This window comes from Micromonospora sp. KLBMP9576, from assembly GCF_050941805.1.
Taxonomy (GTDB): domain Bacteria; phylum Actinomycetota; class Actinomycetes; order Mycobacteriales; family Micromonosporaceae; genus Micromonospora.
This window is the reverse complement of record NZ_CP194567.1, coordinates 3,660,001-3,717,183: the sequence shown is the minus strand read 5'-3', so window position 1 is coordinate 3,717,183 and position 57,183 is coordinate 3,660,001. Positions and strand designations below refer to the sequence as shown.

49 protein-coding genes and 3 tRNA genes (1 of these 52 only partly in view) are annotated in these 57,183 nt (G+C 74.4%); 19 read left to right on the top strand and 33 right to left on the bottom strand.

The annotated features are described in order from the left end of the window. The first annotated feature begins 87 nt into the window (after positions 1-87). Both ACQ452_RS16680 and ACQ452_RS16675 read left to right on the top strand, forming a co-directional pair. Positions 88-708 (top strand): TetR family transcriptional regulator, encoded by a 621-nt coding sequence (locus tag ACQ452_RS16680; protein ID WP_433385364.1) that lies wholly within the window; start codon positions 88-90, stop codon positions 706-708. Positions 709-776: 68 nt separating this feature from the next. Then, positions 777-2,369 carry an MDR family MFS transporter gene (locus ACQ452_RS16675; protein ID WP_433385361.1) on the top strand — a complete coding sequence of 531 codons (1,593 nt, stop codon included), beginning with the start codon at positions 777-779 and terminating at the stop codon, positions 2,367-2,369. Between the two features lie 28 nt (positions 2,370-2,397). Here ACQ452_RS16675 and ACQ452_RS16670 read toward each other — a convergent pair whose 3' ends face one another. The 8 genes from ACQ452_RS16670 to ACQ452_RS16635 form a co-directional block, all read right to left on the bottom strand. Continuing rightward, positions 2,398-3,279: an STM4011 family radical SAM protein gene (locus ACQ452_RS16670; protein WP_433385357.1), complete on the bottom strand. Its 882-nt coding sequence runs from the start codon at positions 3,277-3,279 to the stop codon at positions 2,398-2,400. Continuing rightward, positions 3,276-4,601 (bottom strand): STM4012 family radical SAM protein, encoded by a 1,326-nt coding sequence (locus tag ACQ452_RS16665; protein WP_433385354.1) that lies wholly within the window; start codon positions 4,599-4,601, stop codon positions 3,276-3,278. The genes ACQ452_RS16670 and ACQ452_RS16665 overlap by 4 nt, the downstream gene beginning before the upstream one ends. After that, positions 4,595-5,398: an STM4013/SEN3800 family hydrolase gene (locus tag ACQ452_RS16660; RefSeq protein WP_433385351.1), complete on the bottom strand. Its 804-nt coding sequence runs from the start codon at positions 5,396-5,398 to the stop codon at positions 4,595-4,597. Before ACQ452_RS16660 ends, ACQ452_RS16665 begins: the two co-directional genes overlap by 7 nt. Then, positions 5,386-6,462, bottom strand: a complete 1,077-nt coding sequence (locus tag ACQ452_RS16655; protein WP_433385348.1) for an STM4014 family protein — start codon at positions 6,460-6,462, stop codon at positions 5,386-5,388. The genes ACQ452_RS16660 and ACQ452_RS16655 overlap by 13 nt, the downstream gene beginning before the upstream one ends. A gap of 134 nt (positions 6,463-6,596) precedes the next feature. Continuing rightward, a complete protein-coding gene (locus ACQ452_RS16650) occupies positions 6,597-7,529 on the bottom strand; it encodes an STM4015 family protein (protein WP_433385345.1) in 933 nt (310 codons plus the stop codon). 221 nt (positions 7,530-7,750) lie between these two features. Continuing rightward, the gene (locus tag ACQ452_RS16645; protein WP_433385342.1) at positions 7,751-8,224 is read right to left on the bottom strand and encodes an aromatic ring-opening dioxygenase LigA; all 474 of its coding nucleotides are present in this window, start codon (positions 8,222-8,224) and stop codon (positions 7,751-7,753) included. A 181-nt stretch (positions 8,225-8,405) separates the two neighbouring features. Then, positions 8,406-8,990: a hemerythrin domain-containing protein gene (locus ACQ452_RS16640; protein ID WP_433385339.1), complete on the bottom strand. Its 585-nt coding sequence runs from the start codon at positions 8,988-8,990 to the stop codon at positions 8,406-8,408. Next, positions 8,983-10,197: a hypothetical protein gene (locus ACQ452_RS16635; RefSeq protein ID WP_433385336.1), complete on the bottom strand. Its 1,215-nt coding sequence runs from the start codon at positions 10,195-10,197 to the stop codon at positions 8,983-8,985. Before ACQ452_RS16635 ends, ACQ452_RS16640 begins: the two co-directional genes overlap by 8 nt. Before the next feature lie 171 nt (positions 10,198-10,368). Between ACQ452_RS16635 and ACQ452_RS16630 the strand changes: the two genes are divergently transcribed. The 8 genes from ACQ452_RS16630 to ACQ452_RS16595 all read left to right on the top strand — a co-directional run bounded on the left by ACQ452_RS16630 (position 10,369) and on the right by ACQ452_RS16595 (position 20,174). Further along, positions 10,369-11,268 (top strand): alpha/beta hydrolase family protein, encoded by a 900-nt coding sequence (locus tag ACQ452_RS16630; RefSeq protein WP_433385333.1) that lies wholly within the window; start codon positions 10,369-10,371, stop codon positions 11,266-11,268. A 204-nt stretch (positions 11,269-11,472) separates the two neighbouring features. After that, entirely contained in the window at positions 11,473-12,258 is a 786-nt protein-coding gene (locus ACQ452_RS16625; RefSeq protein ID WP_433385330.1) for an ABC transporter ATP-binding protein, read from the top strand. Continuing rightward, positions 12,255-12,977 (top strand): ABC transporter ATP-binding protein, encoded by a 723-nt coding sequence (locus ACQ452_RS16620; RefSeq protein ID WP_433385327.1) that lies wholly within the window; start codon positions 12,255-12,257, stop codon positions 12,975-12,977. The genes ACQ452_RS16625 and ACQ452_RS16620 overlap by 4 nt, the downstream gene beginning before the upstream one ends. 28 nt (positions 12,978-13,005) lie before the next feature. Continuing rightward, positions 13,006-13,884, top strand: coding sequence for a branched-chain amino acid ABC transporter permease (locus ACQ452_RS16615; RefSeq protein WP_433385324.1), 879 nt, complete (start codon positions 13,006-13,008; stop codon positions 13,882-13,884). After that, positions 13,881-14,996, top strand: a complete 1,116-nt coding sequence (locus ACQ452_RS16610; protein ID WP_433385321.1) for a branched-chain amino acid ABC transporter permease — start codon at positions 13,881-13,883, stop codon at positions 14,994-14,996. The genes ACQ452_RS16615 and ACQ452_RS16610 overlap by 4 nt, the downstream gene beginning before the upstream one ends. A gap of 74 nt (positions 14,997-15,070) precedes the next feature. Further along, positions 15,071-16,351, top strand: coding sequence for an ABC transporter substrate-binding protein (locus ACQ452_RS16605; RefSeq protein WP_433385318.1), 1,281 nt, complete (start codon positions 15,071-15,073; stop codon positions 16,349-16,351). 396 nt (positions 16,352-16,747) lie between these two features. Further along, positions 16,748-17,359 carry a TetR/AcrR family transcriptional regulator gene (locus ACQ452_RS16600; RefSeq protein ID WP_433385315.1) on the top strand — a complete coding sequence of 204 codons (612 nt, stop codon included), beginning with the start codon at positions 16,748-16,750 and terminating at the stop codon, positions 17,357-17,359. 58 nt (positions 17,360-17,417) lie between these two features. After that, on the top strand, positions 17,418-20,174 hold the full coding sequence (locus ACQ452_RS16595; RefSeq protein ID WP_433385313.1) for a LuxR C-terminal-related transcriptional regulator: 2,757 nt from the start codon (positions 17,418-17,420) through the stop codon (positions 20,172-20,174). A gap of 16 nt (positions 20,175-20,190) precedes the next feature. Here the strand turns inward: ACQ452_RS16595 and ACQ452_RS16590 are convergent, their stop codons facing one another. The 3 genes from ACQ452_RS16590 to ACQ452_RS16580 are packed head-to-tail and all read right to left on the bottom strand — an operon-like array spanning position 20,191 to position 23,392. After that, a complete protein-coding gene (locus tag ACQ452_RS16590; protein WP_433385310.1) occupies positions 20,191-21,264 on the bottom strand; it encodes an alcohol dehydrogenase catalytic domain-containing protein in 1,074 nt (357 codons plus the stop codon). Beyond that, complete coding sequence (locus ACQ452_RS16585; RefSeq protein ID WP_433385307.1) at positions 21,261-22,679, bottom strand: aldehyde dehydrogenase family protein; 1,419 nt, start codon at positions 22,677-22,679, stop codon at positions 21,261-21,263. Before ACQ452_RS16585 ends, ACQ452_RS16590 begins: the two co-directional genes overlap by 4 nt. A gap of 47 nt (positions 22,680-22,726) precedes the next feature. Continuing rightward, positions 22,727-23,392, bottom strand: a complete 666-nt coding sequence (locus tag ACQ452_RS16580; protein WP_433385304.1) for a TetR/AcrR family transcriptional regulator — start codon at positions 23,390-23,392, stop codon at positions 22,727-22,729. 87 nt (positions 23,393-23,479) lie between these two features. Between ACQ452_RS16580 and ACQ452_RS16575 the strand changes: the two genes are divergently transcribed. The 4 genes from ACQ452_RS16575 (at position 23,480) to ACQ452_RS16560 (ending at position 27,255) form a co-directional block, all read left to right on the top strand. Next, entirely contained in the window at positions 23,480-24,628 is a 1,149-nt protein-coding gene (locus tag ACQ452_RS16575; protein WP_433385301.1) for an acyl-CoA dehydrogenase family protein, read from the top strand. 33 nt (positions 24,629-24,661) lie between these two features. After that, entirely contained in the window at positions 24,662-25,834 is a 1,173-nt protein-coding gene (locus ACQ452_RS16570; protein ID WP_433385298.1) for an acyl-CoA dehydrogenase family protein, read from the top strand. Further along, positions 25,831-26,304: a MaoC family dehydratase gene (locus ACQ452_RS16565; RefSeq protein ID WP_433385295.1), complete on the top strand. Its 474-nt coding sequence runs from the start codon at positions 25,831-25,833 to the stop codon at positions 26,302-26,304. The genes ACQ452_RS16570 and ACQ452_RS16565 overlap by 4 nt, the downstream gene beginning before the upstream one ends. A 135-nt stretch (positions 26,305-26,439) precedes the next feature. Next, positions 26,440-27,255 carry a SigB/SigF/SigG family RNA polymerase sigma factor gene (locus tag ACQ452_RS16560; protein ID WP_433385292.1) on the top strand — a complete coding sequence of 272 codons (816 nt, stop codon included), beginning with the start codon at positions 26,440-26,442 and terminating at the stop codon, positions 27,253-27,255. 347 nt (positions 27,256-27,602) lie between these two features. Here the strand turns inward: ACQ452_RS16560 and ACQ452_RS16555 are convergent, their stop codons facing one another. The 22 genes from ACQ452_RS16555 to ACQ452_RS16450 form a co-directional block, all read right to left on the bottom strand. Next, the gene (locus ACQ452_RS16555) at positions 27,603-29,237 is read right to left on the bottom strand and encodes a CotH kinase family protein (protein WP_433385289.1); all 1,635 of its coding nucleotides are present in this window, start codon (positions 29,235-29,237) and stop codon (positions 27,603-27,605) included. Then, on the bottom strand, positions 29,237-29,914 hold the full coding sequence (locus ACQ452_RS16550) for a DUF4956 domain-containing protein (RefSeq protein ID WP_433385286.1): 678 nt from the start codon (positions 29,912-29,914) through the stop codon (positions 29,237-29,239). The genes ACQ452_RS16555 and ACQ452_RS16550 overlap by 1 nt, the downstream gene beginning before the upstream one ends. 7 nt (positions 29,915-29,921) lie before the next feature. After that, positions 29,922-30,833, bottom strand: coding sequence for a polyphosphate polymerase domain-containing protein (locus ACQ452_RS16545; RefSeq protein WP_433385284.1), 912 nt, complete (start codon positions 30,831-30,833; stop codon positions 29,922-29,924). Positions 30,834-30,995: 162 nt separating this feature from the next. Beyond that, positions 30,996-31,670 carry a lysoplasmalogenase gene (locus ACQ452_RS16540; protein WP_433385281.1) on the bottom strand — a complete coding sequence of 225 codons (675 nt, stop codon included), beginning with the start codon at positions 31,668-31,670 and terminating at the stop codon, positions 30,996-30,998. Next, the gene (locus ACQ452_RS16535; RefSeq protein ID WP_433385278.1) at positions 31,667-32,512 is read right to left on the bottom strand and encodes a sterol desaturase family protein; all 846 of its coding nucleotides are present in this window, start codon (positions 32,510-32,512) and stop codon (positions 31,667-31,669) included. The genes ACQ452_RS16540 and ACQ452_RS16535 overlap by 4 nt, the downstream gene beginning before the upstream one ends. Next, the gene (locus ACQ452_RS16530; protein WP_433385276.1) at positions 32,509-33,231 is read right to left on the bottom strand and encodes a FadR/GntR family transcriptional regulator; all 723 of its coding nucleotides are present in this window, start codon (positions 33,229-33,231) and stop codon (positions 32,509-32,511) included. Before ACQ452_RS16530 ends, ACQ452_RS16535 begins: the two co-directional genes overlap by 4 nt. Before the next feature lie 112 nt (positions 33,232-33,343). Then, positions 33,344-34,525 (bottom strand): vWA domain-containing protein, encoded by a 1,182-nt coding sequence (locus ACQ452_RS16525; protein ID WP_433385273.1) that lies wholly within the window; start codon positions 34,523-34,525, stop codon positions 33,344-33,346. Further along, positions 34,522-35,703: an AAA family ATPase gene (locus ACQ452_RS16520; RefSeq protein WP_433394191.1), complete on the bottom strand. Its 1,182-nt coding sequence runs from the start codon at positions 35,701-35,703 to the stop codon at positions 34,522-34,524. The genes ACQ452_RS16525 and ACQ452_RS16520 overlap by 4 nt, the downstream gene beginning before the upstream one ends. Beyond that, complete coding sequence (locus ACQ452_RS16515) at positions 35,700-37,511, bottom strand: ankyrin repeat domain-containing protein (protein ID WP_433385270.1); 1,812 nt, start codon at positions 37,509-37,511, stop codon at positions 35,700-35,702. Before ACQ452_RS16515 ends, ACQ452_RS16520 begins: the two co-directional genes overlap by 4 nt. Then, entirely contained in the window at positions 37,508-38,644 is a 1,137-nt protein-coding gene (locus ACQ452_RS16510; protein WP_433385267.1) for a gala protein, read from the bottom strand. The genes ACQ452_RS16515 and ACQ452_RS16510 overlap by 4 nt, the downstream gene beginning before the upstream one ends. Then, complete coding sequence (locus tag ACQ452_RS16505; protein ID WP_433385264.1) at positions 38,641-40,107, bottom strand: SDR family NAD(P)-dependent oxidoreductase; 1,467 nt, start codon at positions 40,105-40,107, stop codon at positions 38,641-38,643. Before ACQ452_RS16505 ends, ACQ452_RS16510 begins: the two co-directional genes overlap by 4 nt. A gap of 23 nt (positions 40,108-40,130) precedes the next feature. Further along, a tRNA-OTHER gene (locus tag ACQ452_RS16500) sits at positions 40,131-40,206 on the bottom strand. 47 nt (positions 40,207-40,253) lie between these two features. After that, positions 40,254-41,843 carry an ankyrin repeat domain-containing protein gene (locus tag ACQ452_RS16495; protein ID WP_433385261.1) on the bottom strand — a complete coding sequence of 530 codons (1,590 nt, stop codon included), beginning with the start codon at positions 41,841-41,843 and terminating at the stop codon, positions 40,254-40,256. Between the two features lie 24 nt (positions 41,844-41,867). Beyond that, positions 41,868-41,942: transfer RNA gene (locus ACQ452_RS16490), tRNA-Cys, on the bottom strand. Between the two features lie 6 nt (positions 41,943-41,948). Further along, positions 41,949-42,021, bottom strand: a tRNA-Glu gene (locus tag ACQ452_RS16485). Between the two features lie 38 nt (positions 42,022-42,059). After that, positions 42,060-43,493, bottom strand: coding sequence for a hypothetical protein (locus ACQ452_RS16480; RefSeq protein ID WP_433385258.1), 1,434 nt, complete (start codon positions 43,491-43,493; stop codon positions 42,060-42,062). A 168-nt stretch (positions 43,494-43,661) separates the two neighbouring features. After that, positions 43,662-45,041, bottom strand: a complete 1,380-nt coding sequence (locus ACQ452_RS16475) for a pectate lyase (protein ID WP_433385255.1) — start codon at positions 45,039-45,041, stop codon at positions 43,662-43,664. Positions 45,042-45,286: 245 nt separating this feature from the next. Next, positions 45,287-46,543, bottom strand: a complete 1,257-nt coding sequence (locus ACQ452_RS16470) for a Gfo/Idh/MocA family protein (RefSeq protein ID WP_433385253.1) — start codon at positions 46,541-46,543, stop codon at positions 45,287-45,289. Then, the gene (locus ACQ452_RS16465; protein ID WP_433385250.1) at positions 46,540-48,024 is read right to left on the bottom strand and encodes a mannitol dehydrogenase family protein; all 1,485 of its coding nucleotides are present in this window, start codon (positions 48,022-48,024) and stop codon (positions 46,540-46,542) included. Before ACQ452_RS16465 ends, ACQ452_RS16470 begins: the two co-directional genes overlap by 4 nt. Beyond that, positions 48,021-49,325: an enolase C-terminal domain-like protein gene (locus ACQ452_RS16460; protein WP_433385247.1), complete on the bottom strand. Its 1,305-nt coding sequence runs from the start codon at positions 49,323-49,325 to the stop codon at positions 48,021-48,023. The genes ACQ452_RS16465 and ACQ452_RS16460 overlap by 4 nt, the downstream gene beginning before the upstream one ends. Next, a complete protein-coding gene (gene uxaC, locus ACQ452_RS16455) occupies positions 49,322-50,746 on the bottom strand; it encodes a glucuronate isomerase (RefSeq protein WP_433385244.1) in 1,425 nt (474 codons plus the stop codon). The genes ACQ452_RS16460 and uxaC overlap by 4 nt, the downstream gene beginning before the upstream one ends. A gap of 29 nt (positions 50,747-50,775) precedes the next feature. Then, positions 50,776-52,104: a Gfo/Idh/MocA family protein gene (locus tag ACQ452_RS16450; RefSeq protein ID WP_433385241.1), complete on the bottom strand. Its 1,329-nt coding sequence runs from the start codon at positions 52,102-52,104 to the stop codon at positions 50,776-50,778. Positions 52,105-52,342: 238 nt separating this feature from the next. Here ACQ452_RS16450 and ACQ452_RS16445 point away from each other — a divergent pair, with 238 nt between their 5' ends. The 5 genes in view from ACQ452_RS16445 to ACQ452_RS16425 are tightly spaced (at most 26 nt apart) and all read left to right on the top strand, a layout consistent with a single transcriptional unit that may run on beyond the window. Next, positions 52,343-53,470 carry a LacI family DNA-binding transcriptional regulator gene (locus tag ACQ452_RS16445; RefSeq protein ID WP_433385238.1) on the top strand — a complete coding sequence of 376 codons (1,128 nt, stop codon included), beginning with the start codon at positions 52,343-52,345 and terminating at the stop codon, positions 53,468-53,470. A 19-nt stretch (positions 53,471-53,489) separates the two neighbouring features. Further along, positions 53,490-54,839 carry an ABC transporter substrate-binding protein gene (locus tag ACQ452_RS16440; RefSeq protein ID WP_433385235.1) on the top strand — a complete coding sequence of 450 codons (1,350 nt, stop codon included), beginning with the start codon at positions 53,490-53,492 and terminating at the stop codon, positions 54,837-54,839. Positions 54,840-54,865: 26 nt separating this feature from the next. Further along, the gene (locus tag ACQ452_RS16435) at positions 54,866-55,846 is read left to right on the top strand and encodes a carbohydrate ABC transporter permease (protein ID WP_433385232.1); all 981 of its coding nucleotides are present in this window, start codon (positions 54,866-54,868) and stop codon (positions 55,844-55,846) included. Beyond that, positions 55,843-56,730, top strand: coding sequence for a carbohydrate ABC transporter permease (locus ACQ452_RS16430; protein ID WP_433385229.1), 888 nt, complete (start codon positions 55,843-55,845; stop codon positions 56,728-56,730). Before ACQ452_RS16435 ends, ACQ452_RS16430 begins: the two co-directional genes overlap by 4 nt. After that, positions 56,727-57,183, top strand: the 5' portion of a protein-coding gene (locus ACQ452_RS16425) for a hypothetical protein (RefSeq protein WP_433385226.1). 236 nt of this gene lie beyond the right edge of the window; 457 of the gene's 693 nt are visible here — the first part of the coding sequence; it begins with the start codon at positions 56,727-56,729; its stop codon lies off the right edge, out of view. Before ACQ452_RS16430 ends, ACQ452_RS16425 begins: the two co-directional genes overlap by 4 nt.

Here is a 57,183-nt window from a genome sequence, read left to right as displayed (position 1 = left end):
CGGCCGGCGCGCCCGGCCGGGGATGACGCGCGTCACCGCCCGCGATAAAGATTGCAGAGACTGCAAGATCGCATGTAGCGTCTGCGCGTGACATCCGCCGGCACCGAACCCGCCTCCGGGCGGCGCGACCGCAGGAAGCGCCGCACCCGGGCCGCGCTGGCCGAGGCGGCGCTGCGCCTGGTGGCCGAGCGCGGCCTGGCCCAGGTGACGGTGGACGAGATCAGCGAGGCGGCCGACGTCTCCCCGCGCACCTTCTTCAACTACTTCGCCTGCAAGGACGACGCGCTGATCGGCGACCAGGCGAGGGAGGCGAAGCGCCTGGTGGCCCGGCTGGCCGCCGTGCCGCCCGAGGTGCCGGTGCTGGCCGCGCTGCGCACCGCGCTCGACGAGGTGGTCGACGAGGCGCGCGCCGAACGTGAGCTGTGGTGTCTGCGGATGGACGTGGTGGCACGCAACCCCGTGCTGCTGCCCCGCCTGCTGGCCGGCAACGCCGAGACGGAGCGGGCCATCGTCGAGGTCGTCGCGGCCCGGGTCGGCGTCGACCCCGACCACGGCTACCCGGCGCTCGTCACCGCCGTGACCGGTGCGGTGCTGCGCACCGCGATGACCAGGTGGGCCGGCCAGCCCGACCAGCCGGACCTGGCCGACCTCGTCGACGAGGCCTTCGCGGCCGTCGCCGCAGGGCTGCCACAACCCGGAAGAGCCTGACCCGCAAGCCCCTTCCGGGAAGGTTGAGCCCGGAAGGCCGTGAACCCATCATCCGGTAAGGAAGGTCAATGACCGCCACCGTGCCCGCCGCGACCCCCGAGGTCGGCGCCGGCCGTATGTCCCGCCGCGAGGTGCTTCAGGCACTCTCCGGCCTGATGGTCGGCATGTTCGTGTCGATCCTCGCCTCCACGGTCGTGGCGAACGCGCTGCCGCGCATCATCGCCGACCTGAACGGCACCCAGACCGTGTACACGTGGATCGTCACCACGGAGCTGCTGGCCATGACGGCGACAGTGCCGCTGTGGGGCAAGATGGCCGACCTCTACAGCAAGAAGCTGCTGATCCAGCTCTCCCTCGGTCTCTTCGCGGTCGGCTCGCTGATCGCCGGGTTCACCCCGAACGTCGAGGTGCTGCTGGCCAGCCGGGTCGTGCAGGGCATCGGCGCCGGCGGCATGACCGCCCTGGCCACCATCGTGATGGCGGCCATGATCCCGCCCCGCGAGCTGGGCCGCTACGCCGGCATCTTCGGCGCCGTGTTCGGCGTCGGCACCATCGCCGGCCCGCTGATCGGCGGCGTGCTCGTGGACACCTCCTGGCTGGGCTGGCGCTGGTGCTTCCTCATCGGTGTCCCGTTCACCCTGCTCTCCATCGTCCTGCTCCAGCGCACCCTGCACCTGCCGGTGATCCGCCGGAAGGTGAAGATCGACTGGCTCGGTGCGCTGCTCATCACCTCCGGGGTCTCCGCCCTGCTGGTCTGGTCGTCGCTGGCCGGCAACAAGTTCGCCTGGGCCTCGGGATGGACGGCGCTGATGGTCGGCGGCGGCCTCGCCCTGCTGGGGCTGGCCGTCTGGGTGGAGTCGCGTGCGGACGAGCCGATCGTGCCGCTGGACATCTTCCGCAACCGGACGGTCTCGCTGACCACCATCGCCAGCATCCTGGTCGGTGTGGCGATGTTCGGCGGCACCGTGTTCCTGTCCCAGTACTTCCAGCTCTCGCTCGGCAAGTCGCCGACGGTGGCGGGGCTGATGAGCCTGCCGATGATCTTCGGCCTGCTGGTCTCGTCGACAGTGGCCGGCCAGTTGATCACCAAGTACGGTCGTTGGAAGCGTTACCTGGTGGCCGGCGCCGCGGTGATGTCGGTCGGCATGCTGCTGCTGGCCACCATCGACGCCGACACCAGCATGCTGCTGCTCAGCATCTACATGGCGGTGCTCGGCATCGGCGTCGGCATGCTGATGCAGAACCTGGTGCTCGCGGCCCAGAACGACGTGCCGGCGCACGAACTCGGCGCGGCCACGTCCGTGCTGACCTTCTTCCGCAGTATGGGCGGCACGATCGGCGTCAGCGCGCTCGGCGCGGTGCTGGCCAACCGGGTCGGCACCCTGAGCGCGGAGAAGCTCGGCCCGCTGGCCGGCGGCGCCACGGGCGGGGAGGGCTCCACCGAGGTGCCCGACCTGTCCGCCCTGCCCGAGCCGGTATTGAAGATCATCCAGGACGTGTACGGGACCGCCACCGGCGAACTGTTCCTGGTGGCCGCGCCCTTCGCGGTCCTCGCCCTGGTGGTGGTGCTGTTCATCCGGGAGAAGCCACTGCACACCCTCAGTGGCGAGGAGCGGCGGGTCCGGGAGGAAGCGGCCGCCGCCGTGCCCGGCGCGCACTGACTCACCCGCTCGCGGGGGGCGGTCCGGCCTACGCCGGGCCGCCCCCCGCGCTCTGCGGTGCCGACGGCCAGGCCGCCGGGATGCGTTCCAGCACGCCGCCGGCGAAGACGTCGCGCAGGCCGAGCGGCTTGAGGTGAACGTAGCCGATGTGGCAGTCGCAGACGGCGTTGCCGCACGGGCGCGGTCGCAGGGCCGGGCGCCACGAACCGTCGTAGAGGTTGCCGATCGGCTCGTCGATGAAGTGGCAGCGGCGCACCGTGCCGTCGCCGCGCACCGAGATCGCCGACTCGCCCGCGTGGCACGGCCGGTCGAGCGACAGGTGCGGGCGGACGCTGTAGCCGAACAGCGGATCCAGTTCCGTCCAGGTCGCCTCCTCGGCCGTGTCGTAGCGCCAGCCCTCGGCGGCGTTCACCCACAGGTAGACCCCGGCGGGCAGGGCGGCCCGCAGCGCCCGCGCCTCGGCGAGGTGCTCCGGCAGACCGACCACCCCGACCGAGTAGCGCACACCCAACTCCGACAGCCGGGCACAGCGGCCCAGGAAGCGGTCCCGGTCGACCTGACCCGGGTGGTAGGTCGCCCACAGGGCGGCGGCACGCGGGTCGGCGTCGGCCAGCCAGTCCACCCGGGCGGCCAGGTTGGTCTGGATCACCACCCGCTCGACGTGCGGCAGGTGCGACAGCGACACCATGGCGTCCCGGTACCAGCGGCGGGTCAGCCCCTCGCCCCACGGCGTGAACAGCACCGACAGCCGTACGTCGGCGGTGGCCGTCACCCAGCCGGCGAACCGGCCCAGCGCCGCCCGGTCGGCGCGCAGCAGCTCCGGCGGGTCGCGCCGCTTCGCGAACGGGCAGTACGGGCAGTCGTAGTTGCAGCTCGCCAGGGGCCCCCGGTAGAGGATCGCCAGGTTCACCGCGGCACGTAGCCCGTCATGGCGTCACGCACCGCCGCCGAGGTCAGCCACGGGCCGATCGCGTCGGAGCGGGCCAATCCGGCCGGCGTCAGCCGCAACCCGCCCTCGCGGGCCCACCCCCGGTCGACCAGCCGACCCAGCTCGGGGAAGTCGTCGCCGGGCGGACCGCCGAAGCGGGCCCGGTAGGCCGCCGCGTCCACCCCCTCGGCGCGCAGCAGCGACTTCAGTAGCCACCGGCGGCGCTGCTCGGCGCCGTCCAGGGTGAACCCGAACTCGGCGTAGCCGAAGTCGTCCGCCGCCCGGGTCAGGTAGTCGTCGAGCACCGCGCGCACCTGCGACACGCCGACCGCGTAGTCGAACGAGTAGTGCAGGGACGTGGTGTAGGAGCGGGCGCCGCAGCCGAGGCCCACCATGCCGTCGTCCTGGCAGCAGTAGTCCGGTCCGTCCGGGGTGGGCGCGTCGGCGCGGCGGAACTGCCGCATCGACTCCTGCCGGTAGCCGGCCGCGCCCAGCGTCGTCACCGCCTGCTCGTAGAGCGCCAGCCGCTGGGCGTCCCAGTCCGCGCGGCCGTGCGCCCGGCGCCCGAGCCCCGTCAGCGGGCGCACGTACAGCGGGTAGAGGTACAGCTCCTCGGGCCGCCACGCCAGGGCTGCGTCGAGGCTCGCCCGCCAGGTGTCAGCGCTCTGCCCGTCGATGCCGTAGATCAGGTCGATGTTGAGCACGGGGATCCGGGCGGCGCGGATCGCGGCCAGGGCCGCCTCCACCTCCGCGCGGCGTTGCGGCCGGCCGGCGGCGCGGGCCTCGGCGTCGAGGAAGCTCTGCACGCCGATGCTCACCCGGGTGGTGCCGTGCGCGGCGAGCACCGCGAGCCGGTCCGGCGTCGCGGTGGCCGGCGAGGTCTCCACCGACAGCGGTACGCCCGGCAGCCGGGCCCCCATCGCGGTGGCGACGGCGAACAGCTCGGTCAGCTCGTCGGCCGTCAGATAGGTGGGGGTGCCACCGCCGAACGCCGCGCGGGCGTATCGGGCGTCGTCGCCCAGCGCGTCGGCGACCCGCCCGGCCTGCCGGCGCAACTGCCGCAGGTAGTCGGTCACCTGCTCGGCCGGCGCGTTGGCGCGGGTGAACAGGTTGCAGAACCCGCAGCGCATCTCGCAGAACGGCAGGTGGACGTAGAGCAGCAGCGCCCCACGCGGCTCCGCCCGCCACACGTCCGCCAACGCCGGGCGCGGACGCAGCGGCCGGTAGGAGGTCTTGTGCGGGTACGCGTAGAGGTACTGCTGGTACGGCGAGCCGTCGAGGCCCGTGCCGGCGCTGGTCACCATTCCCCCGGTCGCAGGACGAAGTGGGCGTACGGGACCGTCCACACCACGTCGTGGCCGATCCGGTGGCCGGTGTGGCCGTCCTCGCCGTAGGCGGTGCCGTGGTCGGCGCAGACGATCGCGAAGACCGGCCGGCCCCGCCCGGTGAGCAGGGCGAACAGCCGGTCGATGCGGCCGTCCACGTATTCCAGGGCGGCGGCGTGGCTGGCCAGGTCGTCGGCCTCGGCACCGGGCAGGTGGTGCCGGTTGGGCTGGTGCAGTGCCGCGACGTTGAGGAACGTGAACAGCGGCTGCGCCGCCGGCACCCGCGGCAGCACCTCGGCCAGCCGGTCGAGCTGGGCGTCCAGGCAGGTGGGGGAGGTGACCCCGAACCCGGGCTCCCAGTGCGCCTCGGCGAACAGGCCCGGCAGGACCGCCCCGAGCGGGCTGCGGCCGTTGAAGAAGCCGACCCCGCCCAGGCAGAGCGTGTGGTAGCCGACGCCGGCGAGGGCCGTCGGCAGGTCCGGCGCGTCGAAAACCCAGGTGTCGGCACCGGCGGTCTCGCTGCCCGCGAACGCCGCCGCGTACAGCCGCTCGTGCCGGCCCGGGGCAACCGGGGTGGGCAGGAAACCGGCGAAGAACGCGTGGTGCGCGGCGTAGGTGAAGCTGGCGGGGGAGTGCCGGCGCTCCCACCGGCCGCCGGGCAGCGCCCGGGCCAGGTGCGGTGTGCGGCCCCGCGCCGCCAGGTCGGCGGCGACGTCGTGGCGCAGCGTGTCGAGGGTGAGCAGGAGCAGGTCGTGGCTGCCGATCAGGTGCCGCACCCGAGCACCTCCCGTCGGCGCGACCAGCGGCCGTCGGTCAGGGCGCGGACCTGCTCGGCGTAGGTGTCCCGGCCGTCGGTGAGCACCCCCGGCAGCAGGTCGCCGAAGGCGTTGACCTCGGCCACCGCGTGCCGCCGCCAGCCGACGAGGAACATCAGGTCGATGCCGACCTGGAGGGTGCGGGGGAAGCATGCGGCGACCCGTTCGCAGGTCTCCATCGCCGCGGCCCACCCCGCCGGCCCGACGGCCGAGCGCAGCTCGGCGAGGTCACCGCGGGCGTTGCCGAGGTGCAGGTTGGTCAGCGGCCCCCGGGCGGCGCGCACCACGGCGTGGGTGGGCCGCCCCGCGACCGTCACCACCCGGACGTCGACCACCCGGTCGCCGAGCCCGGCCTTGGGCAGCCACCGTTCCACGTGCAGGCCATCCCCGGCGATCCGGTCGACGATCGCGGCGACCTCGGCCTCGTCGGTGTAGCGGCGGGGACGCAGCGAGTTGAACAGCCCCTCCGGGGTCGCCTCGATCGTGGTGACCGCCTGCACCCGCCGCCCGGCCACCGCCAGCGCGATGACCCCGGCGGCGGACGAGCCGTGCGCGGGCTTGACGAAGACCCGGCTCCGGCGGGCCGCCGCCATCGCCGCCCGCAGCTGCGCCCACCCGTGCACGGCGGGCAGCGCGGCCGGCACCGGCACCCCGGCGGCGGAGAGCCGGGCGTGGCAGCGCCGCTTGTCGCAGAGCACCGCGACGTCCGCCGGATCGTTGAGCAGTTCCGCGCCACCGTCGGCGACCCGGCCCAGGCCCCGCAGCAGCCCGGCGTACGTGTCGGCCAGGCCGACCAACTCGCCGTGCCGGGCGGGGGCGGTGGCCCGGCGCAGCAGGCGGTCCACCTCGGGGTCCTCGCCCGGGGAGTCGACCCGCACCAGCGCGTCGGCCGGCGGCGGCGCCGCCCCGGTCAGCACGTCGACCCAGGGCAGCACCTCGGGCCGGGGCAGGCCGGCGTCGAGGACCGCCCGGGTGAACAGGTCGACCCGCCGGTTGCCGGGGTTGGCGACGACGGTCAGCCGCACGTCACTCGCCCACGGCCGGGTGGCGATAGCTCTCGCCGTCGTACTCGTCGGGCTGTTGCGGGTCGGAGACGTCGACCCGGACGCCCGGCAGCGCGGCGGGCACCTCCTCGGAGAGCTCGTGTTTCCATCGCCGGCTATTCCCCGACCTCGGTGTAGCGGAAGAGGGTGCCGTCGTATTCGTCGGGGACCTGCGCGTCCGCCAGGTCGACCCGCACCCCCGGCAGCGCGGCGAGCACCGTCGCCGCCATCTCCTCCGACAGGAAGTGGTGGTGCAGGTCGAGCCGGGTCAGGTGGGTAAGCGGCTGGCCGGCCAGCAGCGCCCGCGCGCCCTCGTCGGTCAGCGTGCCCATCGACAGGTCGAGCACCTCCAGCCGGGGCACCACCGGCGCGGTGGCGACGGCCGCCGCCACCGCGTCGGCGATCTCGGCGTTGCACGCCCCGAGATGGCGCAGGGCGGGCAGGCCGGCGCCGGAGAGCACCCCGGCGAGGTCCCCGGCGCTCGCGTCGCCGCCGTAGTCCTGCCGGCCCAGCCACAGCTCCAGCCGGTGCAGGGCCGGCAGGTCGCAGGCGCCGACGGCGCGGACCACCTCGGCCGGCAGCCCACCGGTCTCGAACCGCAGCTCCCGCAGCCCGGCGTGCCGGATCGGTGCCAGCCGCAGGCCCTGCGCCCCGCGCACCCACAGCACCTCCAGCAACGGGTACGCCGCCAGCAGCCCGGTGATGTCACCGTGGGTCAGCCAGGAGATCTCGCACTGCTCGTAGGTCAGGTCGGCGAGGAAGACCGCCCGCAGCCCGGTCCAGTCACCGGCCGCCTCGACGAGCGCCTCGACCGGCAGTGCCCGCTCGTAGGACTCGCCCCACTCGCCGATCACCAGGGCGCGTACCGCGTTGGCCGGGACCTGCTCGCGCAGGGCGCGTAGGAGGTTGGCGAACTCCTCGGGCCCGGCGTCGAAGTCGTCCACATCCAGCCGCCAGGCGACCGCCGACGGATCGTCGGGAAGTGTCATCCCCGGGGCGAAGGCCACCACCGGCAATCCGACGAACGACGACACGTGCGAGCTGATCACGCCTACCTCCGGTCCGACTGGTGCAGCGGCGGCGCGACCGTAGCAGGTACGCCCGACACGATGATCAGCGATCCGGACGCCGGGGTCGGCGTCCGGAGAAGCCGCGCCGGACGTCGATCCGGTGCCCCGGGCCGGCCGGACCGGGCGTGCCGCTCGCGGACGTCACCGGGCGTGCGACGGCCGGCCACGCGGTGGGGCTGCGTGGCCGGCCGTCGGTGCGGTCAGGAGGCGGTGGGGGCCGCCGGCGGGTGCGCGTTGAGCTGGCGGGAGAGGGACAGCAGGGAGTATCCGATGAGGGCGAGCACCAGCCCGAGGCCCATCACCATCGCCGCGATCCCGAAGGACACGACCGACGTGAACAGGGAGGAGCGGAGGAACGAGCCGGTCATGACGGTCTGCCGGGTCGGGTCCGCCTTGTCGAGTTCGGCGTAGGTCTTGCCGCCGCTGGCCTCGAGCGAGTGCTTCTCGATGACCTCGGCCTCCGCGTACGCGGTCAGCGGGCCGTCGATCTTCTCGCCGGCGAACCAGTCCGCGTCGGCGGAGACGGTGATGCGTTCGTCGGCGAGCTGGCTCTGCACGGTGAACCAGGTGGCTGCCCCGCCGATCACCATGATCACGCCGGCCACGATGACCAGGATGGAAAGCAGCCGTACGGTGGAGCCGGCGGCTCGGGACTTCGTGGCGCTGTCGGTCATGGTGTTTCTCCTCTCGCGTGCCCCGCGACGGCTGCCACGGGGCACGGCGTGTGTTGTCCGAATCCGCTTCATTATCGACCCTGAGCTGCGGGCGGCTTGCGTCGCCCCGGTGGCCGGACGTGCCGCACCCGCCCGGGCGAGGCTCGGCCGGGCGGGTGCGGCGTATCGGGATGTGGGGGCGTCAGCCGCTGGACGAGGGCCGGCGGAGGGCGTCGCGCACCCGGTCGACGACGGCCAGCGCCGGCCCCGCCGCCAGGTTGCCCTTCGCCGACTGGGCGCTCGGGTGCGGCCGTGTCGGCGCGGTCGCCTCCGCCGCCCGCAGGGCTCCGGCCATTGTGCGCAGCCGGTCCGCGGGCACGTGCTGGCGCAGCAGCGGAAACTCCTGGCGTTCCTCGTACCGGGCGTGGGTGAGCACGGCGTCGCGCAGCAGGACGATGCCGGTGTCGAACCCCTCGGCGTCGACACCGCCGGCGATCAGGGTCTTCAGCGTCTCCTTGGCCTGGCGTTCCTCGGCGAGCCGCTCGTCGACCATGGCGTCGCCGCCCCCGCCGGGCAGGGTCCGGGCCATCGGGTGGACGACCTCCTCCTCGGCGGTCTCGTGTGCGGCGAGCAGCTTGACCAGGTCGTCGAAGGCGTCCCGGCGGGTCTCGCCGGTGCTGCCGACGACCAGCAGGAACAACTCCTCGATCCGGGCGTGCTGGGCCAGCAGCAGGTCGACGACGTCCTCCTCGGGCCCGGGCGTGGCCGGGGCGCCGGTGTCAGGCATGGCTGCCTCCCCGCGCGCGCAGCGACTCCACCGGGTGGGGCCCCTCGGTCTCGACGCGGTACTCGTCGCCGAACCGCTCCCGGTGCATGTCGATCACCTGCTCGCTCGGCGGCTTCTGCCCGCCGTGCACCTGCTGCTGCATGGCCTCGAACCGCTCGTGCGCCTCCCGCACGTACCCCTCGCCGAGCTTGTTGAGGTCGATCTGGGTGGCGAGCAGGTGGCGCAGGTATTCCTTGTTGGGCTCGAAGGTCAGCGGCTCGGGCAGGCCCGCGCTGCCGACGATCTCCTCCGGCTCGCGGCCGTCGTGGCGGCGCAGCAGGTCGGCGGCCTGTTGCAGGTGCGCCAGCTCCATCTGCAGGTGCAGCTCCCACACCGCCTTGATGCGCGGGTCGCTCTCCTGCTGCAGGAAGGAGTAGTAGAGCCAGCACTCGTTGTACTCGTGGGTGAGCAGCCGCTCCCACCAGTTCTCGCCCGGGTCGAGCAGCGACTCGTAGTGCGTGACGTGCTCCTGCTCGATGAGGCTGATCTCCTGGTAGAGCTGGCGCGCGATGGGCTCCATGTACTGCGGCCCCACGTTCATGTAATAGAACATGACCTGCTGCTCGGCCGACAGGATGGTCAGCGCGTGCAGCTTGGAGCGGGGGTCGACGCTGTTGCGGTCGTACGGGGTGCGCACCTCGTCGAACGGGTGCCGGTGCTCGACGATGGTGGGCCGGCCGGGCATGACCTCGGTCAGCCCCTGGACGATCTTGTCGGCCTTGCGGCGTTCCACCATCTCGTAGAGGTTGGCGTAGCGGTACAGGTGGTCGAAGTCCTCCAGGACGCCGAACTCGTAGCCCTGCTTCAGGTAGGGGTCCGGCTCGTGCCGGGCCACCCACGCGGTCAGGTCGACGGCGACCTGCTCGTAGCCGAGCGTCGTCTCCAGCACGCTCGCCGCGCCGGGCAGCAGCCAGTTCACCACGCGCTGCTGCTGGCTCTCGAGGTAGCGCACGTACGCCAACTGCCGGCGGACCTCCTGGTCGGGGCAGTTGCGGGCGAACTGGTGCTGGAAGTTGATGGCCTCGACCTCGATGCCGTTCATGGTGATGATGCGGCAGCGGGTGTACGGGTCGACCGCCTCCGGGTCGATCGGCTCCACGTTGAGTTCGCGCCAGTTGCGGAGCTGGCTCTCCAGTGGGATTCCCTTGTGCTCGAGTGGATTGAACACGGCGTCTCCTCCTAACCGGGGTACGCACTGCCCTACCCCCACCGTTGGGGCGAAAACGGCCGTCGCGGGTTCTTGTCGACAGCGGACTGGCGATTTTGCCGATGCGGGTCCGCCAGCACCACCCAAGACTGATGCATGTCGATATGCCCCGACCCGTAGGGAGTGCCCGACGTGTCATCAGCCACCACCACCGCCCGTCCCCGCCCCGCCGTCCGCCTCGCCGCGCTGGCCGTGGCCGCCGTCCTGGCCGCCACCGGCGCGCTGGCCGCCCCGCCGGCCGCCCAGGCCGCCGCCAACCCGTACGAGCGCGGTCCCGCCCCCACCGTCGCGTTGCTGGAGGCCAGCCGCGGCCCGTTCGCCACCGCCTCGCAGAACGTCTCCTCGCTCAGCGTCACCGGCTTCGGCGGGGGCGTCATCTACTACCCGACCAGCACCGCGGAGGGCACCTTCGGCGCCGTCGCCATCTCGCCCGGCTACACGGCCGCCTGGTCCAGCATCAGCTGGCTCGGGCCGCGGCTCGCCTCGCACGGCTTCGTCGTGATCGGCATCGAGACCAACTCGCGCCTCGACCAGCCGGACAGCCGGGGTCGGCAGTTGCTCGCCGCCCTCGACTACCTGGTCGAGCGCAGCTCGGTGCGCAGCCGCATCGACGGCAGTCGGCTCGCGGTCTCGGGTCACTCCATGGGCGGCGGCGGCAGCCTGGAGGCGGCCGTCTCGCGGCCGTCGTTGCAGGCCGCCGTGCCGCTGGCGCCCTGGAACCTCGACAAGTCCTGGCCCGACGTGCGGGTGCCCACGCTGATCATCGGTGGCGAGAGCGACAGCGTGGCGCCGGTCTCGTCGCACTCGGAGCCCTTCTACACCAGCATCCCGGCCTCCTCGGAGAAGGCGTACCTGGAGCTGAACGGGGCGAGCCACTTCTTCCCGCAGACCGTCAACACGCCCACGGCCCGGCAGGCGGTGGCCTGGCTGAAGCGGTTCGTCGACGACGACACCCGCTACGAGCAGTTCCTCTGCCCCGGCCCGAGCGGCTCGGCCGTCCAGGAGTACCGCAACACCTGCCCCAGCGCCTGACGCCGACCGGGGGCGGCCGCCGGTGGCGGCCGCCCCGTGGCGCGCGCACTCCCTGCCGGGGCGGTGCGTAGGCCGCCGGGCGCGCGGTCCCGGCCGGAGGGCGCACGCCGAGGTCGGGCGATCGGGGCATCGAAGGTATTGACGCCCCCGGCCGGAAACGTACACTCCCAGTGTAAATACTGGCGGCTGCCGGGGGGACGGGTGATGGAGCAAGGGCTCGCACTGCACCACATCGGGGTCCGCTTCGGCGGCCTCACCGCCCTCGACGACGTCTCGCTGCGGGTGCCGCCCGGCCGGGTGGTCGGCGTGATCGGCCCCAACGGGGCCGGCAAGACCACGCTGTTCAACGTCGTCTGCGGCTTCGTCACGCCCGACGAGGGCACGCTGACGCTCGACGGCCGCCCGCTGCGCCCGCGCCCGCACCGGCTGACCCGGCTCGGCATCGCCCGCACGTTGCAGGGCACCGGGCTCTTCGCCGGGCTCACCGTGCTGGAGAACGTGCTGACCGGGGCCACCCACACGGCCCGCGCCGGCTTCCTCGCCGCCCTGCTGGGCCTGCCGCGCAGCGACCGCGACGAGCGGCGGCTGCGCCGGCACGCCCTCGACGTCCTCGACGCCCTGGGGATCGCCGGGCACGCCGACGCCGCGCCGGGCACGCTGCCCTTCGCCGTACGCCAGCGGGTCGCCCTGGCCCGCGCGCTGGCCGCGCGGCCCCGGCTGCTCCTGCTCGACGAACCCGCCGGTGGCCTGGGCGCCGAGGACATCGCCGCGCTGGCGGAACTGGTCCGCGACCTGCCCCGGCGCGACGCCGACCCCTGCGCGGTGCTGCTGGTGGAGCACCACATGGACCTGGTGATGTCCGTCTGCGACGAGATCGTGGTGCTCGACTTCGGCCGGGTGATCGCCGCCGGCACCCCCGACGAGGTACGCGACGACCCGGCGGTCGCCGACGCCTACCTCGGTGCCGCCGTCGACGAGGCCGCGGCGTGACCGGCGGGAACCTGCTCGAGGTACGCGGCCTGACGGCCGGCTACGGCGGCGCTCCGGTGCTGCACGGCATCGACCTCACCGTCGCCCGGGGCAGCATCGCGGCGGTGGTCGGCGCCAACGGGGCCGGCAAGACCACCCTGCTGCGCGCCCTCTCCGGCATGCTGCGCCCGGCGGCCGGTCGCGTCGCCCTCGCCGGGACGGACCTGCGCGGCGTCCCGGTCGAGCAGCTCGTGCGCCGCGGCATGGCGCACGTGCCGGAGGGGCGCGGGGTGGTCGGCGAGCTGACCGTGGACGAGAACCTGCGCCTCGGTGGGCTCTGGCGGCGCGACCGGGCCGACGCCGCGCGCGCCCTCGACGAGGTCTACCAGCTCTTCGAGCCACTGGCCCGGCGGCGGCGCCACCACGGTCACCAGCTCTCCGGCGGTGAGCGGCAGATGCTCGCCCTCGGCCGGGCCCTCGTCGCCCGGCCGAGCCTGCTGCTGCTCGACGAGCCGTCGCTCGGCCTGGCGCCGCGGGTGGTGGCCCAGACCATGGCCCTGCTGCGCCGGCTGCGCGACGACACCGGGCTGACCGTGCTGCTGGTCGAGCAGAACGTGCGCAGCGCGCTCTGGATCGCCGACCAGGGCGTGGTGATGTCCCTGGGCCGGGTCGTCACCACCGCCCCGGCCGCCCGGCTGCGCGACGACGCCGACCTGCGGCACGCCTACCTCGGTTTCTGAAGACCCCGTCCCCGCAAAGGGAGGACCGTTGGACCGCTTCGTCTTCCTCACCCTCGACGGCTTGTCCAGGGGCGCGGTGCTCGCCGCGTTCGCCCTGGCGCTGGTGCTCATCTGGCGGGCGGCCCGGATCGTCAACTTCGCCCAGGGCGCGATGGCCGTCGCCACCGCGTACGTGGCCTACAGCGTCTCCGCCGCCACCGGCTCGTACTGGCTGGGCTTCCTGGCCGCGCTCGGCGCCGGGCTGCTCCTCGGCGCGGCGGTGGACCTGGTCGTCATGCGCTTCGTCGACCACGCCTCACCGCTCAACCCGGTGATCGTCGCGCTGGGGCTGGTGCTGCTGATCCAGGCCGTGCTCGGCATGGTGTACGGCAGCGAGTTCCTGCCCGCCGAGGCGCCCTTCTCCCGGTCCGCGCTCACCGTGGGCGGGGTGGCCGTCCTGTCCCCGTACGACCTCTTCGTCTTCGCGGCGGTCGCGGTGGTCGTCGTGGGGCTCGCCTGGACCTTCACCCGCACGGCGGTGGGGCTGCGGATGCGCGCGGCGGCGTTCGCCCCCGAGGTCTCCCGGCTGCTCGGGGTGAACGTCGGCGGCATGCTCACCCTCGGCTGGGCGCTGGCCTCCGGCGTCGGCGCGCTGGCGGGCATGCTCGTCATCCCCACCGAGCTGGGCCTGCACCCGCACGCGATGGACCTGGTCTTCGTCTCGGCGTTCACCGCCGCCGTGGTGGGCGGGCTGGACAGTCCACCGGGGGCGGTGGTCGGCGGCCTCGTGGTCGGCCTGCTGCTCTCCTACGTCAGCGGCTACGCCGGCAGCGACGTCAACCCGCTCGCCGTGCTGGTGCTGCTGCTGGCGGTGCTGCTGGTCCGTCCCGGCGGGCTCTTCGCCCCGGTCACCGCGAGGCGGGTGTGAGCGCCACCAGGGCGGCGACGCCGCCGGGCGCGCGCACCCGGGTCGACGACACCGGCCGGGCCGGGCGCCGCGGCGGCTCGACCCTGCTGCGCCACCTCGGCCTCGCCGCCGTCGCCGCGCTGCTGCTGGTGGCCGCCAGCTACGGCCTCGAGCCGTTTCGCAACTTCCAGCTCGCCACCGTGGCCGCCTACCTCTGCGCCACCGCCGGGCTGACCGTCCTCACCGGGCTCAACGGGCAGCTCTCGCTGGGGCACGGCGCGCTGATGGCCACCGGCGCGTACACCGTCGCCCTGTGCCAGAACGCGTTCGCCGACGCGGGGATGACCGGCGGCTGGCTGCTGCCGGTCTCGCTGGCCGCGGCCATGCTGAGCACCGTCGTGGTGGGCGCCGTGGTCGGCGTGGCCGCCGCCCGGCTGCGCGGGCCGTACCTGGCCGGCGTGACCCTGGCCGTCGCGGTCGTGGTGCCCGCGTTGACCGTCACCTTCGACGGCGTGTTCAACGGCGAGCAGGGGCTGGCGGTGCCGGTCGAGCCCCCGCCGGCGGCCCTCGGCGCGTACTTCCCCTACGAGCGGTGGCAGCTCTGGGTCACCGCGGCGGCCACCCTGCTGATCCTGCTGCTGCTGGCCAACCTCGTGCGCAGCCGCTACGGGCGCACCTTCCGGGCGGTGCGCGACGACGAGGTCGCCGCCCGCCTCGCGGGCATCCACGTCGCCCGCACCCAGGTCCTCGCCTTCGTGGTCAGCGCGGCCTGCGCCGGCCTCGGCGGCGCCCTGCTCGCGGTGCTCGCGCAGAGCGTGTCGCCCGGGGCGTTCTCGCTGACGCTGTCGCTGTTCCTGCTGATGGCGGTCGTCGTCGGCGGTCTGGGCAGCCTCGCCGGGGCGGCGTGGGGGGCCGTCCTGCTGGTCGCCCTGCCCGACCTGACGCACGCCCTCACCGAACAGCTCACCCTGTCGCCGGCGCTCGCGCAGCGGATCGAGGGGAACCTGCCGCTGGCCATCTTCGGCAGCACCCTGGTCGTCGTCATGATCGCCGCGCCCGGCGGCGTGCAGGGACTGCTGTCCCGGCTGGTCCGGGCCGCCGCCGCGCGGCGGCCGGGCCGGCGACGGCCCTGATCCGTGCCCACCCGTATCCGTCCATCCGCCATCACCCACCACCACCCCGAACCGAGGAAAGGCCGGTGTCTGACATGACACGAACGGCACGGCGCGGCCTCGCGCTCGCCACCGCCATCACCCTGCTCGTCGCCTCCGCCGCCTGTAGCGAGGACGCCGGTGGCGGCGGGGCGGCGGTGCCCGGCGTCACCGACACCGAGATCGTGGTCGGCACGCACATGCCGCTCACCGGGCCGGCCTCCGCCGGCTACTCCAAGATCGCCCCGGCCACGAAGGCGTACTTCGACCACGTCAACGCCAACGGGGGCGTGCACGGCCGGAAGATCACCTACAAGATCATGGACGACGGCTACAACCCGGCGAACACGCAGCAGGTCGTCCGCCAGCTCGTCCTGCAGGACAAGGTCTTCGCCGTCCTCAACGGGCTCGGCACGCCGACGCACACCGGTGTGCTCGACTTCCTCAAGAGCAACCGGGTGCCCGACCTCTTCGTCGCCTCCGGCAGTCGAAGCTGGGACCAGCCCGACCGGTATCCGGGCACGTTCGGGTTCAACCCCGACTACACGGTGGAGGGCAAGATCCTCGCCCACCACGTGAAGACCAGCATGCCGGGGCAGAAGGTCTGCTTCCTCGGCCAGGACGACGACTTCGGCCGGGACAGCCTCGTCGGCGTGGAGAAGGTGCTCGGGGCCGGCGCCGTGGTCGCGAAGCAGACCTACGTCACCAGCAACACCAACGTGGCGCCCCAGATCGGCGCGTTCAAGGCGGCCGGCTGCCAGGTCGTCGTCCTCGCCACCGTGCCCGGCTTCACCGCCCTCGCCGTGGGCACCGCCGCCCGGCTCAGGTTCCAGCCCCACTGGCTGGTCTCCAACGTCGGCGCCGACCACCCGACGCTGGCCAAGCAGCTCGGCGCCAACGCCGGGCTGCTGGAGGGCATGGTCGGCGGCAACTACCTGCCGATGCAGAACGACACCGCCGACCCGTGGATCCAGCTCTTCACCAAGGTGAACAAGGAGTACAACGGGGGTGCGCCCTTCGACGGCAACACCGTCTACGGCATGGCGGTCGGCTACCTCTTCGTGCAGGTGCTCCTGGCCGCCGGCAAGGACCTCACCCGCGAGGGGGTGACCGAGGCCGTCCGTAAGGGCGGCTACCAGGGGCCGGGGCTGGCCCCGCTGCGGTACTCCGAATCGGACCACTCCGGCTACGGCGGGCAGCGGTTGACCCGGGTGAGCGGCGGAACGCAGGCGTACTTCGGGCCGACGTACGAGACGGACGAGGGCGACGGGCCGGTACGCGAGCACGGTGCCGCGCCGGTGACCCCGCCGGCCAACGGGGTGCCGACGGCCTCCTGACCGCTCGTACCCGGCACCGGGCCGGGCGGGACGCGCCGACCCTACCGGCGCGCCCCGCCCGGCCCGGTGGTGCTGTCCGCCCTCGCCCGCGGTCCGGAAACCGGCCCGCCGCTCTGGCGTCCCCGTCGTTGACTGCGGTCGGACGCGCTCCTAATATCTGCACCGTGGATGCAAAATCCGCGTGGCCCGCGAGCGGACCCGCCCCCGTCGCCCGGGCGGTCGGGTGACCCCGGCGGGCCGGGTCCGGCCGACCGCGGCGCGCGGGTCCGCCCGCCGCGGCGGGCGGGCGACGGGACCGGCCGGCCGCCGGGCGGGCCGCGTCGTGGCGCGTCCGGGCGCGGCTAGACTCGGCGCGGCGGTACGGGCGACGTGACGGCGATGCGGAGGCGGGGGCGGATGGGTGGTGCCGAGGCGCCGGTTCGGGTCGACGGCCGCACCGCCCGTGCCGAACGCACCCGGGCGGCGATCGTCGAGGCGCACCTGGCGCTCATCTCCGAGGGCGACCTGCGGCCGACCGGCGAGCGCATCGCCGAGCGCGCGGGCATCTCCCTGCGGACGCTCTGGACCAACTTCAAGGACATGGAGACCCTCTTCGAGGCCAGCGGCGCGGAGCTGCTCCGGCAGCAGGACGCCGCCTACCGGCCGATCTCGCCCGCGCTGCCGCTGGCCAGACGGGTCGACGCGTTCTGCCGGCAGCGGGCCCGGCTGCTCCAGCTCATCGCGGCCTCGGCCCGGGCCGCCCAGATGCGCGAGCCGGTCTCCGGCCAGCTGCACCGCAACCGCCTCAAGCACATCGCCCGGGTCCGCGCCGAGGTGGAGCAGCTCTTCGACGCCGAGCTGGCCGCCGCCGGCCCGGCCCGGCAGCAGGTGGTGGACGCCCTGGTGGCGGCGAGCATGTGGCCGGCCTGGTCGATGCTGCGCGACGGGCTGGGGCTGGGCGTGGACCAGGCCCGCGCGGTCATGGCCCGCACGGTCGGCGCCCTGCTGGCCGACGTCGTCGCCCGCTGAGGGTGACGGCGGTGCCGCCACCCTTCCCATCGGGCCATCGATAGGTGACACTCGATGCATGGTTACTGCATCGACAGTGCAACTAACCGTGCTGCGCGGCCGGTCCGAGGAGCGGACGGCGATCCGGCGCCTGCTGGGCGACCTGCCGGCCGCCGGGGGAGCTCTGCTGTTCGAGGGCGAGCCGGGCTCCGGCCGCAGCGCGCTGGTCGACTACGCGCACCGGCACGCCGAGGGCTGCACCGTCCTGGCCGCCACCGGGCTCGCCGAGGAGGCGGACCTGCCGTACGCGGGGCTGCAACGCCTGCTGGAGCCGGTGCTCGACCGGTCCGGCACGCTCCCGGGACCGCAACGGCGGGTGCTGCTGCTGGCCCTGGCCGGCGCAGGCTGCCCCGCGCACCGGCGGCTGGCGCTGGCCCTGGCCGTGCTCAACCTGCTCGCCACCGCCGCGCGGGACCGCCCGCTGCTGTGCACGATGGACGACGTGGACCTGGGCGACCAACCCACCACGGACGCGCTGGCGGTCGTCGCCCGCCGCCTGCGCCGCAGTCGGGTGGCGGTCCTGCTCACCACGGCCACCGGCGTCGCGCTCGCCGGGGTACCCCGCTACCGGCTGCACCCGCTCGACGGCGGGGACAGCGTCGCCCTGCTCGCCGACCGGGCGGCCGGGGAACCGCCCGCGCCACCGGTGGCCGCCGCCCTCAGCGTCGCCGCCGGCGGCAACCCCCAGGCGCTTGTCGACCTGGCCGAGCGGCTCACCCCGGCGCAGCGCCGGGGGTCGGAACCGGTGCCCGAGGCGCCTCCGTCCGACGGTGGGCTGGCCCGCGCCTACCGCGCACGGCTGGACCGGTTGCCGGCCGACACCCGGCGGATGCTGCTGCTCGCCGCGCTCGACGAGGACGGCGACCTGGACACCCTGGTCCGGGCCGCCCGGGCCGCCGGCGCGGCGGTCGAGGCGCTCACACCGGCCGAACTCGCCGGCCTGGTCCGGCTCGGGCCGCGGCGGGTCGCGTTCCCGCAGCCCCTGGTCCGGGCCGTGACCGCCGCCGCCGCGCCACTGGCCGCGCGCCGCGCGGCGCACCTGCTGCTCGCCGGCGTGCTCGACGGGCCCGGGCACCGGCTGCGCCGGGCCGGGCACCTCGCCGCCGCCGCGCAGGGACCCGATCCGGCCCTGGCCGCCGAGCTGGAGCAGGCGGCGACCGGCGGCGCGGGCGGCGACCCGGCCGTCGCCTCGGCGGCGCTGCAACGCGCCGCCGAACTCAGCGGCGACCCGGTACCGGCGGCGGCCCGGCTGGTCGCCGCCGCCCGGTACGCCTGGTCGGCCGGGCGGGCGCACCGGGCCCGGCTGCTGCTGGGGAGCCTGCCCGCGACGGACGACGCCGCCGTGGCGGGCCGGGCCGGGCTGCTGCGGGGGGAGATGGAGCTGCGCGCCGCCCGACCCGGCCCCGCGTCGACCGCGCTGCTGGCCGCCGCGCGCACGCTGGCCGGCGTCGACCGTGCGCTGGCCCTCGGCGCGCTGGTGCGGGCCGGCGAGGCCGCCTGCTTCGCCGGCGACCAGTACCGCTACGCGGAGGTCGCCCGCCGGGCGGAGCCGCTGCGGCGGCCGGACGACCCGCCGGCGACCGAGCTGCTGAGCGCCTACGTCGCCGGGACCGCGGCCACCCTGCGGGGCGACCACGAGCGGGCCGGACCCGCGCTGAGGCGGGTGGTCGTGCTGGGCGCGAAGCTGGCCGGGCCGGCGCTGACCCCCGCGGCCCTGACCTGTGCCGCGGCGGCGGGGCTGCTGGTGGCGGTCGACGGTGCGGGGCACCGGCTCGCCGAGCGCGCCGTCTCGCTGGCCCGCGAGCGGGGCGAGCTGTCCGCCCTGCCGCGCGCGCTGGAGCTGCGGGCCGCCGCCGAGTACTGGCTGGGCCGGCACGACGCGGCGGCGCAGAGTTCCCGGGAGGGGCTGCAAGCGGCCCGCGACACCGGCCAGGACAACTGGGCGGGCGTGCACCTGGGCATGCTGGCGGTGCTGGCGGCCGTCCGGGCCGACCGGGACACCAGCCTGCGTCGGATCCGGGAGATCGGCGAGGCGCCGGGCGCCCACAGCCGGCCGTGGGCCCTCGCCCAGTGGGCGCTGGCCGTGCTCGACCTGGTCGACGGGCGCCCCGCCGCCGCCACCGCGCGACTGGCCGCCCTGGCGTGTCCCGGCACCGGCCGGGGCCAGGTGCTGGTCCAGGTGATGGCCACCCCGTACCTGGTGGAGGCCGCCGCCGCCGTCGCGGACGGGCCGGCGGCCGGCCCCGCCCTCGCCGTGTTCGACAGGTGGGCCAGCAGCACGGCGAGCCCGTCCCGCCGGGCCCTCTCGGCGCGCTGCCACGCTCTGCTCGCGCCCCGGGGCAGCGCCGAGGCGGAACGGGAGTTCCGCAGCGCCCTGCGGCTGCACCCGAACGACGCCGGCGCGTTCGAACGGGCCCGCACCGAGTTGCTCCTCGGCCGGGAGCTGCGCCGCAGCCGCCGGCCCCGCGCCGCCCGCGAGCACCTGCACGGCGCCCGGGAGACGTTCACCCTGATCGGGGCGGCCGTCTGGGCGGAGCAGGCCACCACCGAGCTGCGGGCGGCCGGGGAATCCGTCGGCCCCCCGGCGGAGTCGGCGGCGCGGCTGCTGACCGGCCAGCAACTCCGCATCGCCCGACAGGTCGCCGAGGGCGCCACCAACCGGGAGATCGCCGCCCGGATGTTCCTCTCCACCCGCACCGTCGACCACCACTTGCGCAACATCTTCCACCGGCTCGGCATCCGCTCGCGGACGGAACTGGCCCGTGCGCTGTCCTGACGCCGGCGGGTACGCCTCAGAGCAGCACGACGGTGCGCGCGCCCTCGCCCCGGGCCATCCGGTCGAACGCCTCGCCGGCGCCGTCCAGGGTGGTCCGGTCGGTGATCAGGTACGACAGGTCGAGGGTGCCGTCAAGCACGGCCCGGGCGAGCGCGGGCACGTCCCGGTCCGGGTCGGAGGAGCCGTAGACCGACGAGCGCAGCGTCCTCGCCGAGTGGAAGATGTCCAGCGCGCCCAGCCCGACGATGTCGTCCTTGGCGCCCATGCCGACGACCGTGACCTGCCCGCCCCGGCGCGTCGCCCGCCAGGCGGTGCGGATCGTGGCCGCGCGCCCGACGCACTCCAGCGCGTGGTCGACGCCCCGGCCCCCGGTCCGCTCCCGGACCGCCCGGCTCAGCGACCCGTCGGCCGGCAGGAACTCGGTGGCGCCGGCCGCGGCGGCCAGCGCCGCCTTGGCCGGGGAGACGTCGACGGCGAGCACCGGGTCGGCGCCGGCGGCCCGCGCGGCGGCCACCACCGACAGGCCCACCCCGCCGAGCCCGATCACGGCCACCGACTCGCCGGGCGACACCCCGGCCGTCCGGCGTACCGCGCCGACGCCGGTGAGCACGGCGCAGCCCAGCAGTGCCGCCGCCTCGAAGGGCAGCTCCGCCGGGACCCCGATGACGGCCTCCTGCGGCACCACCACCTCCTCGGCGAGGGCGCCGAGACCGAGCGTGACGTGCAGCGGCTCACCGGAGGGGGTACGGCCCCGCCGGGCCGAGGGCGACCCGGTGCGTTCGCACAGCCAGGGCTCGTCCCGCCCGCAGTACCAGCAGACGCGGCACGGCGGGGCCCAGTTCAATACCACGTGCGCGCCGGGCGCGACCCGCGTGACGCCCTCGCCGACCTCGACCACCACCCCCGCCGCCTCGTGCCCGAGCACCAGCGGGTACGCCGTCGTGAGCGTGCCGTCGACCATGGACAGGTCGGAGTGGCAGACGCCCGCCGCCCGGACGCTCACCCGCACCTCGCCCGGACCCGGGGCGGGCAGCTCGATCTCCTCCACCCGCAGCGGCGCGCCGACGGCCCGTACGACCAGCGCCCTCATCGCTGGATGGCCTTGACCTGGAGGAACTCCGCCAGACCGTGCCGGCCCAGCTCCCGGCCGAGCCCGGACTGCTTGTAGCCGCCGAACGGGGCGAGCGGGTTGAACGGGGCGCCGTTGATGTCGACGGCGCCGGTGCGCATCCGCCGGGCCACCCGCAGCGCCCGGTCGGTGTCGGCGGACCAGACGGCGCCGGCCAGCCCGTAGCGGGAGTTGTTGGCGATGCTGACCGCCTCGTCCTCGTCGTGGAACGCCATGACCGCGAGCACCGGGCCGAAGACCTCCTCCTGGGCCAGGGCGCTGTCGGGGTCGACGTCGGCGATCACCGTCGGCGCGACGAAGTGTCCCCGGTCGGGCAGCGGGGCGTCCGGCCCGCCGGCGACCAGCCGGCCGCCGTCGGCGAGGCCCCGCGCGACGTGCTCGTGGACCCGGTCCCGCTGCGCCGCCGAGACCAGCGGGCCGAGCCGGGTGGCCGGGTCGAACGGGTCGCCGAGCCGGTAGCCCGCCGTGGCCCCGGCGGCCAGGGCCAGCGCCTCGTCGTAGCGTTCGTGGTGCACCAGCAGCCGGGTCCAGGCGGTGCAGGTCTGGCCGGAGTTGAGGAACGCGTTGCCGACCCCGACCTTCACCGCCGCCGCCAGGTCGGCGTCGTCGAGGACGACGTTTGCCGACTTGCCGCCGAGTTCCAGGGTGACCCGGGCGATCCGGTCGGCGGCGAGGTGGGAGATCCGTCGGCCGGTGGCCGTCGAGCCGGTGAAGGAGACGAGGTCGACGTCCGGGTGTGCGGCGATGGCCTCGCCGACCACCGGGCCGGTGCCGGTGACCAGGTTGACCACCCCGGGCGGGAAGCCGGCCTCGTGGACGGCGTCGAAGAGCAGGTACGCCGTGAGGGGCGTCAGCTCGCTCGGCTTGAGCACCACCGTGCAGCCGGCGGCCAGGGCGGGTGCCAGTTTCGCGACGACCTGGTGCAGCGGGTAGTTCCAGGGGGTGATCGCCCCGACCACGCCGACCGGTTCCCGTACGACCAGCGAGTTGCCGATCGTCTCGTCGGCCGGGGGCGCGGCGGCCAGCTCGACGTAGCCGCGCAGGACGGTCAGCGGCAGGCCGGCCTGGACCCGGGTGGCCACCCGCAGCGGGGTGCCCAGTTCGAGGGCGACGGTGCGGGCGATCTCGTCGGTCCGGGCGGTGAGTGCGGCGTGCAGCCGGTCGAGGCACGCGGCCCGGTCGGCGGGTGCCGCGTCGGCCCAACCGGGGAAGGCGGCCCGGGCCGCCGCGACGGCCCGCTCGACGTCGGCGGCCGTGCCGGCCGGCACCGCCGCGACGACCTCCTCGGTCGCCGGGTTGTGCACCGCGACGGTCTCGCCGCCGCCGGCGGCGACCCACGCTCCGTCGAGGTAGAAGTCGGTGCGTGCGAGATCCATCGCGCCCCTCACGTACGTCGGCCAAACTAGCAGCGCAAGTTTTGACTCTAGTACGCGTCGTCGGCGGGCGGGAGGGGCGCGAGCGGCCCGATGTGCTCCTCGTAGGTGCGCGACAGGCCGTGGATCAGCGCGTCGAGGCCCAGGGCGAAGGCGCCCTCGTCGACTTGCTGCTGATGCTCGGCCAGCCGGTGGGCCTGGGTCAGGTGCGGGTACTGCTCCGCGTACAGCCCGGGGTCCTCGACGAAGCCCCGGGCGAACGAGCCGAGCGCCGAGCCGGTCACGAAGTAGCGCATGAGCGCGCCGATGTGGGTGGCCCGGGCCGGCGGCCAGCCGGCGGCGACCAGCCCGCCGTAGACGGCGTCGGCCATGGCGAGCGCGGCCGGCCGGCGCCCCGGTCCTCGGGCCAGGTGGGGCACGATGTTCGGGTGTGCGGCCAGCGCCGCGCGGTAGGAAAGGCCCCACCGGCGCAGCGCCTCGCGCCAGTCGACGGTGGCGAAATACGACACGTCCACCTGCCCGGTGACGCTGTCGGCCACCGCGTCGAGGATCTCGTCCTTCGTGGCGAAGTGGTTGTAGAGCGACGGTCCCCGCACTCCGAGCTCGGCGGCGAGGCGGCGGGTGGAGAAGGCCGCCAGCCCGTCGGCGTCGATCAGGGCGGCGGCGCTCTCGACGATCCGCTGGCGGCTGAGCAGCGCCTGCCGCGGCCGGGGCATGCGGTTCTCCTTCACTCGGTGTCCGTCGCAGACTCTGCCACACCCGGGTCTGGACGGAATTAAACTTCCACCGCTAGTTTAAGAGCCATGGATCTGCAACTCTCCACCGAGCAGGCGGCGGTGCGTCAGCTCGCCGCCGACTTCGTCGACCGGGAGGTGGCGCCGCACGCGGCCACCTGGGACCGCCGGGAGTCCGTCGACCCCGGCATCGTCGGCAAGCTCGGCGACCTCGGCTTCCTGGGGCTCACCATCGCCGAGGACGACGGCGGCTCCGGCGGCGACCACCTCTCCTACTGCCTCGTGCTGGAGGAGCTCGGCCGCGGCGACTCCGCCGTGCGCGGCATCGTCTCGGTCTCCCTCGGGCTGGTCGCCAAGTCCATCGCCGCACACGGCACCGCCGAGCAGCGCGCGCAGTGGCTGCCCCGGCTCTGTTCCGGGGCCGCCCTGGGCTGCTTCGCGCTTACCGAGCCCGACAGCGGCTCCGACGCCGCCGCGCTGACCACCCGGGCGGTCCGCGACGGCGCCGACTGGCTGATCACCGGGGCGAAGATCTTCATCACCAACGGCACCACCGCCGACGTGGCGCTGGTCTTCGCCCGCACCGGCGGCCCGGGGCACCGGGGCATCAGCGCGTTCCTGGTGCCCACCGACGCGCCGGGCCTGACCCGGCGCGAGATCCACGGCAAGCTGGGCCTGCGCGGGCAGGCCACCGGGGAGTTGCGCTTCGACGGCGTACGGGTGCCGGACTCGGCGCGTCTGGGCGAGGAGGGCGCGGGCTTCCGGCTGGCCCTGGGCACCCTGGCCAAGGGCCGGATGTCCGTGGCGGCCGGCTGCGTCGGCATCGCCCAGGGCTGCCTGGACGCGGCGGTCGGCTATGCCGGGCAGCGCACCCAGTTCGGCAAGCCCATCGCCGGGCACCAGCTCGTGCAGCAGTTGCTGGCCGCCATCGCCGTCGACACCGACGCCGCCCGGCTGCTCGTGTGGCGGGTGGCCGACCTGATCGACCGGGGCGAGCCGTTCGCCACCGAGGCGTCGACGGCCAAGCTCTTCGCCAGCGAGGCCGCCGTCCGCGCGGCCAACAACGCGGTGCAGGTCTTCGGCGGATACGGCTACATCGACGAGTACCCCGTCGGCAAGTACCTGCGCGACGCCCGCGTCGCCACCCTCTACGAGGGCACCAGTCAGATCCAGCAGCTCCTCATCGGGCGGGCGCTGACCGGCGTCAACGCCTTCTGACCAGGGAGAACCACCGCACCGACCGGAGGGGACATGGACTTCGCGCTCTCGGACACCGAACGGGCCATCCGCGACACGGCTCGTGACTTCATCGCCAGGGAGGTCATGCCGCTGGAGCAGGAGCTGCTGCGGCGCGAACGCGCCCACCAGCCCGGGCTGGAGCCCGACGAGCTGCGCGAGTTGCAGCTCAAGGCGCGGGCGTTCGGCTTCTGGGGGCTGGCCACCCCCGAGGAGTACGGGGGCATGGACCTGCCGGCCGTCACCCAGTCGCTGGTCTGGACGGAGCTCGGCCGCTCGTTCGTGCCGTTCCGCTTCGGCGGCGAGGCCGACAACATCCTGTTCCGGGCCAACGACGCGCAGAAGCGGGAGTTCCTGGTCCCGACGGTCGAGGGGGAGCGACGCAGCTGCTTCGCGATCACCGAGCCGGGTGCCGGGTCCGACGCCGCCAACATCAGGCTCAGCGCCCGGCTCGACGGCGGAGACTGGGTGCTCAACGGCGAGAAGACGTTCATCACCGGCGGCAACGAGGCCGACTTCGCCATCGTCATCGCCGTCACCGACCGGGAGCGGGGAGCCCGCAACGGGGGAGCCACCGCCTTCCTGGTGGACCGGGCGATGGGCTGGCGCTCGGAGCTCATCCAGACCATGGGCGAGGGCGGGCCGGCCGCGCTGGTCTTCGACGACGTACGGGTGCCGGCGCGCAACGTCCTCGGCGAGCCCGGCCAGGGTTTCGCCCTCGCGATGGAGTGGATCGGCAAGGGGCGCTACACGATTCCCTCGCACGCGGTCGGCATCGCCGAGCGGGCGCTGCGGATGGCGATCGACCACGCCAACACCCGGCGGACGTTCGGCAGGCCGATCGGCGACAACCAGGCGATCCAGTGGATGATCGCCGACTCCGAGACCGAGCTGGAGGCGGCCCGCTGGCTGATCCTGCGGGCGGCCTGGACCGTGGACCAGGGCGTGGACCCGCGGCACGCCTCCTCGATGGCGAAGCTCTACGGTGCCGGCATGGTCAACCGGGTGGTGGACCGGGTGCTGCAGATCCACGGCGGTATGGGCTACACCCGGGAGCTTCCCGTCGAGCGCTGGTACCGGCAGGTCCGGCTCTACCGCATCTTCGAGGGCACCGACGAGATGCAGCGCCTGATCATCGCGCGGGACCTGCTGCGCGGCTACACCCGGCTGGGCGGGCACCTGGCATGAGGATCTTCGCCTCCGTCGACGAGCTGGCCGCCGCGGTCGGCGAGACCCTCGGCCCCGGGCCGTGGCAGCCGATCGACCAGGGTCGCGTCGACCTGTTCGCCGACGCGACCGACGACCACCAGTGGATCCACCTCGACCCGCGGCGGGCGGCGGCCGGCCCGTACGGCGGCACTGTCGCGCACGGTTTCCTGACCCTGTCCCTGCTGCCGGCGCTGGTCGGCCGGCTCTATCGGGTGCGGGGCGTGCGGATGGGGGTGAACTACGGGCTCAACCGGGTGCGCTTCCCCGCCCCGGTGCGCGTCGGCACCGCGATCCGCGCCGTCGCCACCATCACCGGTGTCTCCCCGGTCGGCGGCGGGGTGCAGCTCGTCACCGCCGCGACCGTGGAGTGCGACGCGGGCGGCAAGCCGGTCTGCGTCGCCGAGACGGTGAGCCGGCTCTACGCGGAGCCGGCGAATTCCGAGTCGTAGCTCATGTTTTAAAGCTTTCTGTCGCTTTTATCCATCGCCCGTTCGGTTGATATGCGGGCGGCCGTTGGTCTAGGGTGGTGGCACTGCGGTCGCCGGTTCCTGGCGTTGCCGCAACTGCGGGACAGAAGGGACAGCATGATCACCACGAGCACCGCGCCGACCGTCACCACCACCGAGGCCACCACCACGGTGGCCGGCGACGAGACCCGCGCGAGCGAGCTGACCGCCGCCCTCGCCGCCATGCCGGAGGACCACCCCGGTCGGCCGGCGCTGCGGGCTCGGGTGATCGAGGCGTGGCTGCCGCTGGCCAACCACCTCGCGTTCCGCTACACCGGTCGTGGCGAGCCCAACGGGGACCTGGCCCAGACCGCGGCGCTCGGGCTGATCAAGGCCGTGGACCGGTTCGACGCCTCCCGGGGCGTCGACTTCGCCGGCTTCGCCATCCCGACGATCCTCGGTGAGATCAAGCGCCACTTCCGCGACCGCACCTGGAACATCCGCGTGCCGCGCCGCCTGCAGGAGCTGCGGCTGCGCATCTCCGAGGCCAACGGCACCCTGACCCAGACGCTCAACCGCGCGCCGACGGTCGCCGACATCGCAGCCCACCTCGACGTCACCGAGGAAGAGGTCCTGGAGGGGCTCGAGGGGGCCCGCGCCTACAACGCGGTCTCCCTGTCGACCCCCATCGGCGACGGCGAGAGCGCCACGGAGCTGGGCGACACCCTGGGTGCCGAGGACGGCGAGTTCGAGCTGGCCGAGCTGCGGGTCTCCCTCGGCCCGGCGCTCGCGACCCTCGACGAGCGGGAGCAGAAGATCCTGACGCTCCGCTTCTACGGCAACCTGACCCAGAGCGAGATCGCCACCCGGGTCGGTGTCTCCCAGATGCACGTCTCGCGCCTGCTCGCCCGCGCCCTGGGCAAGCTGCGCGGTCAGCTCGAAGCCAGCCACTGACGGGACCGGCGGTAGGGCGCGAGCGCGGCCAGCAACGCCGGCCGCGCGGCCGGGACCACCCGCTGCCCGGTCCGGGCGGTGGCGGGTCGGCCAGGCAGGCCAGCACCCGCCGCCGGACCTGCCCGGGCAGGACGGCCTCCCCGGCGAGACGGACTGCGCTCGTGGCCCGGGCGAAGGCGGCGGCCACGTGCGGCTGCCCGACCGCCCAGGCCAGGTCGGCCTCCGGCGGCGCGGGCGGCAACAGCTCCAGGGAACGGCCGGGCGCAGGGTGGCGACGGCGGCGCGCAGCCCGGCCACCGTCGCGCCGTGCACCTGGAGGCAGTACGGGCGCCGTCCGATCCGCGGGCTCAGCCCTTCGCGACCACCTCGTCCTCGGCGAGGCGCGCCGCACGCTCCTGGATCAGCGTGCGTAGCCGCTGCGCCTCGGTGGCGAGGCTCTGCGCGTCGTGCCCGTCGATGCTCGAGACCACCCCGGTCAGCTCGTCCAGGGCCGTGAGCGCCGTCCCGCCGGCGTAGATCTCCCGGTACAGCTCGCGGTAGGCATCCTCGTAGCCGGTCGAGAAGGCGGCGCTGGCGAGGAACCGTTCCTTGAGCTTGTGGCCGCCGCCGGCCCGCTCGCCGTCACCCTGCCCGGGTGCCCGACCCGGCGCCTGCGCGCCCTGCGGAGGCTGTCCGGCCTGCGGAGGCTGCCCGGCCGGTGGGCGTGGGCCGTCGGCGCCGGGGCGCGTCGGGACACCGCCCCCGGCCGGCGCGCCGGGAGCGCCGCCGCCCATCCGGCCCGCGTCGTGCGGCCCCTGGTCGGCGCTGCCGCTGAAGGTCAGGTTGTAGTCCCAGCCGACGACCGTGAACTTCCTGGTCGTCAGGTCGTACCAGAGGTAGTAGTTGCGGCCGGGCCCCGACATGTCGTCGAAGTTGAGCAACAGGTTCTGCGCCGCGACGTAGCGTGCGAAGGACCCCACGTTGACGTGGTCGGCCAGGTGCGCGTCGAATTCGGCGTCGCTGCTGTCGGCGACCCACCGCAACAGGTCGATGACGGGCTGGAGGTCCTGCTCGCCCTTGCCGGTGACCTGGCTGAAGTCGTCGTGGTAGTCCGTGGGGTCGTCGCCCTGGTCGGTGAAGTTCCCGGTGGCCAGGGCCTTGTAGAGCACCCCGTCGCCGTCGAGGCCGTCGGCGAAGTCCTCGTCCGGGTGCTGCACCACGAGCCGGGCCGTGGCCGGGCGGTCGTTGACGACGAACCGCGCGTACGCGTACCCCTGCGAAGCCTCCCCGGCGCCGGCGAGCACCCGCAGGGACACGGCCTCGTTGAGCACCGTCGCACCACCGCCCATGCCGCCCACGCGCACGGCGATCTCCCGGTGTCCCTGATAGCGGCGACCCTCGACGAACTCGTCGAACCGGATGAGCCAGGGCAGCGTCTCGGGCTCCTCCACCCTGAGCGCCGTGCGGGCGGCGCCGGGCCGGGCGGCGCCGGCCGCCGGGCCGTCGCCCTGCGCCGCCCGGCCCGGTGGTGCCGCGGGGGGTCCGCCCCGGGCAGCACCGCCGTCGGCCCGCCCGCCGGTCCTGCCGACGACCTGCCCGTCGCGGGTCAGCCCCGCCAGCGTCGAGTTGCCCTTGAGCCGGATCCCGACGCTCGGGACCGTGGTGCCGTCGATCGTCAGGTCGGCCTCCACGTACTCCTTCTCGCCCTCCTTGGCGAAGGCGTCGACCATCCGGTCGTAGTCCGCGGCGCGGAACGTCAGCCCGATACTGTGCGCGACGCCCGGGTCGAACAGGTCCCGGCTGCCGGCCAGGTCCTGGGTGACCTCGTCGCCGCCGCGCCCGCCGCCGCTGGTGACGTACGGCTGCACCCGCACCGTGCTGAACCCGACGGCCAGGACGGCGAGGAACGCGACGCAGCCGGCCAGCAGCCGCCAGTACTGCCGGACGCGGACCGGGACCCGGCGCCACAGGCGCCGGCCCGGGCCGGCGGCAGGTGCCGGCATCACAGGTCCGTCTGGTCGTAGCCGGTCAGCACCGTCACCCGCTGTCCCGACGTACGCTCGCTGAGCGCCGAGATGAGCTGGCCCGGCTCGTGGCCCTTGCGCAGCCGCACGGTGTACATGATCTCGGTGAGCGCGCCGCCGCGGATCGTCTCCATGCTGACCAGCTCGAACTCGCTGGTGTGCCGGATCAGGACGTCCTGGACGGACGCGCTGTGCTCGCCGCCCGGCGGCACCTGCACCTTGACCACCTGCCGCTGGACCTGCGAGGCGAACCAGTTGAAGCGGTACATGACCAGGACGACCAGGCCGATCGCCACGGCGGCGACGACGGCGAGGGTGTAGAAGCGGGTGCCGCAGGCCATGCCCACGCCCATGACGAGGAAGATGAAGCCGACGTCGCGCGTCTCCTTGATGGCGTTGCGGAAGCGCACCACGGACAGCGCGCCGACCAGCGCGAAGGCCCGGGCGATGTTCGACCCGACCACCAGCATGATCAGTGAGATGAGCATGCCGAGGAGAACCAGCGTCTGCACGTACGACTGGCTGTAGGACACGTTGCGGTGGGTGAACCGGTAGACCCAGCCGATGGCGGCGCTGAGCAGGAAGGACAGCGACAGGGTCAGCGCGACGTCCGCGACGCTGAACGTGCCGGACAGGTCCTGGAAGGTGAAGTCCATGGTGTTCTCAGGCCTCGCTCGTGACGGTGGTCGGGGACAGGTCGGCGGCGGGATCGTCGGCGACGACGTGGAAGACGGAACGGGGGGCCTGACCGAAGGCCTCGACGCTCTGGCAGTACTTGGAAATCCGGACGACCGACATGTTCGAACGGGCCGCCAGGTCGGTCAGCCAGGACGGCACCCGCTCGTTGGCCTTGATCTCCACCACCGACAGCTTCGCCGGCACGATGAGCCGGTTCTGCGCGTCGGCGCCCAGGTGGAAGTCCCGGTCGCGGCCCCGTACGCGGTGGTCCACGGTGACCCGTAGGCCCGTGTCGGCGGCCCGACCGACGAACGCCTCGCGCTGGTAGCCGGTCATCGCCACCGGTCGGAGGTCCAGCCCGCAGACCAGTTCGAGGACCTCCTCGACGAAGGCGCGCTGGGACTCGTCGTGCGCGACCGGCACGCGGCGGTCGCACAGGTCGCGGGCGAGCCGGTACGGCAGGGCGATCCGTCGTTTCTGGGTCACCCGGTTGACCCGCTGTTTGATCTCGACGTACACGGTGGTGTCGTCGGTGACGGCGAAGCGGTCACCGTAGTGCCGGATCCGCAGCTTGCGGCGGAACCGCAGGCCCTCGATCTTCTCCCAGTAGAAGCGCAGCCGGGGCGTGTCGTAGTACACGCTCCACACGCCGTAGCCGGTGTCGCCGCCGTGGCTGTCGAGGTCCATCCGGCGCGCGAACTCGTCGCGCAGGGCACGGGCGGCAGCGCTGTCGACCAGGTATTTGATCTCGTAGCGGTTGAAGGCGTGCAGCCGGCTCGGCGCCCGCAGGCTGTGCCCGGCCCGGTCGGTGTCGCGGTGCGGCGGTGCGCCCGGGTCCGGCGGTTCGTCCCGCACGGCGCCGGGCGGGGCCGGCCGGGCATGGAAGGGATTGCGCATGTGGCGACCGATCTCGTAGGTGGACGAGGCCAGGCGCCAGCCAAACCCCCCAACCTGTGCGAGACGTGTGGATGCCTTGTGAATTACCGATGATCATGTGGACGACGAGGGCCACCGGTCCGGTTGGGAGCGGCGGGCCCTCGTCGTCGGATCGTGCGCGTGCTATCGGACGCCGTCGGGCGTCGGGCCGGGGGCGGGGGTGGGGGTGGTGTGGCCGACGCCGGCCGCGCTCCGGTCGCGGCGGTCGGACGCGGCCACCCAACCGGTGGTGATGAGCAGCAGGGCCGCGATGTAGGTGATCATCACGGCCAGGCCGTGGCCGGGGATCCGCAGGTCCACGGCGTCCAGGCCGATCAGCAGGTCGGAGAGGAGGAACAGACCCCCGCCCAGCGCCACCCGCCGGGAGACGCCGTTCGCGGCGGCGGCCATCAGGCTCAGGGCGAGGCTGTAGCCGAGGACCGGCAGCCGCAGCGGGCCGAGGGCCCGCCACAGCAGCAGGTTGGCCACCGCCCACAGGGCGAGGTAGATGATCAGACCGGCGGCCGGCGGCCGGCGGTGGCGCAGGAAGGCGGCCAGGAAGGCGATCTGGGTGACGAGGAAGCAGCCCATGCCGACGAGGAAGGCCGTGTCGCCGGAGAGCAGCAGCGCGATGTCACCGCCGGTGGCGAAGACCAGGCCGACGGCGACGGGGTCGACCCGCCGCCGCGCCCGCAGCAGGTACACCAGCAGGACCGGCGCGAGCAGGGGCTTCGCCAGCCACTGTAGGAGGGTCGAGTCGGCGGCGACGCCGATCAGTTCGACGACGGCCACCACGCCGAACGGCCAGAGGCGCCTCACGGGGCCACCGCCGCCCGCGCGGCGGGCTGCCAGCCGGGGCGGCCGAGCACGTGCCCGAGGCGGTGCCGCCAGCACGAGGCGGACCGCAGGTCGGCCCAGATCGCCCGGTACTCGTGGGTCGCCACCCGCAGCGGATTGAACGTGTCGATGTTCTTGGTCAGGCCGTAGCGGACGGTGGCCCGCTCCGGGGTGAAGGTGCCGAACAGCCGGTCCCAGACGATCAGGATGCCGCCGTAGTTGCGGTCGAGGTATTCGACGTTGGCGCCGTGGTGCACCCGGTGGTGCGACGGCGTGTTGAAGACCCATTCGATGGGGCGTGGCAGCACGGTGATCCTCTCGGTGTGCAGGAAGAACTGGTACAGCAGGCTGATCGACTGCTGAAGGAAGATCATCCACGGGGGGATGCCGAGCAGCGCCAGGCCCAGCCAGAACGGCACGGCGGTCATCGGGGTCCAGCTCTGCCGCAGCGCCGTCGAGAGGTTGAAGAAGACGCTCGAGTGGTGCACGACGTGCCCGGCCCAGAGCAGCCGCACCTCGTGGTGCGACCGGTGGAACCAGTAGTAGGCCAGGTCGTCGGCGAGGAACAGCAGCACCCACGTCCAGATGCTGGTGGGGGAGAGCTGCACGGGCGCGGCCGTGTACGCGGCGGCGTAGAGGCCGATCGTCAGCAGCTTCCACGGCACGCCGATGATCTGGCTGCCGGCACCCATCGTCAGGCTGGTCGCGGTGTCGCGCAGCTCGTAGCCGCGTTCGTCGTCGTCCGGGGCGAACCGGTAGGAGACCGCCTCCACGACGATGAGCAGCAGGAACGCCGGTACGGCGTAGAGCACGGCGGGGATCATGCCAGGGCTTCCCTTCTCGGTGCGGCGGGGGCGGTGAGGGGAGCGGTGAGCAGGGCGCGCGCCTCGCGGGCGGCGTCGGCGCCCCGGCCGGTGACGACGGCGTCGGCGAGCCGGCGGTGGCCCGCCACGTCGAGCAGTTCCGCGGCCCGGCGCTCCGGTGGCGCCTTGCCGACGGCGAGCGTGCCGGCCACCAGGCTGTTGAAGGCCAGCAGGTAGGCGGTGTTGCCGCTGCCGGCGACGATGTGCCGCCAGAGCGCGATGGTGGCCTCGCCCATCGCGGCCAGGTCGGGCGCCAGATCCGCGTACGCCTCGACGGCGCGCGGAATGGCGGCCCGGAGGGTCGCCTCGCCTCGCTCGGCGCAGAGCCGGGCCGCGTCGACGCCGATGCAGGCCCGCATCTCCAGCATGTCGCGGACCAGGGTGTCCACCGGGAGGGTGTCGTGGCAGCGGGTGAGGGACAGGGCGAGGTCGAGCCCGGCGTGCACCCGCCAGTCCAGCACCCGGGTGGCACCGCCCTGGCTGATCCGCACGAGGCCGAGCTGCTGCAACCGGCGCAGGGCCTCGCGCACGGCGTGCCGGTTCACCCCGAAGGTGGCGGCCAGCTCCCGCTCGCCGGGCAGCGCCTCACCCGGTCGGTAGCGGCCATCGACCACGGCGTCGCGGATCTGGCCGAAGACGTGGTCGGAGACCGAGGTCCGGGGAGCGGGAGCGAAGGCCATGCCGAGGAGTGTGACGCCGCACACATCAACCCGTCAACTGGTTGGACCAGTCGGCACCGCCTCCACCGGCCCGCACCCCCGACGGGTCGCCCGCGCGGTCTGCCCACAGCGGTCAGTCGTCGATCCTGACGCTGGTGATCCAGGACGGTGGCTGCGGCGCGCCGGCACCGATCAGCCCCGCGATCACCCGGGTGGACTCCGGCGGCGAGGCCGGCCACGGCGTGAACCCGTCGGTCAGCACCACCACGATGTGCGGCCGGCCCGCAAGCGCGGCCTCGATCCCGACCCGCATGTCGGTCCCGCCGCCACCGGCCAACCGCACCTCGCCCACGGTGTGCACCCGCCGTACGACGTGCACGGCCGCGTCGCAGGAGAGCACGGTGACCCGGTTGCCGCCGACGCCGACGGCCCGCAGCACCCCGGAGACCTCGGTGAGCGCCGCCGCCAGCTCCGCCTCCCCCATCGAGCCCGACGTGTCCACCACGATCGCCACCCGTGGCACCGGCCGGCGCAGGCTGGGCAGCACCACCGGGCGCAGGGCTGCCGAGCGCCGCGAGGGGCGCCGGTAGGTGTAGTCGACCGCGCCACTGGCCCAGGCGGCGGCCTCGCGCACCGCGCCGGTCAGCGCCCGCCGCCAGTCCACCCGGGGTTCGAGCACCAGGGCGGCCCACCGCTGCCAGCCGGCGGCGACGGCGCCCCGGCCACGCACGTGGGTGCGTACCGCATGTGCCGTCTCCCGGCGGATCGCCCCCGCCTCCACCGCGCTGACCCCACCCGCGCCGCCGGTTTCCCACGGGCGGTCCAGACCATGCGCCCCGGAACCGCAGTCGGGTGCCCCGTCGCCCTGCACGTGCGCGGGCAGCAGCGACAGGTACGCCTCGAACAGCAGGCCCGCCGGCAGCCCGAAGGTCGCCGGCTCGATCCGGTCGGCCGGTAGCGGCAGCCGGTCCGCCAGCAGGTCGTCGTTGATCTCGCAGTCCTGGGCGACGTTGACGCGGTGATGGTCGTGTCGTGACCCCGCCGGGAGGCGGTCGGCGCGGCCGTGGTGCTCGCGCAGCAGATGGGCGACCTCGTGGATCCACACCGCCGCGAGCTGCGGCACCGGCAGCCGGTCGACGAAGTCCGGTGACACGTGGCAGCGCCACCGCCGGTCCACTCCCATGGTGGGCACGTGCGGGGCCTCGACCACGGTCAGGCTGTACAGCGCGGTGGCCAGGTAGGGCCGGTCCTGCGCCGCCCGGAACCGGGCCGCGAGCAGCTTCGTCCGGTCCAGCCGGGGACCGTCGGGGCTCATCCGCTCAGGCGCCCCGAGAGCCCCAGCACCTCGGCGAAGGCGTGGATGGCCGGCGGCACCGGCCAGGAGGGGTCGCGCAGCGCCGCGAGGTCCATCGCGGCGCGCGCCGCGACGTCCGGCACCCCGGCCTCGACCGCCTTGCCCAGCACCACCCAGCCGGCCTCCCAGCGCGACCGGTCGACCTTCGCCTGCACCGCCGAGATCACCGCGGTGAGGAAGGCCAACTGCCGGTCGCCCCGCTCGGGCAGCCGGAACGCCCCTGGGTCGGCGAGCACCCGCTCCGGGTCGGGCAGGTCCAGGTTCTCCAGGTAGGTGACGAACTCCAGCCCCGCGCCGTCGCCCACCGCGCCGATCACGGCCAGCGCCAGCGCCTCCGCCCCGGTCCCGGCGGCGTGGTGCAGGGCGAGCAGTCGCAGCACCATCTCCCAGGTCCGCGGGGACGGCCAGGCGCCGCCCCGGGCCTCGGCGTCGGCGGGCAGGTGGTGGGTCAACCCCGGCCGGGCGGTGAGGAAGCCCGCGACCGCCCCCCGGGCCCGGGCCAGCGCCGTGGCGGCCCGGGCGGGCCGGACCGCCGGCACCGCCACCGCCGGCCAGGTGCCGGCCAGGCCCCGCGCGACGGTGCGCGCGTCGTGCGTCCAGTGCAGGTGCACGAACCGGTTCGCCAGCGGCGGTGCGAGGTGCCAGCCGTCCGCCGCGCTGGTCGGCGGGTTGGCCGCCGCCACGATCCGCACCGACGGCGGCAGTGACAGGCTGCCGACCCGGCGCTCCAGCACGACGCGCAGCAGCGCCGCCTGCACCGCCGGCGGCGCCGAGGAGAGTTCGTCGAAGAAGAGCAACCCCGAGCCGGTACGCGTCAGCCGCACCGCCCAGTCCGGCGGCGCCATCGGCACCCCGTCGGTGGCGGGGGAGTCCCCGACGATCGGCAGCCCCGCGAAGTCCGACGGCTCGTGCACGCTGGCGATGACCGTCTCCAGCGGCAGGCCCAGCCCGTCGGCGAGCTGTTGCAGGACCGCGGACTTGCCGATGCCCGGCTCGCCCCACAGCAGCACGGGCAGGTTCGCCGACACCGCCAGGGCCAGCGCCTCGACCTTCGGATCGGCGGCCGGCTCCGTCCGCCACGCCCGCGTCGCGGCGACGAGGTCGTCCGCCGCGGCCAGCGCCCGCACCACCGCCGTCATCGGCTCGTCCACTCGGCCAGCACGTCCCGGATCTCGAACACCGGCCACACGTCGTCCCCGTCGTCGTCGTACATGCTCGCCTTCCCCTCCGCCAGGTCGCGGGCGGTGAGGTCGTCCCCGTCCGGGGCGTGCGGATCGGCGCCGGCCGCCAGCAGCGCGCGGACCAGCTCGGGGCTGCCGCCGTCGCCCACGGCCACGTGCAGGGCGGTGCGTCCCCGGCGGTCCCGCGCCCCGACCGGGACGCCGGCGTCGCACAGCCGCCGCAGCAGCGCGACGTCCTCCACGGCGCGCAGGTGGTGCAGCAGCGTCCCGCCCCGGCCGTCGGTCATCCTCGGGTCGAGCCCCGCGTCGAGCAGGGCGGCCAGGGCCGCCGCGCCGCCGTGCTGGATGCGGAGCAGCGCGTCGCGCCGCAGCTCGCGCAGCGGCCGGGGCAGCCGGACGGCGCCGCCCCGCCACGCCTGGACGGCCGCGAAGCAGCCGGTCGACCGCCCGCCGAGGACGCGCAGCAGCTCCTCCGCGGCGACCTCCTCGGCGGTGTGCGAGACCGGGTCGAGCCGGCCGTCGCCGTGCCGGAGGGTGTGCCACTCGCTCCCGCAGCGCACCGGCACGCTCACCTGCAGCCCCGACGCCGCCGCCAGCCGCGTCGCCGGTCCCACGGCCCCCGTCCCCGTCGGTCGCGTCGTCACCGGCCGCGGATCCGGTGCCCGGGCGGCCCCGCCGGCCGTCGGGGCCCGGCCGCTCGTCGGCGCGGCGGAGCGGGCCAGCGGCGGGGTCGTCGGTGCGGCGGAGCCGGCCACCGGCGGTGTCGCCGGGAACAGGGCCCGGCGCACCAGGGGGTGCAGCTCGGCGGGGTCGAGCAGGCCGTGCCGCAGCAGGTCCAGGTCGGCGGGCCGCCCGTGCACCAGGGTGGCGAACCGGGGGCGGGTGAAGTGCCGCCGGTCGTAGCGGACGAACGAGGCGGCCACCGAGCCGTCGCCCCGCCGGTGCGCCTCGGCCACCAGCTGCCACCGCGAGCCGATCATGACCTGGTCGACGCCGTAGCGGGCCTCGAGCCGGGCGAGCTCGGCGTCCAGCCCGAGCGGGACCAGGCGACCCCGCTCGGCGTCCGCCACACCGTGGTCGAGGCCGTGGACCGCCGGATCCAGGTCGACGCCGGCCACGGCCCACGCCCGGAGCACCTCGCCGCCGGCGACGAGCCGGTCGAAGACCTCCGCCCGGCTCGCCGGGTCGCCCGGGTCGACCGTCGTGGCGTACGACTCGAACGGCCGGAAGGCGCCGTCGGCCTCGAAGCCGGGCAGCCGGGCCGGCGAGCCGCCGTACGCGCCGACGAGATCGTCCACGTGCGAAGCGCTCCAGCAGGCCGGCGGCAGGTCCGGCCGGAAGCCGTCCTCGTCCGCCCGCACGGGACGGACGGTCAACCGCAGCCGCTGCGACCCGTCGACGGTCTTCGGCGTCTCCAGCACCAGCGCGACGTCGTCGTCGCCGAGGCGCCCCGCCGCCGCGCAGAGCAGGAACTGCTGGTGGGTGGCGAGGCTGGTGCGCCCGCCGAGCACCCGCGGCAGATGCCAGCGCAGCAGGTCCGGAGCGAGCACGCCGAGGTCCGCCTCGATCCGGCCGGCCCGGGCCCGGCCGTGCTCCCGGGCCACCCCCGCCAGGTCGAACGCCACGTCGATCCGCCCCGCGGCACAGGCGGCCCGCCAGTCGCCGGCCTCCCGGGCGGCGGTGCACGCCTCGATCATCGACGCGGGCACGGCGTACCGGCGGACGCGCTGCCAGGTGCGGATCTCGTCGATGACGGGCGGGTTCACCGGTAGACGCTCGCGATCGCCTGGATGTCCTCGTGTGGCGCGCCGACCGGCCGCTCGGCGAGCAGCGCGGCGGCCCGGCGGCGCTGCCGGCGCGGCACGCCGCCGTTGATGCCCAGGTATTCCAGGCTCGGGTGGCCCTCGATGGCCTCGACCAGCCGCCGGGCGCCCCGCCCGCCGATCTCCGTACGCCGCACGTCCAGCCGGCGCAGCCGGGCGGCGGGCAGCGCGTCGGCGAGCATCGCCGCGCCCTCGTCGCCGACCACGTTGCCACGCGCCCCGAGGGCCCGCTCCGACGGTGGCCGGGCCAGATCGAGCGCCCGCCAGGACCCCAGATGTCGGGCCAGCGCGGCGACGCCGGCCGGGCTGATCCCGTTGCCGCCCAACCCGAGCGTCAGCTCCACGCCGTCGGCCAGCTCGGCGAGGGCCGCCGCGCCAGCGTCCCCGAGGTGGTTGGCCGCCAGGTAGAGCTCCCGGACGCCGGCGGCGCGGATCAGCGTGCCGAGCACCGGCACGGCATCCGGCCCGAAGCCGTTGCCGCCGAGGAAGAGCCGCCGCACGGGTCGTTCCCGGGCGGTCAGCGCTGCCGCGAGGGCGGTCAGCCCCGGCACGCCCATGCCGACGTTGACCAGGTCGAGCGTGCGGATGGTCGAGTTCACCGCGAGCGCGTCGGCGAGCCGGCGCACGCCCTCGTCGCCGACCGGGTTGCGCTTGAGCCACAGCGCCCGCACGGTGTCGTCGCGGGCCAGCCGGTCGGCCAGCGCGCCGACCCCTTCCGGGCCGATCCGGTTGCAGCCCAGGTAGAGCGTCTGGAGGTGGTGGCCCGGACGCAGCGCCTCGGCGACCGCCCGGGCGCCGTCGGCGCCGAGGGCGTTGGTGCCCAGCAGCAGGTGCCGCACCAGCGGGGAGCCGGCCGCGGCGGCCACGATCCGGGCGGTCTGCACCGGGCCGAGGCCCTGCTTGCACAGGTCCAGTCGGCCGTCGGGTTGCACCGTGCCGCGGGGGAACTCCTCGGGGGCGATCACCGCGTCCGGCACGGCGAGGCGGACCAGCAGCGGATCGAAGTCGCCGGGGTCGGCGAGGCCGGCGTCGGGGTGGGTGATGGCCGGGCAGCGCACCGGCGTCGGGTCGGTCACCAGGGCACGCTCCGGTAGTCCTTGAGGAACTGGCCGCTCACCGGCGCGCCACGCACGCCGCGCACGATCGGGTCGTAGACCCGGGCGGCCCCGTCGATGACGTCGAGTGGCGGGCGGAACCCGAGGTCCCGCTGGGCGGTCTTGCCCGGGTGCGGCCGCTCGTCGGTGACCCAGCCGGTGTCCACGCTGTTCATGTGGATGCCGCTGGCCAGGTAGTCGGGCGCGACCGTGCGGACCAGCATGTTGAGCGAGGCCTTGGCCATGTTGGTGTGCGGGTGCCGGGTCGTCTTGCCGGAGCGGGCGTAGCTGCCCTCCATCGCGGAGACCTGCACGACGTGCCGCCGTGGGTGGGCGCTGGCCTGCATCAGCGGGCGCAGCCGGGAGGTGAGCAGGAAGGGCGCGAAGGCGTTCACCACGTGCGCCTGCAACCACTCGTGCGGGCTGACCTCGGCGTCGCTGAGCACCCAGGAGTTGACCTCGCGCAGGTCGAGCGGCTGACCCGTCTCGTCGGTCTGGCCGGCGGGGAAGAACGCGTCCAGCCCCGCCGGCAGCCCGGCCGTGGTGGCGGTGGCGGGCGCGGCACCGATCGCGATCCGGGCCGCCGGCCCCTCCAGCGCCACGGACTCGGCCGCGCGGACCTCCCGATGGTAGGCCGCCGGCCGGTGCAGCGTCTGCGCGGCGTTGTTGATCAGGATGTCCAGCCCGGCGAAGCGGCGCCCGACGAGCGCGACGAAGTCGAGGGCGCCGGCCAGGTCGAGCAGGTCCAGCCCGTGCACGTAGAGCCGGCCCGCCCAGTCGTCGGCGTCCGGCAGGGCGGCGAAGCGGCGGGCCGCGTCGCGGGGGAACCGGGTCGTCACGATCACGTCGGCGCCGTCACGCAGCAGCTTGAGCGCGGTGTGGAAGCCGATCTTCACCCGGCCGCCGGTCACCACGGCGGTGCGGCCGGTCAGGTCGCAGCGGGCATGGCGCCGCTCGCGGTTCTCCGCCGCGCACGGCGGGCAGATCAGGTGGTAGTCGACGTCCACCCGCCGGTAGGGCTGCTTGCACACGTAGCAGTGTCGTGCGCGGCGCAGCGTCCCGCGCCCGGCTGGGCCGGGGTCAGCACCGGGCGGGGGGTCCGCGCCGGCCGGTACGTCGGCACCGGACGCTGCCGGATCGGCGTTGGCCGGGGCGGTCCCGGCATTGGACGGTGCGAGGTCGACCTCGGACGGTGGCGTGGGGCCGGCTGCCGGCGGAGCGGGATCGGGGATCTCGGTGTGGAAGCGGGTGGCGCCGGCCAGCAGTGCGCGGTCCGCTGCTCGGGTTGTGGCGTCCCGCCGGGCCTTGGCGCGCCGCTTGACCCCCCGGTGGGCGGCCTTCACCGCCCGCTCCAGCTCCTGGCGGGTCGCCGCCTCCAGGTCGGCGTCGTCGAGTCGGGCCAGGACGGCCAGGCAGGCCGCCAGCTCGGCGTGATCGACGGGCACGGCGCTCCTTCGTGGGAGGTGGGTGGCGAGACCGGCCGGATTCGAACCGGCGTCCTCCAGCTTGCCGTCAAGGCGCGTCGACCTCTGCGCTACGGCCTCGCCGCGCGGGAGCCTACCGAAGGCCACCGACAACCGACCGCCTCCCCTCAGGTCGTTTCCCTCCGGACGGCGGCGAGCAGACGGGCGGCGGTGCGGCCCTGCTCGTCCACCGCGTCCGGATCGGCCCCGGCGGCGATCAGGACCTCCATCACCTTGGTGGCCAGCGCGCGGGCGGCGGCGTGCAGGGGGGTCTGCCCCTCCCGGTCGGGCGTGTCCAGGCCGAGCCCGGCCGCGACGAGCGCCGGCAGCACCCGCTGGTGGTCCACCCAGGAAAGCCAGTGCATCAGCGTGCCACCCCGGTTGTCGCGCAAATCCGGGTCGATGCCGTCGGCGAGCAGCGCGAGCAACCCGTCGGTGTCGCCGTGGAACGCGCGGGCGAAGAGGTCGCGTCGCAGCTTGCGGATCTCCTTCGGCACCGGCTTCGCCCCGGTACGCCAGGCGCGCACCGCCGCCGCGCAGCCGCCGATCGACCCGCCCAGCCCGGCGAGCAGGAACTCCCCGCGCAACTCCTCGTCGGTGTGCATTGTGGCGAGGCGACCGGCCGCGACCTGGACGAGATGCCAGTCCCGCCCGCACCGGATCCGCATCGGTGGGCCGGACGCCGGTTCCGGGGCCCGCCACGCCTGGGTGCGCTCGGGGAACAACGCCTCATGCACCAGCGGGTGCAGCTCGTCCGGGGCCAGGTCGCCCCAGCGCAGCAGCGCCACGTCGGCCGGCGCGGGCACCCCGAAGACGTACGGTCCGGCGGCGGGTACGTACCGGCCCTCCGGCCGGACGGTCAGCCGGCCGTCGGTGGCGACCTCGACGGCGAGCCGACCGTCCTGGCTGGACCATGTCGCCGTGCCGTAGCGGTGGGCGAGCCGGCGGGTCTCCTCGGCGAGCACGGGCAGCGCCGGCGCGTGCGCGGCGAGTACGGGCAGCAACCAGGCGGACTGCTGCCGGAGCGCGTCCGCATCGATGGCGAGACCGGCCGCCTCGTACGCCGCCACCGGCCGCCGGGCCGCCAGCAGCGCGGCCACCGTCTCCACCTGCCGCGCGCGGTCGTCGGCGGTCCCCGGGTCGCCCGTGGACACCGCCGCGGCCGTGCCGCCCTGCGGGTGCGGGCGGCCGTCGGGCGAATGCCAGGCGATCCGGCCGGCCGAGGCGCCGTAGGCCCAGCGGCGGGCGGCGACAGCGTCGGCGTCCCAGCACCAGTCCGGCAGGTCGTGCCACCGGCCCCGCAGGCTGCGGCTGTTGGTGACCCGCAGCTCGATTCGCTGCGGATGGTGATCGGTGGGCGGCAGGGTCACCACCAGCAGCGCGTCGCCCCGGCCCGGCGACCGACTGCCCGGTCGGATAAGTCGGGAGAGCACCACGGTGGCCCGGGGCAGCAGCGCCAGCGAAGCGGTGCGGGGCAGGAAGCGGCGCAGCAGGTCGGGGGCGAGGGCGCGCAGCTCGTCCTCGACGCGGGCGGCCTCGTCGGCGCCGTACCAGGCGGCCACGTCCCGCAGGTCGACGTGCGTGTCGACGGCCGCCGCGGCGCAGGCGCCCCGCCAGTCGCCGACGCCTCGACGGGCGGTGGCGGCGGCGACCATGGCGGGCGGGGAGGCATACCCCAGCAGCCGCAGGTGCCTCTCCCGTTCCCGGCGTCGTTCCATTTCGGCGTCCCCGTTCCGTCGGGTGCGGGCCGGCCGGATTCGAACCGGCGTCCTCCCGGTTTTGCAGACCGGGCGCGACGACCGCTGCGCTACGGCCCGCGTGCGGCGGGCGGGCCGGATTCGAACCGGCGTCCTCTTCCTTGAGAGGGAAACGCGACGACCTCTGCGCTACCGCCCACCGCGAGGAAGTGTAGGTCACCGCCGGCGCCGCCAGGGTCAGCCGGCGACCACCACCTGGTTCGCCGGCTGTGGTACCGGCCCGCCGGCGGGGGCCTGGTCGCGGTCACCGGGGGACGCGACCGCGTCGCCGGCCTCCTGCGGCACCGGCCCGTCGGCGGCGGGCACCACCGGTGCCGGCCGGTCGTTGCGCGCCCGGGTCGCGATCTGCGGGTACTCGGCGGTCTCGCCGCCACCCGTGGCGGCCGCCATGACCGCCGCCGCCGCGAGGTCGGCCACCCGCTTCGCCTCCCGCTTGACCCGGGCCCGGACGTCCTTGGCGTGCTGCTCGGCGGAGTCGCCGGCCCGCCGTGCCTCGTCGAGGCGGTGCAGTTCGTCGGCCAGCTCCTGCCGGGTGTCGGCGAGCCGCTGCTGCGCCTCGGCGAGTTCGGTCGCGGTGCTACCGCTGTCCTGCCGCGCCTGCGCGAGCTGCTGCTGCGCGGCGTCCAACTCGGACTGCATGCGGGCCAGCGCCTCGCGCCGGTCCCGCAGGCCCTGCTGCGCCGCGGCGAACTGCTGCTGGTGGGCCGCGGCCTGCTCGTCCGCGTGCTGGCGCACCCGGGCCGCGTACTGCTGGGCCTCCGCGATCAGGGTGGCGATCTCCTGCTCGGCCGCCGCGCGCTGGGCGCCGAGTTCGCGCTCGGCGGAGGCGAGCTGCTCGGCGATCTCCTGCTCGGTGGCGGTCCGCCGCTCGTTGATCTCCCGCTCCACACTGGCCTGCCACTGGCCCAGTTCCTGCTGGGTCTTCGCGCGGGCCGCCTGCACCTCCTGCTGGATCTGGGTACGGGCCGAGGCGAGGAACGCCTCGGACTCGACGCGCGCCTGCTCGACCTGCTGGGCGGTCTGTTCGTCGATCCGCTGCGCCTCCTGCCGGGCCCGCTCGTGGGCGGCCTCGCCGGCCGCGCGCAGCCGGTCCACCGCCTCCCGGATCCGGGCGAGCTCGGCCTGGGCGTTGGTACGGCGTTCCTCGTGTTCCCGGTCGTGTTCGGCGCGCCGGGTGGTCGCCTCCTCGGCCAGCTCCCGCAGCGTCGTGGTGGCGTGCTCGTGGGCCTCGACGAGCAGCCGCTCGGCCTCGGCCTCGAGTTCGGCGGCCCGCTGGCCGGCGGCGTCGGTGATGGCCCCGGCCTGCTTCTCGGCCAGGGCCAGGATCTGGTCGACCATCGGGCCGAGATCACGGAACGAGGCCCGGTCCGGCTGGGCCGGCTGGTCGCGCAACTCGGCCGCCTCGGCCCGCAGCCGGTGCAGCTCGACGTTCAGCTCGCGTAGCTGGGTCGACGCCCGTTCCCGCTCGGCGGCCAGCGCCGAGCGTTCGTTGAGGACCTGTTCGGTGTAGCGGTCCACCTGCCGCTTGTCGTAGCCGCGCAGCGTGAGGTCGAAGTTCGGCCGCGAGGCCGCGTCCTCGCGTGCCGCGAACGGGTCGTCGCCGTGGGACATGCACCCTCCTGGTTGCGATCGCGAGCGCCACGGCGGCGGAGATCCGCCCCACGGGCCGTGCTGTCGCGCCACGCTACCGTCGCGGTCGTCCGCCCGCGAAAAGGGTGACCCCGTGCGGCGGCCCCGCGGGCCGGATCGTCCGCGGGGCCGCCGATCACGGGGTACGGGCTACCGCCAGGTGATGTCGGATGCGGAGTAGAGGCAGTTCACGCCGTCGGCGCCCTCGCCGATCTCGGTGGGCTCGCTGCCCTTCGGCACGCCCCGGTACTTCACGCAGATCCGGGTCTCACGCTGCGGGTCGTCGAGGATGGTGATCCGGCTGAACCGGGCGGTGTCGCCCCAGTTGGTGTTGATGCCGACGAGGGCGTCCGTCGATCGCGCCGTGACGTTGTCCAGCACCACGTGCCGCTGGTAGGACGTGGAGCAGTTGCCGCAGGCGCGGTAGAGCTTGCCCGCGTTCTCCACCCGGAAGTTGCGGATGTGGACGGTGCCCGCGCCGTTGTGCTGGAAGACCTTGTCGCTGGCCGAACGGGCGCCGCCGCCGTCCACTGTGTACGTGGTGCCGCCGCGGAAGGTCGCCGCGTCCTCGCCGACGTCCTCCCACCACACGTTGGTAAGCGTGCAGTCGCCCTCGCAGTGCACGCCGTCACCGGCCGGGGCGCCGATGATCACGTTGCGCAGGGTGGCGCCGGGCGCGAGCACGAACATCGGGTCCTGGCTCTCACCCTGCCCACCGTCGCCGATGCCGTAGTACCGCTTGAGCCCGCCGTCCAGGCTGTCCGAAACCTGGATGGTGTCGTCGACCTTGACGTTGCCCGTCGGGGTGGGCCAGTTCGTCGGCGGTGGCGTGGTGGGTGGCGGCGTGGTGGGTGGTGGCGTGGTGGGTGGGGCGGCGGTCGACGGCGGCGTGGTCGGGGTGGATCCGCCGGAGGAGTCGACGGCCACGTCGTCGAAGCTGCCGCTGGCGTACGCCGTGACCAGCCCGATCCGCCCGGCGGCGGCCAGGGCGCTGGTGCCGGAGCCGACCTGGGTGCCGTTGACGAAGCCCCGGACGGTGCTGCCGGCGGCCTCGATGCGCAGCGTGTACCAGTTGCCGGCCGCGGCGCCCACGGACGCCGAGCCGAGTGACGTGACCTGGCTGCCGTTGACCGCCTGCAACTCGGCCCGGCCGGAGCCGAGCAGGGCGAGCCGGTACATCTTCGTGCTGCTGGTCGAGCGGGCGGCCAGTCCCACCAGGGCGCTCGACGAGCCGAACGACAGCGGCTTGACCCGCGCCTGGACCTGGTAGTCGGTCCAGCTCGTCTGGCCGGCGAACTGCCGGGTCAGCTCGCTGCCCGCGTTGGACTGCCGGAACACGCCGGAGCCGTCGGTGACGACCGACCAGGTGCCGCCGGACTTCGACCAGCCGCCGGCGTCGCCGTCGTTGAAGTCGTCCGAGAAGACGGTGGCGGCGGCGGCCGAGGCAAGGCCGGCGACCAGCGCGGCGGCGGTGGCCCCGGCGGTGAAGGCCGCCGCCAGGGCCCGCCGATGGGTGCGTCTCAGTTGCACGATGTCCTTCTCCTTCGCGGTGGGTGGTGGTCCGCGGTTCGTGGCCCGCCGGGCGGGCCGGGACGTACGTGGTGTGACCGGGACCCGTCGCGCCGTCGCCGCGGGCCCGGGTCCGGCGAGGCTCGACGGGGAGGTCAACTGCCCTGGAAAGCGCTTCCCCGGTGACTTCAGGTTAGGTTTCGGTCAAGAGGACGGTCAATGCCTGGCACGTGCAGGTCTGTTGCAGGCATCGCCCGGAGGGCGGCTCAGCTGCCGCCCGCTGCGGTTCCCCCCGCGGTCAGGTCCGCGCGGTGCGGTCCGACGGCCCACGGCACCGCCAGCTCCGACAGCAGCGCCCCCTCGTCGGCGGCCCGGCGCAGCAGCCGGTTGATCCCGCGCACGGTCAGCACCCGCTCCGGTCCGTCGCCCGTGGCGGCGACGAGATCGCCGCCCAGCAGCGTCGGCTCCGGCGCGGCGGTGACCGCCTCCAGCACCGCCGTGAACCCGGCGGTCCGCGCCAGCGGCGCGATCAGCGGCACCGCCGGGTTCACCCGGTGGTCGAGGAGGTTCGCCAGCAGCCCCTGCCGGCCCGGCACCTCGCGCGCGCCGGCGTCGCCGGGCAGCAGCAGCCGGTCGGTCGGGTACTCCAGCACCGCCCGCCCGGCGGTGCCGGTCACGATCACCTCCCCGGCGACGAAGTCCTCGCCGGCCAGGGTCACCGCCGCCAGGATCGGCGGCCCCGAGCGCGACGACACCCGCAGGGTCGCCGTGTCGTCCACCTCGATCGGCCGGACCCGGTAGCGTTCCACCTCGACGCGGGTGGGCTCCACCGGCGCGCTCCCGGCCGCCTCGGCGACCGCCAGGCACTGCATGACCGCGTGCGCCAGCGGGTTGGCCAGGGCGCCGTCGAGCACCGGCCGGCCGTGCAACGTCCGCCGCCCCGCCCACGGTGCCCGCGCGTAGTAGGCGTCGGCGCGCTGCCAGGCCGCCACCGTCGCGATGCCGGTGACGGTGCCCAGCCGGCCGGCCCGGACCGCGTCGGTCAACTCCGTCAGCGCCGCCGAGCCGAGCGCCTGGAAACCCACCTGGCACGCCCGGCCCGACGCGTCGAGCGCGGCGGCCAGTTCCCGGTGCTCGGCGATGGACAGCACCGGCGGCTTCTCCAGCAGCAGGTCGGCGTCGGCGGCCAGCACGTCCAGGGCGATCGGCAGGTGGGTGTGCGGCGGGGTGCAGACCACCACCACGTCCGGGCGGGCCGTCCGCAGCATCTCCCGGTGGTCCGTGTGCCGCGCCGCGCCGTCCGGCACCGGCGCCGCCGGATCCTCCTCGATCGGGCGTACGTCGACCAGGGCGACCAGCCGCAGCCGGCCGGCCGCGTGCAACGCGGCGATGACCCGCCGGTGCGAGCGCCCGTGCCCGTTGGCCCCGACGACGGCGACCCGGGGCACGGCGCCGGCCGGCGGCGACCCGGTGCCGGTCCGCGGGTACGCCGGTGCGGCCCGTCCCGCCCCGGCGTCCGTCACCGGGCACCCGCCAGCGTCGCGGCCACGCCGTGGCGTTGCAGGGCGGTCAGCCACCCGGTCACGTCGGCGCGAACCTCGTCGTCGCCGGCCACCTCGGCGGGGAAGACCTCGCGCAGCGCGAAGACCGCGTCCACGGCACCCACCGGGGTCGCCGGGGCGGCGGCGAGCGCCGCGCGGATCTGCCCGGCGAGCGGATCGGCCAGCGGCAGGGTCGCACCGTCGTCGGCGTGGCCCTGGGCGAAGCGCAGCCAGGCGGCGACCACCAGCGCGGCCCAGCGCGCCGACCGCCCCGCGGCCCGCAGGTCGGTGATGGTGTGCAGGACCCGCTGCGGCAACTTCTGTGAGCCGTCCATCGCCACCTGCAGGGTGCGGTGGTGCATCGCCGGATTCGCGAACCGCGTCAGCACCTGCTCGCCGTACGCGACGACGTCGACCCCCTCGGGCGGCGTGAAGCTGGCCGCCACGTCCTCGGCGACCAGCCGGCGCAGCACCGTGTCCAGGTGCGGCAGCGCCAGCGCGTCGGCGATGGTCTCCCGGCCGGCCAGCGCGCCCAGGTAGGCGGCGGCCGAGTGCACCCCGTTGAGGGCGCGCAGCTTCAGCCGCTCCCAGGGCTCCGCGTCGGCGGTGAGCACCGCGCCGGCCCGCTCCCAGGCCGGCCGGCCGCCCGGGAAGTCGTCCTCGATGACCCACTGCCGGTACGGCTCGGCGGCCACCGCCGCCAGGTCGGCCACCCCCAGCGCCCGCTCGGCGTCGGCGAGGGTCCGCGCCGTGCTGGCCGGCACGATCCGGTCGACCATGGTGCCGGGAAAGGTGACCCGCTCGCGCACCCAGCCCGCCAGCGGCTCCGGCACCCCCGCGTACGCCATCGACTGCTCGACCAGGCCGCGCAGCCGGCGGCCGTTCGCGGGCAGGTTGTCGCAGCTCACCAGGGCCAGCGGTGGGCCCTGCGCGGCGGCGCGGGCGAGCAGCCCGCGCAGCAGCAGGCCCGGGACGGTCAGCGGCGCCCGGTCGGTACGCAGGTCGGCGGCGACCTGCGGGTCCGGCCGCAGCAGCCCGGTCACCGGGTCGAGCTGGTACGCCTTCTCCGTCACGGTCAGGGTGACCACCCGGATCGCCGGGTCGGCCAGCAGCGCCACCACGGCGGCGGGGTCGCCGGCGGCGTGCCGCGTGCCGGCCAGCGCGCCGACCACCCGGGTGTGCCGCCCCTGCGCGCTGGTGGTGGTGACGCTGAACAGGTTGTCCTGCGCGGTCAGCGTCGTCACCACGTCGGGGTTGCGCGGGGCCACGCCGACGATGCCCCAGTCGCCGCCGGCCCGCGCGATCGCCTCCTCGGTGTAGACGGCCTGGTGGGCGCGGTGGAACGCGCCCAGCCCGAGGTGCGCGATCCCGGCGGGCACGCTGCCGGGGTGCAGCAGCGGGCGGCTGTCCACGGGCAGCCGGCGCAGGGTCCCGAGACCGAGCCGGGCGGCGCCGGCGATCATCGCCACACCGGCCCGTCCGGGAAGCGGAACCGCGCGACCGACTCGGGCTTCATGGTGGAGCTGTAGCCGGGCGCCTCGGGCAGCAGGTAGCGCCCCCCGCGCGTGCGCACCGGGTCGACGAAGTGTTCGTGCAGGTGGTCGACGTACTCCACCATCCGGCCGTCGAGGCTCGTGCCGACCCGCAGGTGGTCGAAGACCGCCAGGTGCTGGACGTACTCGCACAGGCCCACGCCGCCGGCGTGCGGGCAGACCGGCACCCCGAACTTGGCGGCCATCAGCAGCTCGGCGAGGACCTCGTTGACGCCGCCGACCCGGCAGGCGTCGATCTGCATCACGCCGATCGCCTCGGCCTGGAGCAGCTGTTTGAAGATGACCCGGTTGGCCGCCACCTCGCCGGTGGCGACCCGGCACCGGCCGTCGGTCAGCCCGGTCACCGCCCGCGCGATCCGGGCGTGCCCGAGGATGTCGTCGGCGTGCGTCGGCTCCTCGATCCAGTACGGGTCCACCTCGGCCAGCGCGGCCATGTTGGTGATCGCCTCGTCGACGTCCCACACCTGGTTGGCGTCCATCATCAGCAGCGCGTCCGGCCCGATCTCCGCCCGGATGATCCGCGCCCGGCGCAGGTCGTCGGCGGGCGGGCCGCCGACCTTCATCTTCATCGCCCGCCACCCGTCGGCGTACGCCTGCCGGGTCAGCGCCCGGACCTTGTCGTCCGGGTAGCCCAGCCATCCCACCGAGGTGGTGTACGACGGGAATCCGTCGCGCTGCAGCCCGGCGCGGCGCTCCGGTAGCCCGAGCAGCCCTTTGTCGAGGATGGCCGCCGCCTCGTCGGGGCTGATGGCGTCGCTGATGTGGTGGAAGTCGACGCTGGCCACCAGCTCCTCGGTGGGCAGTTCGGCGAGCAGTCGCCACATCGGCTTGCCGGCCAGCTTGGCCCGCAGGTCCCAGGCCGCGTTGACAAGCGCGCCGGTGGCCATGTGGATGACCCCCTTCTCCGGGCCCAGCCAGCGCAGCTGCGCGTCGGCGCTGAGCGAGCGGCAGAACGCCACCGGGTCGGCGAAGATCCCCTCGACGGTGCGGCCGGTCACGTGGTGGGCGAGGGCGCGGATCGCCGCGCAGGTCAGCTCGTTGCCGCGACCGTTGGTGAAGGTGAACCCGGCCCCGGTGACGCCGGCGTCGGTGCGCAGCTCGACGTAGCTGGCCGAGTAGTCGCCCCGGTTGATCGCGTCCGAGCCGTCGCCGGCGGCGGCGGTCGGGAACCGCACGTCGTGCACGTCGACGGCGGTGACGGTGACAGTCACAGGACCTTCTCTCCGATCTTGAAGACCTTCTTCGGCAGCCGGTACGCCAGGTCGACGATGGTCTCGGCGGCCTCGTCCTCGCCGAGGCGGTGCTCGGTGACCAGCCGGGCCAGGAAGCCGGCGTCGACCCGGCGGGCCACGTCGTGGCGTACCGGGATGGAGCAGAACGCGCGGGTGTCGTCGACGAACCCGGCGGTGTTGTAGAAGCCCGCCGACTCGGTGACCGACTCGCGGAAGCGACGCAGCACCTCCGGCGAGTCCAGGAACCACCAGGGCGCGCCGAGGTACACCGCGGCGTACCCGCCCGCCAGCGGCGCGAGTTCCCGGCTGAAGGTGTACTCGTCGAGGGTGTAGAGCACCACCCGCAGCCGAGGGTCGTTGCCGTAGGCGTCCAGCAGCGGGGTCAGCGCGTGCAGGTACTCGGTGGCCTGCGGCAGGTCGCCGCCGACGTCGCGGCCGTGCCGCGCGTACAGCCAGCGGTTGTGGTTGCGCACCGCGCCGGGGTGCAGCTGCATGACGAGGCCGTCGTCCAGCGACATCCGGGCGAACTCCAGCAGCATGTGCGCCCGGAACGTCTCGGCGTCGGCCGCGTCCGCGAGCCCCCGCAGGCCCCGGTCGTAGAGCCGCGCCGCCTCGTCCGCGCCGAGCGCGAGGGTCCGTGCCGTGGGGTGGCCGTGGTCGGTCGAGGTGGCGCCCGCCGCGACGAAGGCCTCCCGCCGCCGGCGCAGCGCCGCCAGGTAGCCGGCGTACGTGCCGGTGTCCTCGCCGCTGATCTCGCCGAGGCGCGCCACGTTGGCGGCCCAGCCCTCGAACTCCATGTCGGCCACGTTGTCCGGCCGGAACGTGGTGATCACCCGGCCGCCCGGCCCGCCCCAGCCGTCGGCGGCGAGCTTGGCGTGCTGCCCGAGGTCGTCCAGGGGCGACTCGGTGGTGGCCAGCACCTCGATGCCGAAGCGCTCGAACAGCGCCCGGGGCCGGAACTCCGGCTCGGCGAGCCGGGCCGCCAGCTCGTCGTAGACGGCGTCGGCGGTGGCCGGGGAGAGCGGGGTGTGCAGCCCGAACACGTCGCGGAAGGTCTGCTCCAGCCAGAGCCGTGACGGGGTGCCCCGGAACAGGTGCCAGTGCGCGGCGAAGCGTCGCCAGATGCTGCGCCCGTCGGTCTCCGTGGGGCTGCCGTCGACGGTGGGCACGCCCAGGTCGGCCGGGGGGACGCCCTGGCTGAGCAGCATCCGGGTGAGGTAGTGGTCGGGCACGATGAGCAGCCGCGCCGGGTCGGGGAACGGGCGGTCCTCGGCCAGGATCGACGGGTCGACGTGCCCGTGCGGGGAGATGATCGGCTGGGGGGCGGCCAGCGCGTACAGCCGCCGCGCCACCGCGCGCTGCGCGGGGTCGGCGGGGAAGAGCAGGTCGGTCGTGGGCACGGGCGGGGCTCCTCGGGAGGGTTCGCGGCTCAGGGCAGGTCGAGCAGGTCGGCGACCCGGACCGGGGCTCCGGTGACGAAGGACCGGTTGGCCGCCAGCCCGGTGAGCAGGGCGAGGGCGCCGTCGCGGGCGGTCGCGGCCCGCCCCATCGGGTCCGGCTCGCCGCCGATCAGCACCCGGGCCATCCGGGCGTCGGCGCCGCCGTGCCCGGCCCGGCGGTGCCCGGACACGGGTACGACCCGCGGCGGCGCCCAGAACGGGCGCAGGGTCAGCGTGGCGTGCCCGGCCTCGGCGGCGGCCTCGTCGCCGTGCAGGGCCGCGCCCTTCAGCGCGCCGGCGGACGCCGGGCTGACGTGGTCGCTCTCCACGACCTCCAGCTCCAGCCGACCCCTGCTGCCGTTGACCATCACCCGGTAGCCCTCGTAGGGGGCGTACGCGGTGAGGTGGTAGGTCATCGTCGCGCCGGTGGAGTAGCGGGCCAGCACCGCCATGTCGTCCTCGATGTCCACGCCGGGGGCGAAGACGTTGCGGTCGCGTCGGTAGCCGTCCTCGGCCTCGGCGTCGAGGTAGAGCTCGCGCAGTTTCGGGTGCGCGTCGAGCCGCAGCGCGAACGGGTCGTCGGCGGCGGCGGGGGAGCCGTGCGCCCGGTCGTAGTCGCGGGCGTAGCCGTGCCGGCGGCCGGCCTCGCCGTAGAAGAAGAGCCGGCCGGTGGCGTACACCTCGACGGGGGTGGCGTCGAGCCACCAGTTGACCAGGTCGAAGTGGTGGCCGGCCTTGTGCACCATCAGCCCGCCGGAGTGCGCCTTGTCGCGGTGCCAGCGGCGGAAGTAGTCGGCGCCGTGCCGCACGTCGAGCAGCCACTCGAAGTGCACCGAGCCGATCTCGCCGACGGTGCCGTCGGCGAGCAGTTCGCGCAGCCTCTCGTGCAGCGGGTTGTAGCGGTAGTTGAACGCCACCCGCACCTGCCGGCCGGTGTCGGCGACCGCGTCGAGGATCCGCCGGCAGCCGGCGGCGTCGGTCGTCATCGGCTTCTCGGTGATGACGTCGCAGCCGGCGCGCAGCGCCGTGTCGACGTGCGCGGCGTGGGTGTCGTCCACGCTCGTCACCACCAGCACGTCGACGCGCTCCTCGCCGAGCATGGCGGCCAGGTCGCCGGCCCGGTACGTCGGCACCGGCGGGTGCCCCAGCTCGCCGAGCCACCGGTTGTGGGCGTCCATGCGGGCCTGGTTGACGTCGGCGAACGCGACGAGTTCGGCGGTGTCGGCGTGGTCGCGTACCAGCGCCCGGACGAACATCTCGGCCCGGGATCCTGTGCCCACGAGGGCGTGCCGGACCCGCTGGCCGGTGCTGGACGGCATGACGACCGCCTCCGTTCCACTCCTGCAAAGGTTTGCAGCGAAATAACCATGAGCCGGGCGGCGTCGTCAACGATCGATGCCAAACCGGTGGCATAGATCCGTTTGATGGGCATCTGCCGCCTGGTGGGAGCGCGACCGAAACAGTTCCGCAATCATCGACCGTTGACACCGACGCAACCGTTTGCATTAATTGGCGGCACCTGACGTGATCCGAGCCACACTGGACGAAGGGGCCCCCGTGCCAGCCACCATCCGAGACGTCGCCCGGGCCTCCGGCGTGCACATCTCCACGGTCTCCCGCACGTTCTCGGCCCCCCACCTGGTCAACCCCGACACCCGGGGCCGGGTGCTGGCCTGCGCCGAGGAGCTGGGCTACCGGCCCAACCGCGCCGCCCGTGCCCTGATCACCGGCCGCACGCACAACGTGGGGCTGATCGTCGCGGACATCGCCAACCCGTTCTTCCCGCCGCTGATCAAGGCGGCGGAGAGCCAGGCCCGCCAGCGCGACTACCACGTCTTCGTGGCCGACAGCAACGAGGACCCGATCGCCGAGGAGGAGCTGGTCCACGCGCTGGCCAAGCAGGTCGACGGGGTGCTGCTGTGCAGCCCGCGGATGAGCAACAGCATGATCGAGCAGCTCAGCCGCGAGGTGCCGCTGGTGGTGATAAACCGGCAGGTCGCCGGGCTGCCGTGCGTCACCATGGACGTCGGCCAGGGCGCCCGGTCGGCAGTCGAGCACCTGCTCGGCCTCGGCCACCGGCGGATCGCGCTGCTCAGCGGGCCGCGCGGCTCGTGGACCAGCCGGGAGATCCGCCGGGCGGCCGGCGTCGCGGCGCGCGCCGGCGGCGCCGAGTTCACGGTGCTCGGGCCCAACCAGCCCACCGGGACCGGCGGCGCGGCCCTCGCCGACCAGGTCCGCCGCGACGGGGCCACGGCGGTGCTCGCCTACAACGACCTGATGGCGATCGGCCTGATCGAGGGGCTGGACGCCGCCGGGTTGCGCGTCCCGCAGGACGTCAGCGTCGTCGGCATCGACGACATCGCACTGAGCCGGCTCACCCGGCCCAAGTTGACGACGGTGGCCACGCCCAACGCGGCCGCCGGCCGGACGGCCGTCGACATGCTCCTGCAACACGACACCGTCGCCGCCCGTGGCTCACGGGGCGGCCGGGGTGTCACGAGCGACGACCGTCGCACCACCGCACAGGTAATGCTCCAGACCGAACTGGTCATCCGCGACTCGACCGCCGCCGCGCCGGTGGACGGTCGGAACCGCCCCGACGCCGAGTTGGTCACCCCGGGCCCGCATCGCCTTGCGGGCCCGGGTCGCCCGACCGCGGCCAATGGTGGCGTCGTCGCCTCCTAACGCCAAGGAGAGAGCGCACATGCACCCCGCAACGCCCCCCACCACCGGCACATACGCCGTGCCCGTTCACCGTACCCCCGTCCGCCGGCGGCGGCTGATCCGCGGCCTGCTCGCCACGGTCGTCGCCCTGCCCCTGGTCCTCGGTGCCGCCGGTTGCGGCGACGGCGAGGAGACCAGCGCCGACCCGAACGCCCCGGTCAAGCTGTCGATCTTCTGGTGGGGCGGGGACGCCCGCGGGAAGCTGACCGAGGAGGCCCTCGCCCTCTACACGAAGAAGCACCCGAACGTCACCTTCGAGAAGACCTGGCAGGCCAACCAGGGCTACTTCGACAAGCTGGCCACCCTCACCGCCGGCGGCAGCCCGCCGGACATCTTCCAGATCGACGACAACTACCTGGCCGAGTACGCCTCCCGCAGCACCACCCTCGACCTGACGTCCTACCGGGACTCCGGCGCCCTCGACGTGTCGAAGTTCCCCAAGAGCCTCTGGCAGTACGGCATGGTCGACGGCAAGCTCGCCGGCGTGGCCGCGGGGGAGAACACCCAGGGGCTGGTCTACAACAGGACGCTGCTGACGAAGAACGGCCTGCCCGAGCCGAGGACCGGGATGACCTGGGAGGAGCACATCGCCTGGGCCGAGCAGGTCGCGAAGAAGACGAAGGTGCCCGGCACCCAGGACCCGAGCGCCGACTACAAGGCGTTCTGGGTGTGGCTGCGCCAGCAGGGCAAGGACCTCTACAAGGACAAGGATCTCGGCTTCACGGCCGAGGACGTGACGAAGTGGTTCGACCTGTGGAAGGGCGCCCGCGACCGGGGTGCCACCCCGACCCCCGACGTCATCCACGAGGGCAACGCCACCGACATCACCAAGCAGCTCGTGGTCACCGGCAAGGCCGGCACGAGCTGGGTCTGGGTCAACCAGATGCCGGAGCTGAAGAAGAACACCAAGGACGAGCTGGGCGTCGTCGCCTACCCCGGCGACCCGAGCGCCCAGTGGGCCCGTGCCTCCATGTACTGGTCCGTGTCCAAGGGCAGCAAGCGCAAGGACGTCGCCGTCGACGTGATCAACTTCCTGGTCAACGACCCCGAGGCCGTGCAGCTGCTCGGCACCGACCGGGGCCTGCCGTCCAACCTGGACCTGCGTCGCGTGGTCAGCGACGACGTCACCGACCCGGCGATGAAGCAGTCGATCCAGGTGGAGTCCGACCTGGCGCAGAGGTTCGGCGAGTCGCCGCAGGTGCCGATCAAGGGACACAGCAAGGTCAAGTCTGAGCTGGTCAAGGCCGCCGAGAACGCCCAGTACGGCCGGGTCAGCTCCGCCCAGGCGGCGGAGCAGTTCCTCGCCGCCTGCAAGTCCGCCATCGCCTGACCCGACGCTCCGGAGAGGAACGGCTCGTGGCCCTGACCACGGCGCCCGGTCCGACCCGACGTACCGGATCCGTCCCGACCCCCGCCGGCAGGCGTGGGGTCGGGCGGGCCCGGCACGGCGACGGTCTGGCCGGCTACGTCTTCCTGTCGCCCTGGCTGCTCGGCCTGCTGGCCGTCACGGCGATACCCATGCTCCTGTCGCTCTACCTGAGCTTCACCGACTACGACATCCTCACCCCCCTGTCCGAAATCCAGTGGGTCGGTCTCGCCAACTACGAGCGCATGTTCACCGCCGACCCCTCGTACTGGCACTCGGTGCGGGTGACGCTCACCTTCGCCCTGGTCGCGGTGCCGCTGAAGCTGGCCGCGGCGCTCGGGGTGGCCCTGCTGCTCAACCGCGCCTGGCGCGGGGTCGGGCTGTTCCGCGGCCTGTTCTACCTGCCGTCGCTGCTCGGCGGCAGCGTCGCGCTGGCCATCGTCTGGGTGAACATGTTCAACCGCGAGGGGGCGTTCAACTCGCTGCTGGCCGTCTTCGGCATCGAGGGCAGGCCGTGGGTCAACGACCCCGACTGGGCCCTGCAGACCCTGATGGTGCTCGCCATCTGGCAGTTCGGCGCGCCCATGGTCATCTTCCTGGCCGGCCTGAAGCAGGTGCCCACCGAGCTCTACGAGGCGGCCTCCGTCGACGGTGCCGGGCGGTGGCGGCAGTTCGTCGCCGTGACCCTGCCGATGCTCTCGCCGGTGATCTTCTTCAACCTGGTGCTGGAGACCATCAACGGCTTCCAGGGCTTCACCGCCGCCTTCGTGCTGAGCAACGGCACCGGCGGCCCGGTCGACTCCACCCTGATGTACACGCTGAACCTCTACATCACCGGCTTCACCGACCTGGAGATGGGCTACGCCTCCGCGATGGCCTGGGTGTTCCTGCTCGCCATCGCGATCATCACAGTGATCTTCTTCAGCACCGGGCGGTTCTGGGTGCACTACTCCGACGGGGAGGACCGATGACGGCGACGGCATCCCCGGCGGCCACCGGCCCGCGCGGCCGGCGCCGCTCGGGCGGCGGGCAGGCCGTGCGCCTGCTCGTCCTGATCGCGATCGTCGCGGTCGTGCTCTACCCGCTCTTCTGGATGATCGGTACGTCCCTGAAGAGCCAGGAGGAGATCGTCAACAACACCGGCCTGCTGCCGAACGACCTCACCCCCGGCAACTACCTCGACGGGTGGACGAACTTCGACCTCAGCTTCGGCCGGTTCTTCCTCAACAGCGCCATGGTCAGCCTGCTGACCGTGCTCGGCAACGGGGTCTCCTGCCTGCTCGCCGCGTACGCCTTCGCGCGGCTGCGGTTCCGGCTGCGCGGCGTCTGGTTCGCCGTCATGATCGGGACGCTGCTGCTGCCCGGACACGTGCTGATCGTGCCGCAGTACATCCTGTTCCGCAGCCTGGGCCTGGTCGGCGGCGAGTGGCCGTACCTGCCGCTGCTGATCCCACAGTTCCTGGCCACCGAGGCGTTCTTCGTCTTCCTCATGGTGCAGTTCATGCGGGGCATCCCCCGCGAGCTCGACGAGGCCGCCAAGATCGACGGTGCGAGCGCCTTCGGCATCTTCCGGCACGTGATCCTGCCGCTGAGCCGTCCGGCGCTGGTCACCACGGCGATCTTCTCGTTCATCTGGACCTGGAACGACTTCTTCCGCCAGCTCGTCTTCCTCTCCGACCTCGGGGACTACACGGTGCCGGTGGCGCTGACCCTGTTCATCGACTCGACGAGCCAGAGCGCGGTCGGCCCGATGTTCGCCATGTCGGTGCTGTCGCTGCTGCCGGTGTTCCTGTTCTTCGTGGCCTTCCAGCGGATGCTGGTCGAAGGCATCAACACCAGCGGACTCAAGGGATGAGGCCGCGCCACCTCGCCGGGCCGGCGGGGAGCACCGGGCCGTACGCCGGCCGCCTGGCGGCGTCGGACGCCGGCCCGCAACCCGACGCGGGGCCGACCCGGCGCGACTGGCGCGACGTGCTCACCGACGCCACGGACCTGGCCGTGCTCGGCGTCGCGCTGACCCTGGCGGCGTTGCCGGTGCTCACCGCCGCGGCGGCGGTCGCCACCGCCAGCGCCGCCGTGCACGACCGGTACCACGGCGGTTCCTGGCCCGGCGCGCGGAAGAACCTGACCCGGTACCGCCGGGCGCTGCTGCCCGGCGCCGGCGTTGGCCTGCTGGCGGTCGCCGCCCTCGGGCTGCTGGCCGTGGACCTCGCGGCGGTGGCCGGCGGCCGGGTCCCCGGCGGGGCGCCGCTGCTGCTGCTCACCGTCGCGGTGGCCGCCGCCCTGGCGGGGTACGCCGCGCTGGTGG

Coding starts and splice junctions, on each gene's coding strand:
- ACQ452_RS16535 (WP_433385278.1), bottom strand. CDS start 32,512: ATGATCCCCGCCGTGCTCTACGCCGTACCGGCGTTCCTGCTGCTCATC.
- ACQ452_RS16665 (WP_433385354.1), bottom strand. CDS start 4,601: ATGGTGACCAGCGCCGGCACGGGCCTCGACGGCTCGCCGTACCAGCAG.
- ACQ452_RS16465 (WP_433385250.1), bottom strand. CDS start 48,024: ATGATCGCCGGCGCCGCCCGGCTCGGTCTCGGGACCCTGCGCCGGCTG.
- ACQ452_RS16525 (WP_433385273.1), bottom strand. CDS start 34,525: ATGAGCCCCGACGGTCCCCGGCTGGACCGGACGAAGCTGCTCGCGGCC.
- ACQ452_RS16565 (WP_433385295.1), top strand. CDS start 25,831: ATGAGGATCTTCGCCTCCGTCGACGAGCTGGCCGCCGCGGTCGGCGAG.
- ACQ452_RS16480 (WP_433385258.1), bottom strand. CDS start 43,493: ATGTCCCACGGCGACGACCCGTTCGCGGCACGCGAGGACGCGGCCTCG.
- ACQ452_RS16550 (WP_433385286.1), bottom strand. CDS start 29,914: ATGGACTTCACCTTCCAGGACCTGTCCGGCACGTTCAGCGTCGCGGAC.
- ACQ452_RS16430 (WP_433385229.1), top strand. CDS start 55,843: ATGACGGCGACGGCATCCCCGGCGGCCACCGGCCCGCGCGGCCGGCGC.
- ACQ452_RS16545 (WP_433385284.1), bottom strand. CDS start 30,833: ATGCGCAATCCCTTCCATGCCCGGCCGGCCCCGCCCGGCGCCGTGCGG.
- ACQ452_RS16440 (WP_433385235.1), top strand. CDS start 53,490: ATGCACCCCGCAACGCCCCCCACCACCGGCACATACGCCGTGCCCGTT.
- ACQ452_RS16675 (WP_433385361.1), top strand. CDS start 777: ATGACCGCCACCGTGCCCGCCGCGACCCCCGAGGTCGGCGCCGGCCGT.
- ACQ452_RS16640 (WP_433385339.1), bottom strand. CDS start 8,990: ATGCCTGACACCGGCGCCCCGGCCACGCCCGGGCCCGAGGAGGACGTC.
- ACQ452_RS16570 (WP_433385298.1), top strand. CDS start 24,662: ATGGACTTCGCGCTCTCGGACACCGAACGGGCCATCCGCGACACGGCT.
- ACQ452_RS16590 (WP_433385310.1), bottom strand. CDS start 21,264: ATGAGGGCGCTGGTCGTACGGGCCGTCGGCGCGCCGCTGCGGGTGGAG.
- ACQ452_RS16575 (WP_433385301.1), top strand. CDS start 23,480: ATGGATCTGCAACTCTCCACCGAGCAGGCGGCGGTGCGTCAGCTCGCC.
- ACQ452_RS16580 (WP_433385304.1), bottom strand. CDS start 23,392: ATGCCCCGGCCGCGGCAGGCGCTGCTCAGCCGCCAGCGGATCGTCGAG.
- ACQ452_RS16600 (WP_433385315.1), top strand. CDS start 16,748: ATGGGTGGTGCCGAGGCGCCGGTTCGGGTCGACGGCCGCACCGCCCGT.
- ACQ452_RS16605 (WP_433385318.1), top strand. CDS start 15,071: ATGACACGAACGGCACGGCGCGGCCTCGCGCTCGCCACCGCCATCACC.
- ACQ452_RS16585 (WP_433385307.1), bottom strand. CDS start 22,679: ATGGATCTCGCACGCACCGACTTCTACCTCGACGGAGCGTGGGTCGCC.
- ACQ452_RS16530 (WP_433385276.1), bottom strand. CDS start 33,231: ATGGCCTTCGCTCCCGCTCCCCGGACCTCGGTCTCCGACCACGTCTTC.
- ACQ452_RS16495 (WP_433385261.1), bottom strand. CDS start 41,843: ATGGAACGACGCCGGGAACGGGAGAGGCACCTGCGGCTGCTGGGGTAT.
- ACQ452_RS16555 (WP_433385289.1), bottom strand. CDS start 29,237: ATGCCGGCACCTGCCGCCGGCCCGGGCCGGCGCCTGTGGCGCCGGGTC.
- ACQ452_RS16625 (WP_433385330.1), top strand. CDS start 11,473: ATGGAGCAAGGGCTCGCACTGCACCACATCGGGGTCCGCTTCGGCGGC.
- ACQ452_RS16595 (WP_433385313.1), top strand. CDS start 17,418: ATGGTTACTGCATCGACAGTGCAACTAACCGTGCTGCGCGGCCGGTCC.
- ACQ452_RS16645 (WP_433385342.1), bottom strand. CDS start 8,224: ATGACCGACAGCGCCACGAAGTCCCGAGCCGCCGGCTCCACCGTACGG.
- ACQ452_RS16560 (WP_433385292.1), top strand. CDS start 26,440: ATGATCACCACGAGCACCGCGCCGACCGTCACCACCACCGAGGCCACC.
- ACQ452_RS16450 (WP_433385241.1), bottom strand. CDS start 52,104: ATGCCGTCCAGCACCGGCCAGCGGGTCCGGCACGCCCTCGTGGGCACA.
- ACQ452_RS16520 (WP_433394191.1), bottom strand. CDS start 35,703: ATGACGGCGGTGGTGCGGGCGCTGGCCGCGGCGGACGACCTCGTCGCC.